This window comes from Flavobacterium sp. LC2016-12, assembly GCF_015351595.1.
GTDB lineage: Bacteria > Bacteroidota > Bacteroidia > Flavobacteriales > Flavobacteriaceae > Flavobacterium.
Genome location: NZ_JADKPT010000005.1, coordinates 115,344 through 173,014, shown reverse-complemented (window position 1 = coordinate 173,014; position 57,671 = coordinate 115,344). Strand labels below are relative to the sequence as shown.

The following is a 57,671-nucleotide window of genomic DNA, read 5'->3' as shown; positions in this document are numbered from 1 at the left end:
AAATTTTGATGCTTTAGCAGTTAGTAATGGAACTGTTGCAATACACTTAGCATTAGATGCGCTTGGTATAGGTGAAGGTGATGAAGTGATTGTACCTAACTTAACTTTCGCAGCATCAATTAATGCAATAATTTATACAGGTGCAACACCAGTTTTAGTAGATGTTGAAAAAGATTCTTTTAATATTGATTTTGATAAAGTAGAAAGGTTTATAACTAATAAGACAAAAGCTATTATGCCTGTTCATCTTTATGGACAATCATGTGATATGGGGAAATTGGCACTACTAGTTGAAAAGTATAATTTATTAGTAGTTGAAGATTGTGCTGAAGCTCTTGGATCAAAGTATGATGGCAGACCTGTTGGAGTATTTGGTGATGCAGCTACTTTTAGCTTTTTTGGAAATAAAACTATAACTACCGGAGAAGGTGGAATGGTTTTGTTTAAAGATCCGATAGTCGCAGAGAAAGCCGCTGTTCTAAGAGATCATGGAATGAGTAAAGAGAAACGTTATTGGCATGATTTTGTCGGATATAATTATAGGCTTACAAATTTACAAGCTGCTATTGGTGTCGCTCAATTTGAAAGATTAGATGAATTTGTAAATGCAAAAAGAAATCTTGCTAAAATTTATAATGAAACATTAAATAAGTTCCCATTTTTTCAAACTCCTATTCAAAAAGAAAATACATTTAACTCTTACTGGCTGTACACTTTTTTAATAGGTGAAAATGCGCCATTTAAAAGAGAAGATTTAATGAGTTTCTTAAATAATAAAGGCATTGAAACTAGGCCAGTTTTTTATCCTCTTCACATAATGCCTCCTTATATTGCATATGGAGAAAAGGAAAACCTTGAGGTTTCTTCGAAAATTTCAGAATCAGGAATGAGCTTACCTTCATCTGTAAATTTATCGGAAGCAGAAATAAATTATATATGTAGTTGTATTTCAGATTTTATTGGCGGAATTAACGGTTAGACAAAAATGTTAAAAAAGAAAGTACTTTACATAATTCCAGCCAGAGGCGGTTCCAAGGGAGTTTTAAACAAGAATATAAGAAATTTAAATGGCAAACCTTTGATTTATTATTCGATCGAAGCAGTTTTAGAAATTTCAGATAGTGAAGACATTTGTGTCTCTACAGATTCTTTAGAGATAAAAAAAATAGTTGAAGATTATGGATTAAAAGTTCCATTTTTAAGACCTTCAGAGATAGCAAGTGACTCAGCAACCACTGAGGATGTACTATTGCATGCAATTAATTTTTATAAAAGTATTGGTGTAGATTATGAGTACATTGTTTATCTCCAACCTACATCACCTCTTAGAAGAGGAGAGCATATTAAGGGAGCGTTAAAATTAATTGAACCTAATACAGAATTAATTGTTTCGGTAAAAGAAACAGATTCAAATCCTTATTATGTATTATTTGAAGAAAATACAGATGGCATTTTAAAAAAGACTAAAGAAGGGATATATACCAGAAGACAAGATTGTCCTGTTGTATATGAATTAAATGGAGCTATTTACATTATTAATGTTGATAAGTTACTGGAAAAGGGATATCAGAAATTGAATATGATGAAATATGTTATGCCTAAAGAAGTTTCAATTGATATTGATGACATTGTAGATTTTAAGATTGCCGAGGTTTTAATAAAGGAAATGGAATTATAATTTTTATATTTTCATTTTATTATAAAAGAGAGTTCAATTTAAATAATAATTAATTTATGGTATGTCTTTAAAATTTTGGTGTGGTATGTTGTTGCTGTTTGTTCTTTTTAGTTGTGGCACAGACGATGAAGAAACTCCTGAGAATGTAACAATAAATATGCTTACAGATTCAAATCCTGTAAGTAATAGTGTTAATTATTCCACTATATTAAAAGGTGGATTTTTAAGTAGGCAATATACATTTGCGTCGACTGTCAGACTTGATGATAATTCGTTGTACATGGCTGGTGTAAGTTGGGCATATTTTTCTGATTTTAATACAGATACTAATATAATAGGAGTTAAAAGTTTTGATAATGGTGTCTCATGGTCTAAACCTGTAGTTCTACAAGAAAATATTGCAAGTGTTAATGTTGCAAATCCTAGCTTGGTTAAAATTACAGATCAACATTTATTATTGTTTTTTGCCTCTAAAGAAAGTACAAGAAACATTAATCTCTATTTTAAAGAATCATTCGATCAGGGAAAAAGTTGGGGAACTCCAAAAATGATTAATCAACCAAACTCAGGATATTATATAATGAATAATGACAGAGTAGTTTACAAAAATAATCGTTTATGGATTCCTGTAGCGGTTCCAAATGGGGATATTTTTAAAAGTTATGATTCACAAAAAGTGTTTTGTTTTTATTCGGATAATTTAGGCCTTACCTGGGAAAAGACGCGTACGATAAGTAAGAAGTATGCTCTTATGGAACCAGGTTTGACAGTTCTATCGAACAAAGAGTTATTGTTAAATATTAGGACAAAAAAGGGAACTGTTCTTTTTGCGCGTTCATATGATAATGGAATTAACTGGAATTTTGAATACTCAAATATAAAATCTCCAGCTGCACCCCAAACAATCATCAATAAAAATAAGTCAGATACCCTTTTTATGGCTTGGAATCATACCGATTTGAATTATGCCAAATCAGAGGGAAACAGATCACCTCTTTCTATTGCATATAGTCCTGATAAAGGACATAATTGGAAATTTATTGCAGATATTGAAACAGCAGGTGAGTTTTCCTTTAGTTATCCTTCAATGTTACTTGATAAAAACGATGTTTATCTAAATTATTATGAGATGAATAATACTTCAAAAAAAGTCTCAATAAAAATGGCTAAAATTGATTTAAAATTTTAAAAAGGGACATTTTTATGTTAAGATTAGAATGTTTTTATTGTTTTCTTGAATAATAAAATAGTGCAAGAAATTTTTGTGATAATCTGACTCCAGATTATTTCCACCCAATTTAGTTAATATAAAAAATACCTAAAGTAAGTTTTAAGAACACAAACAATTAATAATTGAATATTATACCTGATATAAAAAGATATGATATTTTATGTTCAATAAAATAATTAAAAGAAAGATTTAAAAAATGCTAAAAAAACTTTTTTCTCACACTGCGATTTATGGACTAGCTCCACAGATTTCTAAAATTGCAAGTTTTTTAGCACTACCATTTTTAACAAAAGAATTGACATCTAATGATTATGGAGTTTATGGCTTATTGACTGCTTATACTACATCAATTTCTGTGCTTTCTGTTTTAGGTCTTCGTTTAGTTTTAGTTAATTCTTTCTATCATTCACCAGGACAATATAAATGGACTTGGCGTCAACTTTATGGATTTCTAAATTTGTGGAATGTTGTCTATGCAGTGATTTTAGGTGTTTTAGTATTGATTGTTATCCCACCAGAGGCAGTGTCTAATAAATGGTTAATAATGTTTTTAAATATTATACCTCTTGTGTTTTTTGGACAAACTTCTACAATTGGATTGACTTATTACCAATTGAACCAAATGCCGCTTAAAATCGCAAGTAGAAGCTTGTTTTTTGGTATTTTAACAGTAGTTTTAAATATAGTGTTAATTGTTCATTTTAAAATGGGATATATGGGTTGGTTTTGGTCTAACTTTATTGTTGGAATTTTAAATAATATATCTTATTGGTATCCATTAAATATAAAATTTAAGATAAAGCCGATTTATAATTTTAAATGGAGACTTGTTAAGAAAAGTTTAAAAGTAAGTTTGCCAGTTATACCCCATCATTATTCTTCTTATTTGTTAGATAGTTCTGACAAGGTAGTAATGGATTTCGAGAAAATATCTACCAGTGATATCGGGAAGTATAATGTGGCCTACAGTGTCGGAAATATGTTTAATGCATTAGGAGTCGCCGGTGGATATGCAATAGGCCCCTTAATGAATGAAAAATATAAGAAGAAAGATGATTATGGTGCCAGGAATCTGGTTTTTGTCATGCAAATAGTTTTTTTCTACCTTACCTTTATAGGAAGTATCTGGATGAAAGAAGTTTTTCAGATAATGATTAAAAATGCATCCTTAAGTCAACTTTATCCTTTGGCTATCATAATAGTAATGTCTTATAACTACAGACCAATGTATCTTGGTGCAGTAAACAAATTATTCTATGAGGAAAAAACAAATTTTCTTTGGAAATTAACATTAACCGCAGCAATAATTAATGTATCTCTTAATTTAATATTAATGCCTTTTTATGGGTATAAAGTAGCAGCTTTTACAACTTTTGCAGCTTTTTTATATATGGGATATGCAGGATACTACTATAAGGCTTTTAAAGAAATAAATAAAGCAAATTACCATCAATTTATTTGGCTGGTTGTGACATTAATTTTAGCAGTTTGCGCCTATGAAATTGTCGAATATAATGTATTTGTAAAAATTGCTATATCTATTGGCTACTCAGTATTAGCTTTTTTTGCTGTGTTTAAAATTAATAGTAAACTACAGTAATTATGGAATTCGAACAAAGAGAAAAAATAGTAGCTTTTTTAAAGGAAGCAGAGAAAAAATTCCCTGTTTCGGATTGGAAAGTGGATGGAATTGAGATATGGCCTATTCTTAAAATAAGTATTTTTTTTTCTAATTTAGAAACAAATAAGGTTATAAATAAAAATATAAAACTTTATATAATAAAGTTTTTAAAATTACTTAAAGTAGATTTTTTATATTCTTTTTTTTGGTTGAAAAAAACAAATATAAAAAAAATCGATTTTATGTTTTCTGGTTTTTTTGGGCATCGAGTTCTGTTAGAAGAGACTTTCTACAATCGGTATTTTGATCCAATAATGGATTGTTTGGAAGAGCAGGGATATACATCAAGTATATTTGAATATGAACAAATGAAAAAGATAAAACATTATCGACAAAATCGTGTTTTTGATGTTACAAAATTTGTGCACTACTTTGAATTTAAAACTAAAAAAATTGAGATTGATTTTGAAAAATTTGAAGAATTTGGACGGTTACTTATTGAATTAGAAAATAAAATAGGCACTAAGCCAGATACGATTTTAAAGCGAGTTTCAGGTAGTTTTCAGAACGCCTTGGTATGGAAAAATCTATGGCTTTATGTGTTACATAAAAATCAAGCTCAAAAAGTATTTCTCTTATGTTATTACGATAGTAGAATGTATGGACTAATACTAGCTGCTAGAGAAAAAAATATTTTATCTATTGATATGCAACATGGTGGTCAAAGTGATTTTCATCCAGGTTATAATTTCAATTCAGTACCTGTCAAAGGATATAGATTGTTGCCAGATTATTTTTGGACATGGGAGAAAAGTTCTTACGATAATATTTTAAATTTTACACAAAGTTCATCTCATAAAGTTATTGTAGGAGGAAATCCATGGATCACATCTTTAAAAAATAAAAATGTTTTCTTAGATGAGAAAAGAATTGTTTTATATACTATGCAAACCACTCTTAGACCCGTTTTGCATTCTTATATTATTGACGCAATTAAAAACACTCCAGACAATTACACTTGGTGGTTAAGATTACATCCAAGAATGCTCAAAAGCGAAATTGAACAGCTTCATGAGCAATTAAACGATGCTAATATATCTGATAAAGTAGAAATCGAAAAAGCGACCAATCTGCCTCTACCAATGATTTTGGCTAACTGCTCTGCTCACATTTCTCATTTTTCAGGTAGTATTATGGAAGCTGATTTAATGAATGTTGGTAGTAACATAATAATCGGAGAGATTGGGAAAAAATTTTATAAGGAAATCTTGGATGAGAAGCGTGCATTATATTTTGATACAAACTTAAATGGTAATTTAAATTCATTGATTCAAAAAAGTAATGAAAATTTTCAAGTAAGTCCTGTTGAAAGCATAAATTATTATGAACTAATCAAATCATTATCCAATGACAAATCGCATACTTAACAAGATATTGTTTCGTTTATTTTTTAAATTTTTTAATAATAGCTTTAATTGGATTGTAGTTAGTAAGATTTCTTCAATTTCCTCATCTGCTATCTTTAGAAAAGTTAAAGTATTTGGCAATATAAATATAGGAGATAATGCTGTTTTACAGGGAGGGGTTTCAGTTATGGCTTCCGCACATTCCAAAATTTCTATTGGGAGATTTAGTGTAGTGAACGGTCCTAATACAGATTTTCAGGCTTCATTAAATTCAATAGAAATTGGTTCTTTCTGCAGTATTGCACGCAACGTTACTTTTCAGGAATCTACTCACTACACGAATAGAATTAGTACTCATTATATATTACAACATGTATTTAAGGAAACTGGAGAAGATATTACTTCAAAAGGACCAATTAAAATTGGAAATGATGTTTGGATTGGAACACATTCAGTTATCCTTTCTGGTGTTACAGTTGGAGATGGCTGCATAATAGCAAGTAACAGTGTTGTAAATTCTGATATTCCTCCTTATGCAATTGTAGGAGGCTCTCCAGCTCGTATAATTAAGTATAGGTTTGATGATGAAACAATTAAAAAACTTTTAAAAATTAAATGGTGGGATTGGGAAATCGAAAAAATAAAGAAAAATAAAGAGCTTTTTTTAAATGACGGAATGGTGCATTTAGATAATTTTTTATAGGTATTCGTTTTTAAATTTAAATCTACACCACATATTTAGATTCTGACCATTTTTTACAACATTTTTTCTGTAAGTACAGATTCATAATAAAATACAGTGAATAAATTTTGATAGTTATGAACGAAAAAAAAAATATTAGCGTTATTATACCTCACTGGAATACGCCCAAGTTACTTCAACGTTGTTTGGATTCTATTCCTATGTTGGATGATATTGAAGTTATTGTAGTTGATGATAATAGTACTAATATTGATAAAGATAATTTTCCAGGTATAGGAAGAAAAAATACAAAGGTTGTATTTTCTGAAAAAAGTATTACAGCTGGTGGAGCAAGAAATATTGGCTTAGATAATGCCGTTGGTAAATGGATTATTTTTGCAGATGCGGATGATTTTTTTCATGATAATTTTTACAAAATTGTTTCTCAATTTTTTGATAAAGATTTTGATGTTGTTAATTTCGCACTTAATAGTGTGCATTCAGATACGCTTCAACCTGCCGAAAGAGTGCCAAAAATTGTAGAACAATTAACTAAAGCTTCAGAAGGCGATGAAATAGCCAAAGAGTACATCAGATATAAATTTTTATATCCTTCATGTAAGTTGATAAGGCGCAGTTTGGTTTATACAAATAATATTCGTTTTGATGAGGTTCCTGCATCCAATGATGTAATGTTTACTATGAAAGTAGCAACTTCAACTGAAAAGATTTCATATAATCCAGAAGTAATCTATTGTTTAACCTACAGGGAAGATTCTTTAGTTAGATCAAACTCCTATAAAAACCTAAAAAGTAGACTTAGTGTCGCCATTAATCAATACAATCATTTAAAAAAATTTGGGAAGGAAAATTATACTCAATCCATCTTATCCCATTGGTGGAAATTAAGGAAGGTTGGATATTCTAAGCTATTCGTAAACATTCCATATATGGTTGTTAATTATAAGCCTAAAGCACTTTATAATGATTTAAAATTTGCGATAGTACATAGAATTAAAAATTCTTTGACTAAATAATAGTGGTATCTACTTTTTAAGAAGCTATTTTCTGGGAAATGAACTGTTTTACTAAATACAGCTTTCCTGAAGAAAAAGACTTGATAATCATAGCTTAAATAACCGTTTAAATAATATTTTGGAATAATTTTTTGCTTCTCAAGCAGTTATAATATAATAAGTTAATAAAAAATATGAGAATTGGATATATATTATATCAGCCTGGGGTAATTTCTGGTAGATCGAATGGAGTTAGAAGTCAGGCAATTTCTTGTTTTAAGATATTAAATGAATTTGGTGATGAATGTGTATTAATTGATAATTGGAAGCATTATGATTGGAAAACTTTTGATGCCATTCATATTTATGGATATGATTTAGCCATACATACTTTTGTAAAAGCATTATCTCTTGTAAATCCAAATATATACATATCTCCTATTATCGATTCGACGAAACCGTATGGTATATATAAATTATCTACTTTTAATGGCTTTGAAAAGTTAAGACTTTATAGTAATAATTATGCACTTGGTAAAGCTTTAAAAATTGTTAAAGGTGTTTGTGCAAGAAGTGAGCATGAAGCCAGATTTTATATAAAATCATTTGGTATGCAAGAAAATAAAGTCTTTATTGTACCACTGCCATTTGCTATTAAAGAACCTTCTAGTATTAATGATATAATTAGTATGAAAGAATCCTTTTGTTTGCATGTAAGTTCTCTTTATCAAGATAGAAAAAATGTCAAGCGATTAGTAGAAGCTGCTAAGAAGTATAACTTTGAATTGATATTGGCTGGAAGTATGGGAAGAGAAAACGATTTTAATTCTATAAAACTTGCCATTGGTTCAGCAAATAACATCAAGGTTTTAGGTTATGTAACCAATGAAGATTTAATTAACTTATATACTAAAGCAAAAGTATTTGCATTGCCTAGTACAAATGAAGGAGTAGGAATAGTTGCTCTAGATGCTGGAATTTATGGATGTAATATTGCATTGACTGATATAAAAGGGCCAAAAGAGTACTACCCAACTATAGATACAGTTGAACTTGTAGATCCTTATAATGTAGATAGCATAGGAAAAAAAATAGTTAAGCTTTTAAAGACTCCAAATAATACTGATTTATCTACTTTTATAAAGAAAAGTTATTCGAAAAGTCAGGTGTTAATGAAGTTGCATAATATGTACAACAGTTAAATTATGAAAAATCATGACAAGATGATTTGTTATCGTGCTAACTTTTCAAAAATATAAGATATTGAGAACTACAATAATTGATACTAATTCTCGAACAAATTTCTTTATCTTAGGAGTTTTTTTTCTAGTTTGGTCTGTAAATGGGTTTTTTATTGGAGGAAATTTGCTTAAAATAGGACTGCTATTTTTAGGTTTTGGACTTATTTTGTGTACTTCATTTACTTTGCCAAAACGCAAAAAATTTGTTTATTTCAGTTTAATAACATTTTCGTTCTTCGTTTTATATTGGTTTATTGCCATCATAAGGACTCAGAAAACGGTGACAACTTCTATCTTTTTATTTGATATCATTTGTTTCTTTTTGCTATTGTCTGGTTATTTAGTTGCCAGTAATTTGACTTTTTTTAAAAATGTAAGTCCTAAAATAATATTGTTTATTTCTTTTTTAGCAATTTTAGGTGGCATGATGTATGTTAGGTATCAATCGCAACTACTACTAAATAGTATTGGAGGAGCTACCAGGTCAGCAACAGAGGACGACGGTGAAAGTGGTATAAATGTTATTGGAATCGCTTATACTAATGCGATACTGTTTTTTATTTTGTATTATTTTATTGTATATTATAATCTAAAGAAATGGATTACGGGTGTCGTTCTTTTGAGCATGTTTTGTGTGATTTTTGTAATTTTAGCAACACAATCCAGGGGAGCTTTAATATTTATTGTTCTTATTTTGTTGATGACAAACTTCAAGCGCATGATGTCTTTTGGGAATTTTTTAAAATTTTTTAAAATTATTTTAGTTACAATATTCTTATTTGTTTTAGCTATTAATTTTTTTCCTGAAATGCAACAAAAAATAGATGGTACAATAAGTAGATTTCAAACTTTGTTAGAATTTTCAGATGATGTTGAAGCAGATCAATCTTCATACGAAAGAACGTTGATTATACAGGATTTCTTCGATAATATTGAAGATATAGTTTTGTTAGGTAAGGAAAGATATTCACCTTATCCTCATAATCAATTTCTTGAAATAATTATGAGATGGGGTATTTTTTTTGGAGTACCCTTATTAATTTTTTCTATTAGCAGTTTTGTAAAATCTGCTAAACTACTATTTAGAGGAAGTGTCAGTAATCCTTTTGTAAATTTGATTTTACTAGTACTAACATTTTGTTTTCTTCAATCTCTTAGTAGTATGTCATTAGAGATGAATAGAATGTTATGGTTTGGATTTGGATTTGTAGCGGCACTTCCTAATAAAGTAAATAATTTAATACAACCGTAATATGAAAAAAGCATTTTTTTTTAAAGTATTAATTCTTGTATTGTTTTCGGGAAATATTTTTTCTCAAGTAAACTCAGGTTTTAACATATTTTACTCGCGTTCTAGTTACACTCTTGAAACGCAAAAATTAATGGTTGGGCAGAATAATTTTAAGCAATACAATTTAATGCTTCAAATTCATATTGACCCGAAAAACACGGGTAAAGTTGATCAGGAAGTATTCATAAGATCGGTAAAAGGTTTTTTTCCTGATTCAACATCTTCAGGGATACTTTGCATAGATCTTGAAAATCAAGCATATAAAAACCTTTATAATTATGACATAAATACTCCTGAATTTAAAGAAGCCAGTGCTCTTTTTATTTGGATGCTAAAAAAGGTAAAAGAAATTAGACCAAACGTAAAAGTGGGTTTTTATGGAATACCATTTAGAGAGTATTACACCAATAAAAAAAACACTTCAAAGCTTGATGTTATTTTATCTGGTGTTGATTATATATTTCCATCATTATATACGATGTATCCTGATAAACAAATTGGGAAATCCAGAAATGAAAAATATTTGAAAGATAATTTGCAAGTTGCTTTAGAATTTGGAATTCGACTTAATAAACCAGTCGTACCATTTGTTTGGAATATAATACATCCATCCAATAAATTATATGGAGGGCAATTGGTTGATAAAAATGAAATGATTCAAAATATAGAGTTCATTAAGAAATTTAAGTATAAGAACACTAGCGCTTCAGGCGTTGTTTGGTGGGATCCTGATTCTAAATCATTTTCAAAGATGAATAAAACAAAACTTGATATACAGGAACAAGAGCCAAAGTATATTCAAAGTAAGTTGTTTCAAAATTATTTAGATCCCTACATAAAAAAATAAAAGATTAGAAAAGAGTTACATCTTTCGAATAATAACATCAATTAATGAGTACAAATTTAGCACCTATAGTTCTATTTGTTTTTAATAGGCCTCAGCATACGGAAAAGACACTTCAGGCTTTGGCAAAAAATACATTAGCGGCAGATTCCATCTTGTATATTTATTGCGATGGAGTTTCAGATAATGCATCACAGGAATTAAGATCAAATAATGACTTAGTAAAAAAAATCATTAAACAACAAAAATGGTGCAAAGAAGTAGTTATTATAGCGTCTGAAAAAAATAAAGGTCTGGCAAATTCCGTTATTTCAGGAGTTACAGAAATTGTAAATAAGTACGGAAAAGTAATTGTTTTGGAAGATGATCTGATAACCGCTTCTACTTTTTTGGAATTTATGAATGAAGCCTTAGATAGATATGAAAAAGAAACAGAAGTTATTCAAATATCTGGTTATAGTTTTCCAGCTCCAAAAATTGAATCTTCTAACTCAAGCTATTTTTTAACGCTGACCTCTACCTGGGGATGGGCTACATGGAAAAGAGCGTGGGATACAATTGATTTTGAATGTTCGGATTATGTAATATTGAAGAAAAATAAAAAACTTGCACATCGATTTAATTATAATGGAAGTTACAATTATAAAAAGATGTTTTTGCAACAAATGGAGTCTAATAAAATAAGTTCATGGGGAATTCGATTTTATTGGAATGCATTTAAAAAGAATGCTTTAATTCTTTTTCCAGACAAAAGTCTCGTTTTTAACAACGGATGGGATAGCTCAGGAAAACATAAAGATAGTTATGATATATTTCCAATGCCTGAATGGCAACCTGATTACAAAATTGAAAAGTTTCCAACAGAAATAAAAATCAATAATTCGATAGAAACAATTATAGGACATTATCTAAAAAATAGAACTTCTTTTGCTATTAAAGTATATTATAAGTTGAAATTAATTTTTTTTAAAAAGTAAAATGAGAGTAATATATTATTGTGCTTATTTATTTAAAGGATTTATCAGAAAATTATCTCACAAGATTACTGATTTAGCCTGTAAAAAAGATGTTCTTTTTGAGAAAGGAACTAAGTTTACTATGACCGCTAAAGTTGAAAATATTTCTAAAAACATTAATAATATTGTCATTGATGAAAATACAATTGTAGAAGGTAGATTAGTAGTGTTTAATTATGGTGGAAAAATAAATATAGGAAAAAATGTTTATGTTGGTGTTGGTTCTAATATTTGGTCGGGAGAATCTGTAACGATTGGGAACGATGTTTTAATTTCTCATAACGTAAACATAATCGATACCAATTCACATGAGATGGATCATATTGAGAGAGCAGAAAGATATCTCAGTTTAATAAAAAACGGACATCCGAGAGATAAGACAAGTATTATAACAAGCCCGATAATAATAAAGGATCATGCCTGGATTAGTTTTGGCGCAACTGTTCTTAAAGGCGTCACAATAGGTGAAGGTGCAATTATTGCAGCTGGTGCGGTAGTTACTAAAAATGTTCCTCCATTTACTGTTGTTGCCGGAAACCCGGCTGTAGTGGTTAAAAATTTAAAATAATGAAATATTTAATAATAGGCTCTAAAGGATTTATTGGAGAAAATCTAAAAAAACATTTAGAAAAAAATGTTGGCACAACTGTTTGGGGTGCCGATGTTGTGGTTGATTATGTTGATAATGAAAAGTATTTTTTGATAGATGCTTCAAATTCAGATTATAAATCAATTTTTGAAACAGAACATTTTGATGTTTGTATTAATTGTTCTGGTGCAGCGAGTGTTCCAGATTCTATCCTTCATCCATTACGAGATTATCAACTAAATACAGTTAATGTATTTAAAATGTTAGATGCGATTCGTACCTATCAGCCTAAATGTAAGTTTATCAATCTTTCCAGTGCTGCAGTGTATGGAAATCCTGGTTTATTACCAATTAAAGAGGATGCTCTAGTAATACCTTTGTCACCTTATGGAATTCATAAATTACAAAGTGAGCAAATTTGTTCTGAGTTTTTTCGTTTTTTCGAGATTGCAACTTGCTCTTTAAGAATTTTTTCGGCTTATGGAGAAGGACTAAAAAAACAACTCTTTTGGGATTTATACAGAAAAACAAAAGACCAAAAACAAATTGATTTATTTGGGAGTGGTAGAGAATCAAGAGATTTTATTTATATTCTGGATCTTGTTAATGCAATTGAATTAGTGGCAAATAAAGCAGATTTTTGTGGAGAAACTATAAATATTGCAAATGGTGAAGAAGTATTTATAGAAGATTGTGTCGCATCATTCTACAATAATTTTGATGATACCATCAGTTACTCTTTTTCCGGACAGGGAAGAGCAGGCGATCCTAACAATTGGATTGCTGACATTAGCATACTAAAAAGTTTAGGTTACGAAAGAAAATATAATTTAGAAAAAGGCTTAGAAAATTACTATAGATGGATTTTAGAAACAGAAAAAAAATAGGGATTTTATTTAATTTTAGTGGAAGCTGGTTAGGTGGAGTCTATTATGTTCAAAATATTATTAAAGCGTTAAATTTTCTTGAGGATGTTGAAAAACCTGAAATTGTTGTTTTTTATACAAATGAATTGGCAAATTTTGCAAAAGAAATTCAATATCCATATATTAAATTAGTTCAAAACGATTTTTCTAATCCATATTCAGGATATTTAAAATCATGGTTTTTTCGAAAAAATATTTTTATAACCGATATAATTCAAAAATACAATCTTGACGGTGTATATCCTTTATATGACCATCCTTTAATTGATAAGAAGCTAAAAGGTAAAACAATTGCAGCCTGGTTTCCGGATCTTCAGCATAAGTTTTATCCAAAGTATTTTAACAAAATTAATTTGCTTTTTCGTGAAGCGCGAGTAAAATTAATTTTAAAAAATGCAAGTGTTTTAGTAGTTTCTAGTAATGATGTTGCCAATCATTTTAAGCAATTTTATAAAATACCAAAAGCTTTAAAAATTCACGTACTTCCATTTGTATCTATTATTGATGATTTTAATTTTAACAATTTTCTAGAATTAAAAGAAAAGTATAGTTTACCTGATGAATACTTTATGGTTTCAAATCAATTTTATGAGCATAAAAATCATATAATTATAATGAAAGCTTTGAGTGTTTTGAAGAAAAATAATTCAAATATTAAAATTGTTCTGACAGGCAAAATGGAGGATTACAGAAATCCTAATTACATTGAAATCCTTAAAAATGAAATTATTGAAAACAAAATAGAAGGGAATGCAATTTTGTTGGGCGTAATTCCGAGAAAAGACCAGCTGTGTTTAATTAAAAACGCAAAAGCAATAATTCAGCCTAGTCTTTTTGAGGGATGGAGTACTGTTATTGAAGATGCAAAATCTTTGCAGGTTCCTGTAATAGCTTCAGAAATTGCTGTTCACAAAGAACAATTAGAAGAAAATGGAACTTATTTTGACCCTAAAAATGCAGATGAATTGGCTACAATATTAGAAAAATATAATTCTGGTAATCAAGATTTAATATTTGAGGAATATCAGGAGAGGGTTAAAAAATGTGCTGCTAATTTCATGTCTGTTTTCAATTAAATACTCACAGAATAATGAAAATCTCAATAATAACTGTTTGTTATAACAGCGCCGCAACACTTGAAAAAACTATTTTTTCTGTTGCCAATCAAAAATACGATAACATCGAATATATAATTGTCGACGGTAATTCAAAAGACAAGACAATAGAGATAATCAAAAAACATAAAGATAAAGTTACCAAATGGATTTCTGAACCAGATAAAGGACTTTATGATGCGATGAATAAAGGTATTCAGATGGCTACGGGCGATTTAATAGGGATACTAAACTCGGATGATACATTTTATTCTGATTTGGTTCTTAAGGAAATTGCAGATTTTCATGCCAAAAATAATGTTGATGCGTCAGTTGGAAATATTGTTCAGCATAATGCAAATGGCAAAATAATTAGACTTTATTCTGCTAAACGTTGGATGCCGGAAAAATTAAAAATTGGTTTCATGCCGCCACATCCCGCTATTTTTTTTAAAAAAGAGTTATTTGAAAAATTTGGAAATTATGAACTCACTTTTAAAATTGGTGCTGATTATGAATTGATCACAAGATTCTTTTTGAAACATAAAATAACTTGGGCATATTCAGGAATAATAACTACAGCAATGCTGGTTGGAGGACTTAGCAGCTCAGGAAGTTCATCGTATAAATTAATTACCAAAGAAATTCAAAGAGCCTTAATAATGAATCAAATTTCTTTTTCAAAGTATAAGATACAATTTAGATTCATCTGGAAAATTATTGGATTTATTAAAAAATGAAAATACTAATTACTGGTTCTACTGGTTTTGTCGGTCAAAATCTCTCGAAATATCTATTAGCGGAAAATTTTTTAATTGACCCTATTTTCTTGCGTAACTCAAATTGGAATAATAATTCTAATGCAGAAGCAATTATTCATTTAGCAGGAAAAGCACATGATACAAAAAATACTTCTGATGATTCAGAATATTTTAGAGTCAATACCGAATTAACAAAAGAATTATTTGATTTTTTTTTAGAAAGTGAAGTCCGTGATTTTATATATTTTAGCAGCGTAAAAGCTGTTGCAGATGAGGTTTCTGATGTTTTGTTTGAAGATATACAGGCATATCCAAAAACTCCATACGGGCAATCAAAATTACAAGCAGAAGAATATATTTTATCGCAAAAACTCCATAAAGATAAAAGAGTTTTTATTATTAGACCTTGTATGATTCATGGTCCCGGTAATAAAGGAAATCTGAATTTATTATATAATGTGGTTCAAAAAGGAATGCCTTACCCGTTGGCAGCTTTTCATAATGAAAGATCTTTTCTGGGTATTGATAATCTAAACTTCTTGATTAAGGAAATTCTCGAGAATAAAGAAATTCCTTCCGGAGTATATAATTTTTCTGATGATGAAGTTTTATCAACTAACGAATTAATTCAACTTATATCATCGGTTTCAAATAAAAAAAACTTGTCTCTGGCAATTCCGCAAAGTGTTATAAAAAATATAGCCAAAATTGGAGATTTGATACGATTTCCATTAAATTCAGAAACTATTAAAAAAATGACTGAAAATTATAGAGTATCTAATTCTAAAATAAAATCAGTTCTTGGAATAGAAAAATTGCCTTTTACAGCGCAGCAAGGATTAGAAAAAACAATAAAAAGCTTCATAAATAAATAATGGAATACACAATACTAGGCTTACTATTGATGATTTTAATGCTTCTTTATTTTAAAGTAGCCGATCGTTATAATATCATTGATAAACCTAACCTTCGTAGTTCGCATACAGAAATTACCTTAAGAGGAGGCGGAATAATTTTTTGGTTTTCAGCTTTGCTTTATTTTGTACAGCATTTTAAGAATAACTATTTTTTCTTTACCGGAATCACCTTAGTTAGTCTTGTGAGTTTTTGGGATGATATTCAAAGTTTATCAAATAAAATCAGAATTTCAATTCACTTCCTGGCGATTACATTGATTTTTTATGATTTAGAACTATTTGATTTGGTTCCGATATGGGGAGTTATAATTGCTTATGTTTTGGCAATTGGATTAATTAATGCATATAATTTCATGGATGGTATTAATGGCATTACGGGGCTCTATACTTTAGTTGTTATGGGCGCTTTGTTATGGGTTAATACTTATTTACAATTATTTACTGACGGACTTTTTATTAAATACGGAATGATTGCAAGCATTGTTTTCTTATTCTTTAATTATAGAAAAAGAGCAAAATGTTTTGCAGGTGATGTAGGGAGTATTGCAATCGCATTTTGGATTATTTACCTCGTTTTAAAGCTTATCTTAATTACAAATTCGCTTATTTGGTTGTTATTTTTATCCATTTACGGTGTAGATGCTGTATCCACAATACTACATCGATTGTATTTAAGACAAAATATTTTTGAAGCTCACAGATTGCATTTTTATCAAGTATTGAGTAATGAATTCAAAATACAACATAGATTAGTTTCATTATTTTATGCATTGATACAAGTAGGAGTTTCGATTTTAGTAATTGCTCTCTATCAAAAAGTGAATGATGTACTATTATTTGCAATAGTAGTTATTCCTTTGCTCTTTGTGTATTCGATAAAGTTTTCTTTGTTAAGAAAGAATAAGTTAAAATTGAATTCATGAATCCAAAAATAGTTAAGGGAGGTAGCTTTTCAGATCATCGCGGAACAATTTCATATGTAAATGATTTTAGTTTTAAGGACATTGAGAGGTTCTATATTATTAGTAATTCTGATGAGAGTCCGATTCGTGCCTGGCAAGGTCATAAATTAGATGCTAAAAATTTTTATTGCTTAAGTGGATCTTTTAAAATTCACTTTGTGAAAATTGATAATTGGGAAAACCCTGCAAAGAATTTGGAGATTGAAACAATTCTTGTGTCAGAATTTGACAGCAAAATAGTATACATTCCTGCGGGTTATGCCAATGCTATTGAAGCCATAGAAAGAAATTCAAAATTAATATCATTTTCAACTTTACCCTTAACAAGTGTGAAAGAAGATGATGTTCGTTATCCCTTAGATTATTGGCTCATAAATGGATAGTTCAAGAATATTTTTAGCAGTAGCACAACCAAGTGGATTTGAACAAGAATATATTCAGAAAGCAATTGATGCGAATTGGATTACTTCTGGAGGACCAAATGTTGATAGTTTTGAAATTAGACTCCAAAAATATTTAAGCGAAGAAACATTTGCTACGGCATTAAATTCAGGAACATCTGCAATTCATTTAGCCTTAATTTTGCTTGGAGTAAAAAAGGATGATGAAGTTATTTGTCAAACAATGACATTTTCAGCATCAGCAAATCCAATTCTTTATCAAGGAGCTATTCCTATTTTTGTTGACAGCGAATTAGAAACCTGGAATATTTGCCCTGAAAATTTGGAAATCGCGATAAGAGACAGAATAAAAAAAGGCCGAAAACCCAAAGCAATAATTGCGGTCCATTTATATGGCACACCTTATAAAGTTGATCAAATTCATGCAATTGCAGCCAAGTATGAAATTCCAATTATAGAAGATAGTGCAGAAGCTTTAGGAAGTTACTACAAGGGAAGAAAATGCGGAACTTTTGGAACTTTTGGAATTTTGTCATTTAATGGAAATAAAATTATTACTACTTCAAGTGGAGGGGCATTAATTTCAAAATCTAAAGAGATAAAAGAAAAAGCTATTTTTTATGCTACGCAGTCAAAAGACGAGGCAGTACATTATCAGCATAGTGAAATTGGTTATAATTACAGAATGAGTAATATTTGTGCAGGTGTTGGTATTGGGCAAATGAAAATTTTGGAAGAAAATATCCAAAGAAAACTAGAAAATCATCATTTTTACAAGGATCTTTTTAAAGCCATAGATTTTGTTGAACTTTTTGAAGTGAAAGAAGAAAACTATTTTTCAAATTACTGGTTAAACACCATTTTAATTAAACAAGATAGGGATAATATGAAAAATAGAGAAACCTTAAGATTGGCTCTTGAAGCAGAAAATATTGAAAGTCGGCCCCTTTGGAAACCAATGCATTTACAGCCAATTTTTGAAAAATATCCTTATTATGGTAATAAAGTTGCCGAAGAATTATTCGAAAAAGGATTATGTTTGCCATCGGGAGTAAATTTAACAAATAAGGAAAAAAATAGAATTAAAGGAGTAATCAATACTTTTTTTAAATAACATATAAAATTTCAGGAATACTGTAGGATGAAAATTGAAAAAACATATATAAAAGATCTAGTTATTGTTGAACCAACTGTCTTTGGAGATGAGAGAGGTTATTTTTTTGAATCTTATAGTAAAACTAAATTTGAAGATTTAGGAATAAAAATAGATTTTGTTCAGGATAATCAATCATTTTCTAATAAAGGAACTTTAAGAGGACTACATTATCAAAACCCACCATTTGCCCAAACAAAACTAATTCGTGTTTTAGATGGTGAAATTATTGATGTAGCTGTAGATTTAAGAAAAGATTCGCCTACTTATGGTAAATCCTTTAGTGTTTTATTATCTTCAGAAAACAAAAAGCAGCTTTTGGTGCCACAAGGTTTTGCACACGGTTTTTCAGTTTTAAGTGAGACTGCGTCGGTTTTGTATAAGTGTGATCAATTTTATAATAGGGATTTTGAAGGTGGAATTAAGTATGATGATCCATCATTGAATATTGATTGGGGAATAAGTTTAGAAAAAGCCATAGTTTCTGAAAAAGACAAAGTCCTTCCCTTTATTGAAAATTGTAATAGTTTATTTTAATGAAAAAAATTCTAGTAACTGGAGGTAATGGACAATTAGGGTCTGAATTAGCTGTTTTGTCGTTAGAATATCCACAATATAATTGGGTTTTTGCTGATAGAAATAAAGTCACTTTGGATGATCTAGATAAGCTTTCAATTCAACTAGACGAAATAAATCCCGATGTAATTTTAAATTGTGCTGCTTATACAGCAGTTGATAGAGCAGAAATAGAAAAAGAATTGGCTTTTACGGTTAATCATTTGGCTGTAGAATTAATCGCAAAATATGCAGAAAAGAAAAATATAAAATTAATTCAAATTTCTACGGATTATGTTTTTGAAGGATCTTCTTCAGTTGCTTTAAGAGAAGATGCAGAAACAAATCCTATAAACATATATGGAGAAAGCAAAAGAGCAGGTGAAGTAGCATGTTTAAAGGAAAATCCAAATTCTATTATTGTAAGAACATCTTGGGTTTACAGTAAATTTGGAAATAATTTTGTTAAAACAATGCAGCGTTTAATGGAGGAAAGGGACACAATTAACGTAGTTAATGATCAAGTAGGTTCACCAACTTATGCCGCAGACTTAGCAAATGCTATGATGATAATTTTGGAATACAAAAATTGGATTCCAGGGATTTATAATTATTCAAATGAAGGAGAAATAAGCTGGTACGAATTTGCATTGGCTATAAAAGAATTAGGAAGTTATAGATGTGAAGTCAACGGCATTCTATCATTTGCTTATCCTACTCCCGCAAAACGTCCTAAGTTTTCATTATTAGATAAAAAAAAAATTAAAGAAACTTATAATTTAGTCGTGCCAGATTATAAAGAGAGTTTAAGGAAAATGTTAAAAAAAACGGTTGAAGATTAGATTATAAAGACTCAAAAAAAATCTATATTTTTCAATCTAAAATCAGAATATATGAAAGGAATTATTTTAGCAGGAGGTTCTGGAACACGATTACATCCTTTGACACTTGCCATGAGCAAGCAAATGATGCCGGTTTATGATAAACCAATGATTTATTACCCATTGTCAACATTGATGATGTCTGGAATCAATGAAATATTAATAATTTCAACACCTCATGATTTGCCCAATTTTAAGAAATTATTAGGTGATGGATCCAGTTTAGGATGTAAATTCAGTTATGCTGAGCAAGCGATTCCAAATGGATTGGCGCAAGCTTTTGTAATTGGAGAAGAGTTTATTGGTTCAGATGACGTAGCTTTGATTCTAGGGGATAATATATTTTTTGGATCAAATATGCAGGAACTGCTGAAATCGAATACAAAGCCAAATGGTGGGGTTGTTTTTGCGTATCATGTTTCTGATCCCGAACGATATGGAGTTGTAGAATTTGATGAAAATTTTAAAGCGATCTCTATTGAAGAAAAGCCACAAGAACCAAAATCTAGTTACGCAGTTCCTGGACTTTATTTTTACGATAACTCTGTAGTTGAAATTGCTAAGAATATTAAGCCCAGTGCCCGTGGTGAATATGAAATTACCGATGTAAATAAAGTTTATTTGGAGAAGGAAGCTTTAAAAGTTGGTATTTTGAGCAGAGGCACTGCTTGGTTGGATACAGGTACATTTAACAGCTTAATGCAGGCTGGACAATTTGTTCAGGTTTTGGAAGAAAGACAAGGATTAAAAGTGGGCTGTATTGAGGAGGTTGCATGGAGGCAAAGTTTTATAAATGATCAGCAATTAGAAGAATTAGCTTTACCATTAGTGAAATCAGGTTATGGAGCATATTTAATTGAATTTTTAAAGCAAAAGAAAAAAGGTACTAAAATTTAAATTACAAGATAATATAGTTATATTTAAAGCCATTAATTTGTATTTTTGTAATACATACAAGATTTACAAAATCAAATCTAATCAAATTGAATACAGATAAGCAGACCAAAATAGCCGATTTATTGCATAATTCATTCTCTCCAAGGAATTTAAGAGCTCAGATTAATAATCTGAGTTATTTGCCTCGGTGGATTATTATTGGAATTGATGTACTAGTGCTGGCTTTTTCCTTTACATTCACTTATATGCTGTTTGAAGGAACTGCGTTAGGTTATATTATTACTTCGTATGATTTTTATTTCGTAGGAAGCCTTATTACGGTAAATGTCTTTTTCTTTTGGTTATTTAGAACCTATTCCGGAATTATAAGACACTCCTCGTACATAGATGCTATAAAACTTCTGTTTTCTCAAATGTCGGTTTTAGTGTTTTTTTTATTTTTCAATTTAGTTTTTGAATTATACACAGGACATAAAGCATTTTTAAATACGGCTCTTTTCATTAACCTGGTTTTATCTTTTTGTGGATTGTTTTTATATCGCGTAATTGTAAAACAAACTTTTGAATTGTATTTTTCAGAGAAGACAAATTCTAAATTGATCAGAACCGTAATTTACGGAACAGATGCAAATGCAATTTCGGTTGCAAATGCTTTAAAATTTGAAACGCCTTCCAGATTTAAGATTGTTGGTTTTGTAGATAAAAACAATCAAAATGCATCTAAGCGAATGTTAGATTTGCCTATTTTGATTTTAAGGAAGAAATTACCTGCCTTAATGCGCTCTGTTGCTGCTGAAGGAGTAATTATAGCAGATAAAAGTTTATCTAAAGAAGAACAATTAATTATAGTTGATCAATGTTTAGAATTTAATTACAGAGTTTATACAGTTCCATTGATTTCGGATTGGGAAAATCAGAAAGAGATTTCCCAAAAAGTAAAAAATATTCAAATTGAGGATTTATTAGAAAGAAAACCTATTGTTTTGGATAGCAAATTAATTTCTAAACAATTAAAAGATAAAACAATCCTTATTACAGGTGCTGCAGGATCTATTGGGAGCGAGATTGTTAGGCAAGTTCTTGGTTTCAACCCGAAAGTGGTAATAATACTTGACCATGCTGAAACACCTCTTCATAATTTGTGTTTGGAGACACTGGCAATGAATTCGCAAACAAAAATTGCTGCTGTAATTGCTGATGTGAAAAGTAAAAAAGCTCTGGAAAAAGTCTTTAAAAATTATAATCCTCATGTTGTTTTTCATGCGGCGGCATACAAACATGTTCCTCTGATGGAAGAAAATCCGTCGCAGGCAATTCTAACAAATATTAAGGGAACTAAAAATTTGGCTGACCTATCTTGTAAATATCGTGTTAGAAAATTTGTTATGGTTTCAACAGACAAGGCTGTTAACCCAAGCAATGTAATGGGCGCGAGTAAACGCATAGCAGAAAAATATGTACAGTCTTTATTCTTGAAGAATCAAAAAGAGAATCTTGACGGAGGTGTAACAAAGTTTATTACAACACGTTTTGGAAATGTTTTGGGATCTAATGGATCTGTTGTTCCATTATTTACGAAACAAATTGCCGAGGGTGGTCCGGTGACCATAACTCATCAGGATATTATCCGATATTTTATGACTATTCCTGAAGCTTGTCAGTTGGTTCTAGAAGCTGGCGCTATGGGTAATGGAGGTGAAATTTATATTTTTGACATGGGTAAACCAGTACGAATTATCGATTTGGCAAAAAAAATGATCAAATTGGCAGGGTTTATTCCAGAGAAAGAAATCAAGATAAAAATAGTTGGTTTAAGACCAGGAGAAAAGCTTTACGAAGAATTGTTAAATGATACTTCTAAAACATTACCGACCTATCATAATAAAATAATGATTGCGCAGGAAATTCAGGATGAATATGAAAATCTTCATACCGAGATTGATGAGTTAATAGGTATTGCAGATTTCTATGACAATGACGATATTGTCGCTAAAATGAAAAAAATTGTTCCTGAATTTAAAAGCATGAATTCTGCTTTCGAAGTTTTAGATAAATAAAGGATTATACATAATGTAAATAAATAAAAGGTAAAAGGTGTTTTTTTTAAAACGCCTTTTACCTTTTTTGGGAATTTTTAAACGACTAAAAATCTTGTTAATTCGCCGCTGTATTAAAAATAACAAAACTTACAACTTAATTTGCGAGCAATATAAAAATGAATACTACAGATAATAATAATGAATGGCTTTTTGAAATAACGCCAAAAAATAAATTCTTCACATTAAATCTTAAAGAGGTTTGGCAGTACAGAGATTTATTATTTCTCTTTGTAAAGCGAGATGTAATTACTGTTTACAAGCAAACAGTTTTGGGGCCGCTTTGGTACTTAATTCAACCTTTATTTACTTCTATTACATTTACTATAATCTTTAATAATGTTGCTGGAATTAATACAGGATCAATTCCTCCCTTTTTGTTTAATCTGGCAGGTATTATGGTTTGGAATTATTTTACATCCTGCCTCAATGGAACTTCAGATACGTTTAAATCTAATGCAGGAATATTTGGAAAAGTTTACTTTCCACGATTTATTACACCACTTTCTGTTGTCATTTCTAATTTAATCAAGTTTGGAATTCAATTTTTAATTTTTGTTATCTTTTATATTATCTATTATTTTAAGGGTGCCAATTTAAATTTAAATAGCATGGTTTTGTTTTTTCCCTTTTTAGTTATTATCATGGGGATATTGGGATTAGGCTTAGGTATGATCATTTCCTCTATGGTGACAAAGTATCGTGATTTCAGTTATTTAGTTGGTTTTGGGATACAATTGCTCATGTATTTATCTGCAGTTATGTATCCAATGGAGTTAATTAAAGAAAAATTGCCTAAATATGGTTGGATTGTGGAATACAATCCGTTGGCTTATGTTATTGAGACTGCTCGTTATATGCTTTTAGGTGTAGGCGAAATTTCGATTTTAGGATTATGTTATACAGTAGGCGTGACAATAGCCGCTTTTTTTATAGGACTTTTGATTTTTAACAAAACAGAAAAAAGCTTTATAGATACCGTTTAGATCATTTTTTTTTATTAGATAAATTTACAACCTACAATTCACAATTGGAAAAAGATATTATTTTAAAGGCCGAAAATATTTCTAAACAATATCGTTTAGGTCAAGTTGGTACAGGCACATTGAGTCATGATTTTAATAAGTGGTGGCACGCAATACGTGGAAAAGAAAACCCATATTTAAAAATTGGCGATACTAATGATCGTTCTACAAAAGGAACTTCAGATTATGTATGGGCTTTGCAGGATATCAATTTTGAAGTAGAGCGTGGTGAAGTTTTAGGTATAATAGGAAAAAATGGTGCAGGAAAATCAACACTGCTTAAGATACTCTCAAAAGTAACAGCGCCCACTACTGGTAGTATTAAGTGTCGTGGTCGTATTGCTTCGCTTCTTGAAGTAGGAACAGGTTTTCATGGCGAAATGACAGGACGTGAAAATGTCTACTTAAATGGAGCAATTTTGGGTATGACCAAAAAAGAAATCACTTCAAAAATTAATGATATTATTGAGTTTTCTGGCTGTGAGCGATATATTGATACACCGGTAAAAAGATATAGTTCTGGAATGACGGTCCGGTTAGCATTTGCTGTAGCTGCTTTTCTGGAACCTGAAATTTTGGTCATTGATGAGGTACTAGCTGTAGGCGATGCTGAATTTCAAAAGAAAGCAATAGGTAAAATGCAGGATATTTCCAGACAAGGCGGAAGGACAGTTTTATTTGTTAGTCATAATATGGCGGCAATTGAAAATTTATGTACGAGATGTGTTTTATTGGAACGTGGAATGATTGTAACGACTGGTTTAACTAGTGATGTTATCTCATATTATTTGGCCAATCAAAATACGGTAAGAACTAAATTATCTGAAATAACAGAAAGAAATGGAAATGGAATTTTATTTTTTAATAGCGGAAGAATAATAGGCAGTAATTCAGATCAAATTGATAATATTGAGACATTTTCAGATGTTCAAATACAACTAAATTATTCTATAGACTTAAGTAAGGTAATTCTTAATAGTCGTATTGATGTTGGTATAAATAATTATTTAGGAGACAGAGTTGCTTGGGTTTCGTCAAATAATATTGTTCATGATTTTGATGTAACTAAGGGGGAAATAATTTTTAAAATTACGAACTTACCATTAGCCCCAGGTGAGTACACTTGTAATATTTTTGCTGAAATTAATAATGAAATTTCTGACTGGCTCTCTTCTGTGATGCCTTTTACAGTAATAGAAAAAGATTATTATGGAACTGGTAAATTGATTCCTGCAAATCAAGGTTCAATTTTGCTTAATTATGAAATTAATTAAAATTATATTATGATTTCGAAAATAAAAAAGATAATTAGTGAAAACGCGAATAGACAACATGAACAAATTCGTCTATCTAAAGAGTTGGAATGGGCTCATGTATACCATGATAGTATAAGAGGGAAAAAATGGTTAGAAGAACTTCCTTTAAATGTTGGGAGATGGGCTGGAAATTATTCTTTTTTTTATGTTTTGAATAGAATTTTATCTGATTATAAGCCGAAAACAATATTAGATCTGGGGTTAGGTGAATCAAGCAAATTTATTTCTTCTTTTTTAGACAACTATCTTTTAGATTCTACACACACAATTGTAGAGCAAGATAAAAATTGGATTAAAGAATTTCAAAACAGGTTTTCTTTAGTAAATAGGTCAAATGTTATTTTTTGTCCAATTAAGGAAATTGAAATAAAGGGACAAAAAAGTAATTCGTATGATGGTTTTAGTGAAAAAGTAAAAGGACAGTTTGATTTGTATATCGTTGATGGCCCTTTTGGTAGCCCTAAATATTCAAGATATGATATCATAGCAAAGATTGAAGAATTTGATTCGGATCAAGAATTTATTATTTTGTTTGATGATACAAATAGAAGAGGTGAAAAAGACACTGTGGAAGATATATTAACTGTTTTAAGAGATAAAAAAATCGAGATTTTTACAAAAAACTATATTGGTCATAAAACTAATACCGTTATAGCTACGAAAAAATATCAATTTGCAACTTCTTTATAATGACATTAGCTCCCATTATTCTATTTGCTTTTAATCGACCTTGGCACACACAGCAAGTTCTTGATGCACTTGCCAGAAATCAAGAAGCAAAAGACAGTATTATATATATATATTGTGATGGAGCAAAAAAAAACGAATCAAATGATAGTTTGTTAAAAATTAAAGAGGTGCAAGCCTTAATAAAAGCTGAGAACAGATTTAAAAAAGTTATCGTTAAAATTCAGGAAAAAAATAAAGGCCTTGCTAATTCTATTATAGATGGTGTAACTGAAATAATAGATATCCATAAAAAGGTTATTGTTTTGGAAGATGATATTTTTGTTGGTGTTTTTTTTCTAAAGTTTATGAATAAAGCTTTAGAAATTTATGAAAATGCAAACAATGTTTACGGAGTTACCGGTTACTGTTTTCCAAGTTCAAAAAAAATACCCGAACAAACATATTTTTTACCGATAATGAGTTCTTGGGGTTATGGAACCTGGGCTGATAAGTGGAATAAAATTAATTTTAATGGACAAGAACTATTAGATATTGTTCAAAAAAACAAAATTGAAGATAAATTAGATTTTGGAAATTTACATTACCTGCAGATGCTTAAGGATCAGGTCGAAGGTAAAAATGATTCTTGGGCAGTAAGATTTTATGTTTCAATGTTATTAGAAAAAGGTGTATTTCTGTTTCCAAATATTGCCTTGTTGAAAAATATTGGTTTTGATGGAACAGGAGTTCATTGCAGTCAAGATTTAGAAATACAAAAAATATATTTCGATGATAAAAAAGATATCGATTTAACTAAAAAGAACGTGACTTTAAAAACTGAAATAATAAAAGCAGTAAAAAAGGGCCCTATCAAAACAAATAGAGGCTTAAGAATTCAATATAAAAAAATTATAAAAAAAATAGTCGCTCCAGAATTAATTCAATTAATAAGTAGAAAATTAAATCTTAAGGAAAAAAGAAATTCTAAAAGAAACTTTCTCGAATTTCCTAGATATACAAAAACTACTGTAGACTTAAAAGGACATCAAATTACAATTCCTGATGGAGCCTCATTTCATTTTATGAAGAAGGAGATTTTTATAGAAGAAATATATAAATTCAAGACATTAAACCCTGAACCTTATATTATAGATGGTGGTGCAAATATTGGTCTTGCAACTATCTATCTGAAATTATTATACCCATCTTCAAAATTAATTGCGTTTGAACCAGATGCTAATATTTTTAACATATTAAAGAGTAATGTAGAATCTTTTAATTTCAATAATATTGAACTTGTAAAAAAAGGATTATGGAATGAAAATAAGGAACTTTTTTTTATTTCAGAAGGTGCTGATGCTGGTTTAATTGCAGATATTGACACAACTGGTATTGCAACAGAAACTATTGAGGTGACATCTCTTGTGCCATATCTTAAAAATAAGGTCGATTTTTTAAAACTAGATATTGAAGGTTCTGAAACCGTTGTCCTAAGAGATATAAAAGATTGTTTAGATAATGTAGATAGAATTTTCATAGAATATCATTCATTCGTTGGACAAGATCAAAGTATAAATGAAATTATGGATATTTTGATAAAAGCAGATTACAGGTTGCATATTTCCTCACCAGGCTTAAGTAGTAAATCGCCATTTGTAAATGTTCATGTTTATAATAAGATGGATATGCAACTAAATATCTATGGATTTAAAAAAGATCTAATTTGAAAATATTTATTGTAAATACGTACGATAGAGGCGGTGCAGCTAATTCCTGCAAACGCCTGCACTTAGGATTACTTTCGATTGGAATTAAGTCTAATGTTTTACTCAGATTTAAACAGAACAATTGGATAAAATCATTCAGTTTTGTTCAACCTGCTAAAACACGTAGTTTTTTTGAAAAAATTAGTAATAAGTTAAAGCGAATTCGTAAAGAGCTAAAACTCTATTCAAATAAAGATATTTCAAAAGATAAAGAACTTTTATTTCTGAAGAATAGGAACAAGGGTTTTGAAATGTTCAGCTTTCCAAATTCTCATTTTGACATTATGCAATCTGAGTTTTATAAGGAATCGGATATTGTTAATTTACATTGGGTCGCCAATTTTTTAGACTATCAAAATTTTTTTAAAATTAATAATAAACCTGTAGTTTGGACATTACATGATATGAATCCCTTTAGTGGAGGAGAACATTATGAAGAAAAATATTTAGGGATAGATGAGTTTGGATTTCCTATCAAAAGACAAATTTCAGAAGAGGAAAAAAGAATTGCAAAAGAGAACATTGAAATAAAAAAACAAGCAATTTCTAAAGTCAATAATCTAACAATTGTAGCACCGTGTCAATGGTTGGCAGAAGAGGCAAGGAAAAGTGAGGTTTTTATAAATAATAAAGTAATTTGTATTCCTTATGGTTTGGATTCGGAAGTTTTTTCGCCTCGGGATAAGAAGTTTTCAAGAGAATTATTAAATATTCCGAAAGATAAAAGGGTGATTTTATTTGTTGCAGATTCAATTAATAATAATAGAAAAGGATTTGTATTTCTAAAAAAAGCTTTTGAAAAATTGGCAAATCCAGATCTTGTTTTGTGTGCTATTGGAAATAAAAACAGCGCGCTTGCGTCAATTGATAATATCTACGAGCTTGGGCCTATTTACGATGAAAGGTTAATGAGTATAGCTTATTCAGCAGCAGATGTATTTGTCATTCCATCATTAATGGATAATTTGCCAAATACGGTTCTAGAATCATTGATGTGTGGTACACCTGTAATTGGTTTTTCTGTTGGTGGAATTGTAGATATGATTCAGCATAAAAAAAATGGTTTACTTGTTAAAGAGATTAGTGTTCAGTCATTGCTTGAAACGTTGCAAGAATTTTTAGAATTTGAAAATGTATTTGATTCTAGTGAAATAAGAAAAAATGCCGTAGAGAAATATGATCTTAAAGTTCAAGCTTATGAATACGAGAAACTATTTAATTCAATTTTGCATTCATAAAAAAAATATGCTAAAAGGTTAATTTTAATGAAACTAACAATAATCACTATTAATTATAACAATTTAAACGGACTAAAAAAGACCGTTGAAAGTGTGGTCAATCAAACCTGGCAAGAGTTTGAATATATTGTTATTGATGGTGGTTCCAAAGATGGCAGTGCTGACTACATAGAAAGGCATAGCGATAAAATAGATTATTGGATAAGTGAACCAGATAATGGAATTTATAATGCAATGAATAAAGGTATTGCTAAAGCAAATGGGGAATACTTATTGTTTTTAAACAGTGGGGATCATTTTTACGACAACGCAACACTTTATGAAAACCACCATAAAATCAATAATTTTGATTTAATTTATTTTAATATTTTATATGTCGATCAAAAAGAATCAAAAAATGTTTCTTATCCAGATATATTGGACTTTTCTTTTTTTTATACAGGAACATTATGCCACCAATCTACTATAATTAAAAAGGAACTTTTTGATATAGTAGGCTTATATGACGAAGATTTAAAAATAGTCGCAGATTGGAAATTTTTTATTCTTGCATTATTTAAGTTTAATTGTAGTTATCAAAAAGTAAATAAGACACTTGCAACCTATTACTTGGATGGTTTAAGTTCAGATAATAAGAATGCAATATTGATTTATAAAGAAAGAGAAGCAGTATTAAATTCTAATTTCGCCGGTCATATTAATGATATAAAGCAAATGCTTAAAATAAAAGGAACTCTTTCTAGTCTTAAAAAATCAAAAAAAATACAATTTTTAGTGAAACTTGGTTTCCTAAGGAAATTTGATTAGCGTAGGTCTTACTAACAATATTGTTTTTATAATACTATTCTTAATTTTTTAAAAGCGGTCTTATTAAATTAAATATTATTTCTGTAATTCACAATACTACTTCTTCAAAAAATATATCATAAATATGTGCTTACATAATTTTTTGGTCAGTGTAATTATTACTACATGTAATAGACCTCACTATCTAGAATTGACTTTAAAAAGTGTTTTAGAACAGTCATATCAAAATATTGAGATTATAGTAATTGATGATGATTCGAAAGGAAATCAAAATAATGAGATCTGCTCCGGATATTCTAATGTTTATTATGAAAAAATACCAAAAAGTGGTACGCCTTCTACAGGAAGAAATATTGGTATTAAAAAGGCGAAAGGTGAATTTATTGCCTTTTTAGATGATGATGATCTTTGGATAAAAGATAAAATTAAAATACAAGTTGAGATTTTAAATAATAATCTAGATTTTGGGTTGGTTCATTCTCCGTGCCAGATTATTGATTCTGAGGGAAACTTAAAATCTGAAATCATTGGAAAAAGTAATCATTGGAGAAATAAGCATGGAGATGTTTCCTTATCTATGTTTGGCAATTTTACTTTGATGATGCCAACACCATTAGTAAGAAGAGAAATAATAGAAAAAGTAGGATTTTTTAATGAAAAAATGCTTCCAAACGGGGAAGATGCTGAGTTTTGGACTCGTTGTTCTTTTTTTACAAAATTTTATTATACTGAAAAAGTATTAGCGTATTATAGAATTCATGATTTTAATATTTCTAAGAATAAAAATGGATATATCGATTATCCTCTATATTTAAAAAAAATATTAGTTTCTATGAAAAAATCAAAGCGAATAGATTCGACACAGTATAAGTTACTTTTGCAGAAATGTATAAAAAAGCAAAGTCTTTACCGTAGACAAAATTTTGGAAGAACAATATATAATTTAATGAGTTTAGATTTTTTTTGGTTTACTAAAATTACAAAAACCAAATTTTTTTTTTAATTAAATAGTGCTTTAACAGAATTGTAGCTCCAAATTTCGTCTGTAACTTTGTAGATTTATTTGGTACATTTATTAATAATTGAGAATATGATAAAGATATAATGAGAAAAGGGAAAAATCTTTCGAAAGATATTTTATTACCAGTTTCGAATTCAAATCATCGAATAATAATTCCATTATATATTCCGGCAGAAGATGGCTACTATAAAGATGCTTTTACCATTTTTTCTTATTGCCTGTCGTCACTTCACAAAACTTCATTTTCAAATATAAAAGTATCGGTTATAAGTAATGGTTGCTGTCATTCAGTAAATAACAAACTATTTCAATTTCAGGAAGAACAATTAATAGATGAACTAATAATCGAAAAAGAAAATGTTGGCAAAATAAATAGCATCTTAAAAGCATTGCGTACAGCCGAAGAACGTTTAATTACAATTACAGATGCCGATGTTTTGTTTGATAACAATTGGGAAGAAGAAGTCTTGGCAGTTTTCAAGGCTTTCCCAAAAGCTGGCGCAGTAAGTCCGGTTCCGGTTTTTAGAACGCACTTTCGATTAACAAGCAATATTTGGTTTAACTATTTATTTTCATCAAGATTAAAATTTCGACCGGTAAAAGATCCCGAAAGTATGACATTGTTTGCTAATAGTATTGGATGGCCGTGGCTTGATATTAAATATAAAGATGTTATTGCAACAATAAAAAGCAAGGATGACACAGTAGCAGTATTAGGAAGTTCTCATTTTGTTTGTACTTATAAGAAGGAGGTTTTTTCAAAAATGCCAAAAAATAACAGCATCTACAAATTGGGCGGTGATAGTGAATATTTATATACAGATTTGCCAGTTCTTAAAATGGGTGGATATCGTTTAGCCACCTATGGAAATTATGCTTTTCATTTAGGAAACATATTAGAAGACTGGATGACTGAAAAGCTTGGAACACTGAAGGAGAAAAAAATAAATAAAATTATAAATACACCACTAAAAGTTTTAAAACCAAAGCCATTGTATTGCTTTTTTACTGAAAAGATATTTAGAAAAATTTTCTATAATAGATTTATTAAAAATTGGGTATTACGCTATAAAGGGCTCACTAATGATCAAATAAAAAATTTTTAATAAGTAAAAAATGATTTCTATAATTATACGAAACAAAAATGAAGCAACAGCTTTAGAATCTATTTTGAATATTTTGCGAAAAATATACAATGATGATATCGATGAGATAATTGTAGTAGATAATAAGTCGACAGATGAGAGTATAATCGTAGCTGAAAAATTTAAATGCAAGATTATAACAATTGAAAATTTTACTTATGGAAAAGCAATTAACCTTGGAATTGAGAATGCCAAAAATGATTTAGTATTATTGTTAAGTTCGCATGCGGTACCAATTGGGAATTCGTTTTTTAAAAATTCAATAAAACCATTTATCTCTAATCCGGAGCTAGCAGGACTGCGTTATATTAATTCATATTCAAATTATTTACGAGCCGTTCAAAATGATTTTTTAGTAAATGATGGTTTAAAATTTGGTCTTATGGCTGGCTGCGCTATGGTTAACAAAAAAATTTGGAACAAATTTAAATTTGATGAAAAGCTTGTTTTTAGTGAAGATAAAGAATGGTCAGAACGAGTTATCAAAGAAGGTTATCAAATAATGGACTTTAATGAAACTTTCTTTTATCATATTAAACGAGATGAAGAAGGCTCTTTAAATAGGTGGAAAAATGAAACAATTGCACACTATCAACTGCATAAGTTAAAATATCCTTCAAAAATAAAACTAACTGCTTTATTTCTTTTTAAAATAGGCTTTAATTTACCAAAAGAATACCTTGGTAAATTAAAATATGAACTGAAGTTATTTTTAATTAAACTTAAACTGAAAAGTATAATATACAGAAAATGATTTCAATTATTATTCCCACATACAATAGAGCCCATTTATTGCCGGAGACTTTAGAATCTATTATAAATCAAACATATAAATTATGGGAATGTATTATTGTTGATGATGGCTCAACGGATAATACAAGTGAAATTCTGGAATTTTATGAAAAGAAAGATTCCCGAATTAAGTCTTATAAGCGGCCTGCTAATAAGCCCAAAGGAGCAAATGCCTGCAGGAATTATGGTTTTGAATTAAGTCAGGGAGAGTTGATACATTTTTTTGATAGTGACGATTTAATGCATCCTGAACATTTAGAAAAAAAACAACAAATATTTGAGAACAATAAAAACATAGATTTTTGTCTTTGTCAAACTCAGAATTTCGAAGGGCTATTTCTTGAAAAGAATCTAAAAGAAATAACTATAAATAAATTTACCGGAGATATTTATACAGACTATATCTTAGGAAGATGTTCTATATTAATGATAACCCCTACGTGGAGAAGAGAAGTTTTAATGAATTCTACATTATTTGATGAAAATTTGTTGCAATCTCAAGACATGGAGCTGTATTCTAGAATTCTTTTAAAATTTAAGAGTTTTGAAATTATAGAAGAAATTTTAATTTATGTTAGAAGAAATAATAACTCTATAACAACCTTAAATGGTAAACTAAATATTTTCATAGAATCTTATTTAGAAGTAAAAAGAAGAGTTTTATTGCAGGCTCCAAATAATGCAGAAATTAATTTAGCCCTTGTAAAAATGGTTTTGGGTGTTTTTCGCCACCAGTTAGCAAGCAAACAATATGAAGATTGTAATAAATGTTTAGCCTTTGTTAATACTTATAATTGTAATAAAACAATTAAATTTAAGTATGCTTTATTACGAATAAATTTCTTTTATCAGGTATTCAAAATTGCAGGAAGAGGTGATACCAAATTTAAATCATTACTAAAATTATAATGATAACAATAGTTTTAACGAATCGAAATCGAAATTTAAAAACGATAAAAAATTGTTTTGAATCTTTATACAGACAATCTAATCAAGAGTTTGAATTGTTTTTTGTTGATTATGGATCAAATGAAAATTATATATTCAATTTAAAACAACTGCTTCAGGAATATCCAAAAGTAAATGCTGTACTATGTCCGGTATCCGGTCAATTATGGAACAAATGCAGAGCTATAAATATTGCACTAAAAAAATGTAGGTCGCCTTACTTTTTTGTGGGTGATATTGATATGATTTTTCATCCTGACTTTGTAAAAGAACTCTATATAATAAAAAATGAAGAAAAGGTGACTTATTTTCAGGTCGGTTTTTTAAGCAAGCAAGAAGCTTCATTAAATAAAGATTTTAACAACGCCATTATTGCTTTTAAATCTAAAAAAGAAGCTACAGGAATGTCATTTTATCCTACGGAAATATTGAAAAAAATTAACGGATATAATGAATTTTATCATGGGTGGGGGGCAGAAGATACAGATGTACATATTCGTTTACGTAATCTGGGAATAACTGTCGACTTTTATGATAAATATATTTTTATAAAACATCAATGGCATCCTAAAACCTATAGAACCAGATTAAGCCAAGAACCGTTTCATTTTAATTTAGAAAAAATAAATCATTCTTATATAAAGCTTTCTGAAAATACTCAACAAACATTGACAAACCTAAAGAATCAATGGGGGGTTTTGCCTGACCCAAATGAGTATAACATATTATCTGGTACGCCCGATTTTACAATAGATTTATTGCCTGAAATTGCTGCCGTAAATGCGTGTCTGGCGCAATTGAAAAATTTTGAAAAGAAATTAATTTCGGTTGCAGTTAAGGATGTTGAAAATGCAAATAAAATTAAGCAGCTAACAAAAAAAGCATTGGGTAAAAAACACTTGCAATTTTTATCTATGAAAAATGTAAATGATTTGATCCTAAATGAAATAGTTGTTCATTATCGAAATTTGCCTTATCATTATTCTTTTAACGAAGCAGAGAAAACGATACGGCTTAAAATTTATTTTCCAGTATGAAAATCTTAATGGTTTCAATACCATCGCTCCACTTTTTTAGATGGACAAGCCAGCTTCAGGATTCTGGTCATGAAGTATATTGGTTTGATATCACCGGTATGAGTGGTAAAATTGAAAGGCTAAATTGGGTTACTCAAAAAACGGGCTGGAAATTGAAGTGGAATTACCCTGGTCGCATATTCATAAAGAGTAAATTTCCTGGTATCTATAAGAAGATCCAAATAAATATTGAAAGAGATACGGCTACAGTTTTTGAAAAATATTTAAATGAAATTCAACCTGATCTAGTTCATAGTTTCGCATTATATTTATCTTGCACTCCAATAATTTCGGTTATGGAGAAATACGCAAATCAAAAATGGATTTATTCTTCCTGGGGAAGCGATTTGTTTTATTTTCAAAATGAGCCAACTTATTTAAAAGATATAAAACGGGTGCTGCCAAGAATTAATTATTTGTTTACAGATTGTAAAAGAGACTACGAAATAGCAAAAAAATATGGTTTTACTGGGGAGTTTTTAGGTGTTTTCCCTGGAGGTGGAGGTTTTGATTTCGCTGAAATGGAATTATATAAGTTACCGAAAAGTGAAAGAAATGTTATTTTGATTAAAGGGTTTCAAGGACGATCAGGACGGGTAATACCTGTTCTAAAAGCAATAGAATCATTAAGCAATGAACTCTTGCAATATAAAATAATCGTTTTTGGAGCTGATGTTGAAACTTTTGATTATTTAAAAAAGTCAATTTTAAAAGAATGGATCAATTTTCAAGTTGAAGGAAAAATAAGTCATTCTGAAGTTATAAAATTAATGGGCAAATCACTGCTTTATATTGGTAATAGTAATTCTGATGGAATTCCAAATACTTTACTGGAAGCTATTTGTATGGGTGTCTATCCTATTCAGTCAAATCCAGGTGGTGCAACGGCAGAAGTTATTACTCATGGAATTAGCGGCTTGTTGATTGAGAATTGTGAAGATATATCAGAGATAAAAAATAATATTATTGATGGATTGAAAATTCTATCCGTAACAGAGTTAAGTGATCCCCAAAAAAAAATAATTGAAAGCTTGGATTTCAATTACATAAAAAGTATAATTTTAAAAAAATATAATTTTAATGAGCTTGATAAAACTATATAAAGCTTCTTCATTTAAATATACACCTTTTGATGATTTTGAAGAAGGAGATTTAGATTATTTAAATCAAAATAACATTGTTATAGTAGATAATGTAAAGGACTCAGATGTTATTATTTCACAAAATTTTAAATTTTTGAAAAAATATTTTTGGAGGACATTTTTTGGGAAAAAATTCTTGATTTGGACAGTTGAGCCAAGATTTGATACACATTTTGAATCGAGTAAAAAGTACTTGTTTGGCTTATTTAGTTGCCATTTTATGAATATTTATACCAGAGATATTTTTGTAACAAACATTTCCATACACAGGAAAAAAATGAATCAGACCCTTGGTTTGTTGCCAAAAGATTTTTTGCTTGATTCAAAAAAGATTGTTGCTTTAATGTCGTATTATAAAGGTATTAAATCGCCTCCTTTAATGCATAATGGAGAAAACATCGACCTTATAAATTTGAGATCAAAAATTGCTTTAGAGGGAAATAAAATAAATCTTATTGATATTTATGGTAAAGGTTGGCCAAAGGGGGTTTCAATAGAAGATTCCAGAGATGGTAATTGGGGACCAAGTAAAACAAATGTATTGGATAAATATAATTTCAATTTATGTTTTGAAAACACAGCGACTTATAATTATATGACTGAAAAAATTTGGGATAGCATTCAAAATTATTGTCTACCCATTTATTATGGTAAAAATACAAATGCATACGAGATTTTTCCAACAGATAGTTTTATTGATTATTCGAACTTTAAGTGCCCTAATGAACTTTTTGAATTTATAAATAAAATGACTACGGAAGAATTTATAATTAGAATGAATAGATGTTTAGAAGTTTATAATTCTATAAGTGAACAAGGCATTCTCTTGGCAAATTCAGAAAGGAAAAAAACATTAGATAAGATTGTTAATAAGCTTAAGTCTATAATTTAATTATTTTCTGTTTATACAGTAAAAAAGTCAAAAATGAAAAAAACAGCCATTATTCCACTGCGTAAAAATTCAAAAGGAATTCCTGGAAAAAATAAAAAGAAAATGTTAGGTCGCCCACTTTTTTCATGGGCACTGACTGCAGCTATTTTTTCAGAATTAGATGAAATATACATTTTTACAGACGATGAAGAAATAATTAATTATGTAAAAAAAGAATATTTCTGGTCTCCAAAAGTAAAAGCGCTTTTACGAAATGATGACAACGCGTCTGATACAGCTTCTACGGAAAGTGTTTTGTTGGAATTTGCAGAAAGTGTTCAATATGATTTTGATATTTTATGTTTATTGCAGGCAACTTCCCCAATGACAGCAGTAGAAGATATTAATGCTGCGTTAAATGAAATTATTGTAAATAAAAAAACTGCTGCATTGACTGTTGTCAATACGCATCGTTTTACTTGGAATTCTGACGGAACTCCACAAAACTATGACGTTTTTAAAAGACCGAGACGTCAGGATTTTGAAGGTTTATTGATCGAAAATGGTGCTGTTTATACAACAACAAAAGAAGCTTTTTTATCTTCTCAAAATAGAGTTAGCGGTTCAATTGGTTTAGTAAAGATGCCTGAAGAATCACTTGTAGAAATCGATAGCTTATCTGATTGGGAGATTGTCGAAAGTCTGCTTGCGGATCGCCAGAAAAAGAAGAAAGTGCATCAACGAATTGAATATTTAGTATTAGATGTTGATGGTGTTTTTACTGATGGATGTGTTTATTACGATGACAAAGGAGAAATGGCTAAAAAATTTGATATGCGTGATGGAATGGGGTTAGAAATAATCAGACAAAATCAGGTTGAGGTTATAGTAATGACTTCAGAAAATTCTGAGTTAGTTGGGCAGCGGATGAAGAAATTGCAAATAAAACATACTTTTTTGGGTGTTAAGGATAAGTTTTCGTTTTTAACTCAATTTCTTTTAGATAGAAATAGTAGTTTTGGTGCCGTTGCTTATGTGGGTGATGATGTAAATGATTTAGCAAATATTTGTAGTGTTGGATGGTCGTTTACACCTTCCGATGCAACAGAAATAGTAAAAGCAAATGCAGATTATGTATTGACAAATGCTTCGGGAGATGGTGCAATTAGAGAAACTTGTGAAATTTTATTGAAATATAATAAACGTTATGAAGGATTATAAAAAACCTTATGTGATTGCTGAAATTGGTTGTAATCATAAAGGGGAAATGGCCATTGCCAAAGAATTAATTAAAATTGCTAAAATCTTTGGAAATGCAGATGCAGTTAAATTTCAAAAACGTAACAATAAAGAACTTCTAACAGAAGAGCAATATTATGCTCCACATCCAAACGCTTCAAATTCATATGGAAACACTTATGGTGAGCATAGAGAATACCTGGAGTTTGATGTGAAGCAACATAGCGAACTTAAGGCATATTGCGATGAAATCGGAATTGTGTATTCAACGTCAGTTTGGGATACAACTTCTGCAAAAGAGATCGCATCATTAAATCCGGAATTTATTAAGATTCCTTCAGCCTGTAACAACAATTTTGAAATGTTAGGTTGGTTATGCGATAATTATCATGGTGAAATTCATATTTCTACCGGGATGACCACTAAAAATGAAACGGAGATTTTAGTAGCTTATTTTACTGAAAAAGGAAGAAATCATGATCTTGTTTTATACAACTGTACATCTGGATATCCAGTTCCGTTTGAGGATGTTTGCTTATTAGATATTAATTTGTTGAAACAAAAATTTGGAGATAAAGTAAAACATATTGGTTTCTCAGGTCATCATTTAGGAATTGCGGTTGATATTGCAGCATATACATTAGGTGCCAATATTATAGAAAGGCATTATACAATAGACAGAACCTGGAAAGGTACAGATCATGCGGCTTCATTAGAGCCAATGGGTTTACGAAAATTAACCCGTGACCTGCAGGCTGTTTACCAGGCATTAACTTTTAAAAGTGCTGATATATTGCCAATTGAACAAATTCAACGAGATAAATTAAAAAATAAAAAAGTCTAACCTAATGTTTTTTTCAAAAACAATCAGGCTTTTTTGGTGGAATGAAAAAGTAATTCAGGGTAAGTCCAAAGAAAATTACGGCGACATTTTAGGGAAATATCTTGTTGAAAAAATTTCAGGAAAAAAAGTTGTTTTTGCCTGGCCAAAAAAGTTTTCTGTTCTCGATTGGTTCGCACCAATTTATGTTACTATTGGGAGTATTTTGGCCAACGTAAATCACAAGTGCATTGTTTGGGGAAGCGGAATTATAGATCAAAAAACAAAAATTAAAAATGCTGTTTTTTTGGCAGTTCGGGGTCCACAGACACGTCAGTATTTGTTGAATTTTGGTTATGATGTTCCCGAGATTTATGGAGATCCGGCATTATTGCTGCCTAGATATTTTAATCCAAAAATTGAAAAAAAATATAAATTTGGTTTTGTACCGCATTATAGCGATTACAAACTGGTACAGCATTGGTTTAAAGATAATCAGGAGGTATTGTTGATTGATATGATGACAAATGATATCGAATCTAAAACTATAGAGTTTTTACAATGCGAAAAAATAATTTCTTCCTCTTTACACGGAATAATTATTGGTCACGCATATGGAATTCCGTCTGTTTGGCAAAAGTTTTCAGATAAGGTTTTTGGAGATGATATAAAATATCAAGACTATTTTGAATCGGTTCAATTACCATTTTATAGTCCTGAAATTATAATTTCTCCGTTCACAGATGCTGAGATGATAAACTTGTTTGCAGATTTACCAAGTTTACCTATAAAAGAAAATTTAGAAAAATTATGTGATGGATTAATGGAAGTATGTCCTTTTAAACAAGGAACTTTTAAATAAATCATCATAGATTTGAATATACAATAGAATGAAAAAAAAAATATTTATTTTTCTACCAGATGGTGTTGGACTTCGAAATTTTGCTTTTACAAATTTTAAGGAAATTGGAGAACAAAAAGGATATGAAATAACCTATTGGAATAACACAGTTTTTTCTTTAAAAGATTATTTAGGATATAATGAGGTTGAAATAGAGAATCATACCACACATCCTTTAACGCCTCTTTATTCGAGAATTAGAAAACATATAGAATTAAATGTTTCTCAAAAAAAGTTTAACGACAAGGTATATCAAACGTATAAATTTCCTTTTAGTTATAGTGGCATTAAAAACACTTTAAAGACACTATATATAAAATTATTGATTGGTTTTAATTCCTCGGAGGATGGAATTATAAGGGTCAGAAAACGTATCAATGCCCTGGAACGTTCGACATCAAAATATCAATATTGCAAAGCACAATTGCAAGAACATAAACCTGATTTGGTTTTTTGTACTACCCAAAGAGCCACACAATCTATTAGTGCATTATTGGCAGCTCAGGATCTCGATATCCCGGTCGTTGCTTTTGTATATTCGTGGGATAATGTGCCTAAAGCAATGCAGGTAGTCGAAGCTGACTTTTATTTTGTTTGGAGTGATTTAATGAAGCAGGAAATTTTAAAATATTATCCTTTTGTAAAAGAATCCCAGGTTTTTGTTACGGGTACGCCTCAATTCGAACCGCATTACAATTTTAATTTGTTTAAAAGTAGGGAAGCTTTTTTTGAAGAAAATAATCTTGATCTTTCGAAAAGATATATTTGCTTTTCTGGTGATGACGAAACAACTTCACCTTTAGATCAATACTATCTTGAGGATTTGGCAAAAGCGGTAAGAAGTTTAAATGCTAAAGGCGAAAATATAGGTGTTATTTATCGTAAATGTCCTGTTGATACAACATCTCGTTACGAAGATATTCTTAGCGCTTACAGAGAAGAAATAATGGTCATAGATCCGTTATGGAAAACAGTTGGAAAAAACTGGAATGAAATTTTACCAACAAAAGAAGATTTGGGATTATTGCATAATATTTGTGCACATTCAGAATTTGTAACAAATGTTTGTTCTTCTACTGTATTTGATTTTGTTGCTCATGATAAACCCTGCATATATTTTAATTATGAACAGCCTCAATTAAAAAAAGGTATCAGAGATATAGGTCAAAATTATAAATATGTTCATTTCAGAAGTATGCCTAGTCAGGAATCTGTTGTTTTCTGTACTAATAAGTTAGATTTGGAGAATCAGGTAAAACAAATTTTAGATAAGAAATTATCTAATGTTCCAGATGGTAAAAAATGGTATGCGATTGTCGCAGGAGAAAATCCAACTTTTGCATCTGAGAATATTTGGGCAGCTATAAATACGATTATAATAAAATAAATATGTTTTTTAACTCTTTAGCATTTGCTATTTTTTTGCCAATAGTCTTTTTCTTGTATTGGTTTGTTTTTAATAAAACGAAAAGCTCACAAAATACCTTATTAATTGTTGCTAGTTATTATTTCTATTCTTGTTGGGATTGGAGATTCCTGTTTTTATTAGTTTTTTCTACATTCCTCGATTATTATACTGGTATACAAATCGAAAAAGGAAAATCAGAAAAAAGCCGAAAATTTTGGTTTTGGTTAAGTATAATAGTCAATTTAGGTTTCTTAGGGGTTTTTAAATATTATAATTTCTTTGCATCTTCTTTTGCAGAATTGCTAAATTCGGTTGGTGTTCAGGCAAGTCCAATTTTACTTAACGTTATTCTTCCTGTCGGAATTTCATTTTATACCTTCCACGGTTTATCTTATGTCATCGATATTTATTACAAGAGAATAAAAGCAGAATATAATTTTATAGATTATTCATTATTTGTAAGTTACTTTCCTCTTTTGGTTGCAGGACCAATAGAAAGAGCAACACATTTATTGCCACAGGTAAAAATAAAACGAGAATTTGATTTTCAAACAGCTAAAGAGGGAGTTTGTCAAATCATTTGGGGATTGGTTAAAAAAGTTGTCATTGCTGATAGTTGCGCGGTATATGCTAATGCCGTTTTTGATCATTACACTTCTTTAAATTCACTATCATTGATATTGGGGGCAATTTATTTTGCTTTTCAGATTTATGGTGATTTTTCTGGATATTCAGATATTGCATTAGGAGTTTCAAAATTGTTTGGTTTAGATTTATTACGAAACTTCAACTATCCCTATTTTTCACGTGACATAGCCGAGTTTTGGCGTCGTTGGCACATTTCTCTTTCGTCCTGGTTTCGTGATTATTTATATATTCCGTTAGGTGGAAGCAAAGGTGGGATCTGGATGAAAATTAGAAATACATTTATAATTTTTGTAGTGTCTGGATTTTGGCATGGAGCCAATTGGACCTATATTGCTTGGGGATTTATAAATGCAATTTATTTTCTACCCCTACTATTGTTGAATAGTAATAGGAATAACATTGATGAAATTAAATTAAATTGGAATTTTGATTCCATAAAGGTAATTGCAAATATTTTGTCAACTTTTATAATTACTTGCATTGCCTGGGTGTTTTTTAGAGCCAAAACCATTACAGATGCTTTTTTGTATCTGAAGCAAATAATAACTAAAAAAGATTTTGGTTTTCAATATCTTGAACCTGATCGTTACAATTATGAGCTAATTCTTTTGATAGGAGTATTTGTTTTGATTGAATGGAATAATCGCCATAAAGCAGAACCTCTTTCTGGAAAAAGAAATCTTCTCAAATTAGCCTTGGCAATAGGATCAATTATGGTTTTCGGGACCTTTTCAGATTACAAAGAATTTATATATTTTCAATTTTAATGAAACGTTTTTTAATTTACACAGGTAAAATATTTCTTATTACAATTGTGCTTGCAATTGTATTAGATGGAATTTACACAGCAATTTTTATGCGATCTCGGGATCGCGGAAAAATTGAAACCGTTTTTAATTCGAGTACTGAAAACTATGATGTGGTTATCTTAGGTTCATCGAGAGCCAATAATCATTTTATACCGCAAATGTTTCAGGATAAAGGGCTGAAAACTTTTAATTACGGAATAAGTGCTGCACATTTATTTGAAGCTTCTTTGATGTTAAAACTAATGGTAGAAAGAAAATGGAAAATTAAAAATGTTATTGTTGAAGCAGATCTTAATCTTGCAGTTGGTCATAGATCGGAACCAATTTCATCAAAATTTTTGCCTTACATTCACAATTCGGATGTAATAAGAGATCATTTTAAAGAGGAGAAAAACTTTAATGAAATGTATTATCTGCCATTTTACAGATATATAAAATACGATTCTAAAATAGGTTTTAGAGAAGTGTTTTTTACCCTCATTCATAAAAAAACTAACGCCTTAGAAAATCTTGGCTTTTATCCCTTACCGAAGCATAAGAATGGCAATATGAGAAATAATATTGTAAACTTAAATCCATTGCCTCATAATAAATCTTATGAAGAAATTAAAAATATATGTAAAGCTAATAACATTAATTTGATCACTGTAATGACTCCTATGTGTGAAAATGTTAAGGGAATGAATTATTTTGATAAAGTAAAAAAAGCATATCCAGAAATTCATAATTATGAAAATGTAGTAACTGAGGATAAATATTTTTCTTCTTGCGGTCATATGAATGATGTGGGAGCCAAAATATTTACAGCCAGAATTATAAAAGATTTTTTTAATAAATAATCCAATAAAAAGATTTTTAAGATGATAACATACTCTAAAATAGGAAGGAAAGGAAATTTAGGGAATCAACTCTTTCAAATTGCTTCAACTATTGGAGTAAGTATGTCAAATAATCAGCATTATTCTTTTTTAGATTGGAAATATCAGGAATATTTTAAAAATAAATTACCCCTGTTAACTTCAGATTTTTCAAATTTTATTAAAGTTGAAGAAAAGGAATATAATTTTCATGAATGGGATTTAGCGACTGGTGACTATGATCTTTCGGGCTGGCTACAAACTGAAAAATATTTTGATAAAGCCTTGATCAAATATTATTTTGAATTTTCAGATTTCTTAATTAATAGTATTAAAAGCAGGTATGCTGATGCTTTTGCGAAACGTACCATTTTGCTTTCAATAAGAAGGGGAGATTTTGTAAATCATCCGGATTATTTTCAATTGCCAATTAACTATTATTTAAATAGTCTGGAACAATTTTTTCCAGATTGGGAATCTTGTAATTTGATTGTTTTAAGCGATGATATTAAGTATTGCAAATTTCATTTCTCTTTTTTGCAAAATGTTTTTTTCGGAGAAGAATTAAATGGCATTGAGCAACTTTGTCTGGGTTCATTATGTGACGATTTTATAATTAGCAATTCTACTTTTTCGTGGTGGACAGCTTGGCTAGGCGAAAAAAAAGGGTCAAAAATAATAAGACCTTTAAAGAACTTTGATGGCTTAAAAAGTCAGGAACTTGACGATAAAGATTATTATCCCGAAAGATGGATAAAATATAATCATCTAGACGAGAAAATTAAACTTGAAGATGTAGTTTTTGATATAAAAACAAATAAAAATACTAAAGAAATTGCATCATATATATCGAGCTATTTTGATGTAGAAATTAATCTAAATCATAGAGAAATTGAGTCTTCAAAAAATACTTATGTTTTAAAGAAAGATTGTTTTTTACCTCCTTTAGTAATTTATTCATCTTATTTAAAATTGAAAGACCCTGCAACCACTTCAGTTATCAATAATTTAGTTAGATATTTTAAAGTATCTAAGCCATTAAACTATGAAGATTTTCTTTTGCAAAAAGATTTCGGTTTGTTTTCATCTGTTTTCTTATTTTCGAAAAGGAGAGAGAACTCAAAAGCTCAAAATCATCATGCTTATTTGAAAAGAAATAACAATGAAGTTTTTGAGTCAAGAGAATCTGTACTATATTGTTCAGCAGGAAAATTTTACACTATTGGTGCGTATGGTTATAGTTTTAAAAAGTTAATGAGACGAAAAGAAATAGAATTAAAAAAAAGCATAAAAAAAATACTATCAATAAAATAATGACAGAAAACTTACATGTCGCATACATAGTGTCTCATTATCCTCATAAAGCCTTTGGGCATGATGGCGGACTGGGAACAAGCGTTTACAATTTAGTAGAAAAACTTAAAATATGCGATGTTAAGGTATCAGTTTTTGTATACGGACAAAAAGATGAATTTATTCTCCAGGAAGAAGATGTTACGATTTATAGTTTAAATGATAGTAAAGCGAAATTTCTTAGATTTTATTTTAATAGAAAAAAAATTGAAAATTTTGTAAATAAAGTAATAGCTGAAAAAAAAATAAATATTCTTGAAGCACCTGATTGGACAGGAATTACTGCATTTATGAATTTTAAAATTCCTTTAGTCATTCGTTTTCATGGAAGTGATGCCTATTTTTGTCATTTAGAAAAAAGAAAGCAAAAACGTAAAAATTTTTGGTTTGAAAAATTAGCAATAAACCATGCTGATGCTTTTATTTCTCCAACAACTTTTGCTGGTGATGTTTCCAGAGAATTATTCAAAATAAAAGGTAAAGAAATAAAAATAATTCATCACGGTTTAGAACTAAAAAACTTTACAAATAGTTCACCATTGATGTATGATAAAGGAATGATATTGTACGTGGGAGCCTTGATACGAAAAAAAGGTGTTTTAGAATTACCAGATATTTTTAATAAAATACGGAAAGAATTTTCTGAAGCAAAGTTAGTTTTGATTGGGAACGATTCTTTTGATATCAAAACAAATTCCATTTCGACCTGGCAATTGATGAAAAAGCGATTTACAAGTGAAGATTTAAAAAATGTCATTTACTTAGGTAAAATACCTTACAATGAGGTACAGCAACATATCAAAAAAGCTAATGTTTGTGTATTCCCAACTTATGCAGAAACTTTAGGGATGGTGACAATAGAATGTATGGCCATGCAAAAGGCAGTTGTTAATAGTAACATCGGTTGGGCACAAGAACTAATTATTGACGAAGAAAGCGGTTTCCTTGTTCATCCTGAAAATCATGGTTTATATGCTGAAAAAGTTATCCAGTTATTGCAAAACGATTTGCTTCAAATGCAAATTGGCAAACAGGCCAGAACTAGAGTTGAGAATAAATTTGATATTAATAAGTTAGTATTTGAAAATATCGAATTTTATAAAAAAATAATCAATCAAAATATAAAACGATAATGATAATTATTTATCATCAAAATAATAAAGTTGTTGAGGTTGAAGTTGACGGGAAAGATATCATTTTTTCTAAAAAAAACATTGTTAAAACCATGTTTGAAATAGCAATTTCTTTTCCTGAGAAATTACTTATATGGTGCCAATTAGACCTCAAGGAAAATCTTAACCTGTCAAAAATTCCTGAGATTTTTCATCATCATAAAATAATGGCTTCTTTCAATGTATTTGAAAATGCATTTTTATCTGAAGCGATTGGCTATGTTGAGGGAACTCCGTTTATAAATGTTAACAAGAAAGTAAGCTATCCAACCTGGCAAATGAGTACTTCTATTGGAGGAATCCATACATCAGTTTTATTAGTTTTGAAGGATAAAGCTAGAATCTCAGATGATTTTGGATATTTTTTGAATTCTCTAGCTAAAGTAGCAATGCCTGCTGGTCTTCTTTGTTATTCTGAACCAGATCTATTAATTAATTCATCTGATAAAATAAGGAAACAGAAGAATAGTTTATTTAATTTATTCCGATTTGTAAAGCAACATTTTAAATCCCGTTGGACATTTTTGTTGTTTTTTAATTTGTTTTTGCACGAAAGAAAATTGGCTCTTTTTCCATTTATTTCCAGTTTTTTTTATTGTAAAAGGAAAGTGAAAGAAGATGTGTTAGATGGAATTGAAGTGCAATCAACAAAGAAAGTGCTGGAAAAAGGAACTGTAGATGTTATAATTCCAACGATAGGAAGAAAAGAATATTTGCATGACGTACTAAAAGATCTATCTAAGCAGAGTCATTTGCCCAAAAAAGTCATTATTGTCGAACAAAATCCAAGCCTGGAAAGTACTTCTGAACTTGATTACATTACAAATCAAAGCTGGCCATTCATAATAAAGCATACTTTTACGCACCAGGCGGGAGCTTGTAATGCCAGAAATTTAGCTTTGGCTGAAGTTGATAGTGAATGGGTTTTTTTAAACGACGATGATAATAGGTTTGAGGCAGATTTAATTGCTAAAACCCTTAATAACTGTCTGAAATTTGGAAGCAAGGTTGCTAGTAATGCCTATTTAAAAGTACATGAAATAAAAAAAACTAATATTGTTTGTCAGGCTCCTTTTTTTGGTTCAGGAAACAGTTTTATAGCCAGTGTTTTACTTGAAAAAGTTTCTTTTAGAATGGGATTTGAATTTGGTTATGGAGAGGATAGTGATTTTGGAATGCAATTAAGAAATTCAGGAGCTGATGTTTTGTATTTTCCTAATCCAGAAATTACACATTTAAGTGCGCCAATAGGAGGTTTTAGAACAAAACCAGTTTTAGCCTGGAAAAATGATAGTATTCAGCCTAAGCCTTCTCCAACGGTTATGTTATACAATCAATTACATTTGACAAAGGAACAAATTAGAGGGTATAAAACGATATTATTTTTTAAATTTTATAAAGTCCAGACTATTAAAAGTCCAATAAAATATTTGCAAAATTTTAAAAGACAATGGGAACAAAGTTTATATTGGGCAAACGAATTAAAGGATAAAAAATGAAATTTTCATTAATAGTTTGTACTTACATGCGGCCTGATTCATTGGCTTTGCTTCTATTTTCAATTCAGAATCAAGATTTATATCCTGATGAAATTTTAATTATCGATAGTTCCTCAAATAATGCATCAGAGGCTTTTGTAAACGCAAATTCATTTAAAAATTTAAAATATTTTTTAGTTTCAGATGAAAATCGAGGGCTTACAAAGCAACGTAATTTTGGAATTTCAAAAGTTAATATTTCTTCAGAGATTGTTTGTTTTATTGATGACGATACGATTCTGGAGCCAGATTATTTTGCTGAAATTATAAAAACTTTTCAGAGCAATCAGGATATTTCTGGTGTTGGAGGAGTTGCTATAAATGAATATGCATGGAAACTTCAAAAAACGGATGTATCATATGATAAAAAAAGATATTATTTGTTTGAGGAGTATTTTTATCCGGAAGGTTTGCGAAATGTTGTTCGCAACTATTTGGGTCTTGCTTCTCATTTAAGCCCAGGAAGAATGCCAAATTATTCGCATGGCAGAACGTGTGGTTTTCCAATGTCCGGAAAGACTTATGAGGTAGATTTATTAATCGGAATGTCAATGGCTTTTAGAAAAAGTATCTTTGAAAAAATTAAATTTTCAAGATTTTTTGAAGGCTATGGCTTATATGAAGATGCTGATTTTAGTATAAGAGCACTGAGTTATGGAAAAAATGTAATAAATACTAAGGTGCAATTGTCACATTTCCATGCTGAATCGGGACGTCCAAATAAATACAAATATGGAAAGATGGTCGTAAGAAATGGTTGGTATGTATGGAGGGTTAAAAACCCTGTGCCAAATTTTAAAGACCGCTTCAAATGGAATGCTATTACCATATTATTGATAATAATTCGATATTCAAATATACTAACTGAAAACAATAAAAAAGAAGCTTTCACAGAAGCTATAGGAAGAACTATTGGTTGGTGGAGTCTGTTTTTTAGCAAGCCAAAAAAATAAAAAATGAAATCAAAAGTATACGTTTTTGGATTATGTGATGTTTTTTATGATAGCTACTATATAAAAGGACTTTACGAATTATTTGGAACAATCGAATATAACATTTCAAAGTTTTCAGGATTAAATCAGGGAACATTCGCATTTATTATTGAAGATGGTAACAACGCTCCAAAGAAAATAATTATAGATTCTAAAGATTCAGACAGAGTTGATGAATTTGCTTTAAATTGGTGTTCTGTATATGGGAAAGTAAATTATAATCCTGCTAATTTAAAATTTGAGAATGTTAATAAAATTAGACCTATTGGTCCTAGTTTCGGAATTCGAATTTGGAATTTTTTTGAGATGTTTTATTATCTGGTTTTGAATTTTTTCAGATTCAAAAAATCAATTTCAAATAAGCGGGAATTTATAGCAAACTATTGGAGGCAGTACAAGAGATTTAGTTTGAAAAAATATGAAAACAAAATAGCATCATCAAAGAATGAAGTTTTTTTTATGAATAGTCTTTGGAAACAGGAACCTGAAACTAATAAAAATCGAGCAATGTTTATTAAGGTCTGTAAAGACAGTACAAAAGTCCATTTTGAAGGAGGATTCGCGGCACGAAAGAATGGAAATAATTTTGGATATGAGAACTTCGTGTATTCTAAACGTATTTCATTGGGACTGTATTTGAAAAAAAATAAGCAATCTGCGTTTGTATTTAATACGCCAGCAGTGCTTTCTTGTCATGGATGGAAATTAGCTGAATTTTTAGCTTTAGGAAAAGCAATTATTAGTACACCACATTATAATAGAATGCCAGCAGATTTAATTAATGGAAAGCATGTGATTTATGTTTCAGATCCAGATCAACTTAAAGAAGCAATTGAAAAACTGGTGTCGGATATTGATTATAAAAAAAGTCTAGAAAAGCAAAGTAGAGAATACTTTGATCATTACCTTGCTCCAAAAAAAGTCATTTCCAGATTACTAGAAAACGTCTAAATGAAATTTACCATAATTACAAATCTTATTCATTTAAGTGACAATCAGCAATACTTTGGTTATGCTCCATATATTCGTGAAATGAATATATGGATTAAATATGTTGATGACGTCATTATTGTTGCACCAATAAAATACAAGAAACCATCCGATATAGACATTGCTTACAAACATAATAAAATAGATTTTAGGCTAGTTGCTGATTTTAATTTCATTGGATTTAAAAATAAACTTCGAACTATCGTTGAACTTCCCTCTATTTTGTGGAGAATTTTTTGGGCTATGAAAAATGCCGACCATATTCATTTACGTTGTCCGGGAAATATAGGATTACTGGGTTGTTTTGTACAGATTATGTTTCCTAATAAAAAGAAAACTGCCAAATACGCCGGGAATTGGGATTTTAATAGTAAACAACCTTGGACTTATAATTTGCAAAAACGAATCTTAAACAACACATTCCTTACCAGAAATATGACAGTTTTAGTTTATGGTGAATGGGCGAATCAAAGCAAAAATATAAAATCTTTTTTTACAGCGACTTATTCAGAAAATGAAAAAGAGATTGTCCAAAAAAAAGATTTAGAGTCAGTCATAGAATTCATTTTTGTGGGAAGTTTAGTACCAGGTAAAAACCCATTATATGCTGTAGAATTAGTTGAGAAGTTAGTGGAAAAAGAAAATAATGTAATTTTAAATTTATATGGTGAAGGAATAGAAAGAACTAGTTTAGAAAATTATATAAAGAAAAATAAATTAGAAAAGAATATTTTTTTGCACGGTAATAAAAATCAGGAAACAATTAAAAAAGCTTATAAAAAAAGTCACTTTGTAATTTTACCTTCTAAAAGTGAAGGTTGGCCAAAAGCAATCGCTGAAGGAATGTTTTGGGGATGTGTCCCTGTTGCTACGAAAGTGTCGTGTATTCCTTTTATGTTGGATCAAGCAAATAGGGGTGTTCTGTTAGAAATGGATTTAAAAAAAGATATAGAGCAAATAGAACAAATAATAAAGAACCAAAATAGTTTTTTTATTAAAAGTAAATTGGCTAGCGAATGGTCAGGAGAATATACTATTGATGTTTTTGAATCAGAAGTAGAAAAAATATTAAAATTATGAATCATACTGTAAAAACAAGAATATTTAAGGCACTTTCGTTACTTCCTGATCGATTAGGATATTCTTTGTATCATATATTGCAAGATATTGGCAGTAAAACTACACTGGAGGATAAAATTAATTCGACAAAAAGAACTTATGATACTATAAAAAGAATATTACTTGAAAATAATTTAACTACTGAAGGTTTAAATATTGCTGAAATCGGTTCTGGTTGGGTTCCCGTTTTTCCTTATCAATTAATACTTTTTGGAAAAGCTAAAAGTGTTGATACTTATGATATAAATGAACATTACAATATAAAAGAGATTAAGAAATTAAATGAGTACTATAATAGCCAATTTAATTTTGAAATTGAAAATAGAGATAAATATCCTTTACATAATGCAGTTAAATATTTTCCTAAAACTAATATTTGCAATGGAGATCTTAAAAATGTAGATTTAGTATTGTCAAGGTTTGTATTAGAACATATTTCGCCTGAAAACTTATCGGAGATTCATGATTTTCTTTTTTCAGATTTAAAATCGGGAAGTTATGTTTTGCATTTAATTTCCCCAAGTGATCATAGAGCTTACAGTGACTCTTCTTTATCATTACAAGATTTTTTGAAGTATAGTGAAGAAGAATGGAATCAAATCCAAACTAAATTTGATTATCATAACAGATTAAGATTTCCACAATACTTAGAACTTTTTAAAAAAGATTTTGAAATAATTTTTTTTGAGCATGATCAAATAAATTATAAGTCAGAAAGTTTTAAAAAATTTAAAAAATTAAAAATCCATAATGATTTTGCAAAATTTACAGAGCAGGAATTAATGGCGGGAAGTGTAAATGTTTTATTTAAGAAGAAATAAATCGTATGAGAATTGTTCAAATCATAGATTCTTTAAATGCTGGAGGTGCTGAGCGAATGGCAGTGAATTATGCAAATTCTTTAGCTCACAGTATCGAATTCTCAGGATTAATTTCTACGCGTGATGAAGGGGTATTAAGAAATCAAATAAAATCGCAAGTATCTTATCTCTTTTTGAGGAAGAAAAAACGTATTGATTTCTTGGCAATTATTAGATTGAGAAAGTATCTAAGGGAAAACAAAGTCGACATAATTCATGCACATAGTTCCTCTTTTTTTATAGCCGTTTTAACAAAATTTACCATACCTAAAATAAAAATTATTTGGCATGACCATTATGGTGCCCGAATAAAGGAAACTAAAAAAGAGAATAGGGTTTTGATTTTTTTATCAATGTTCTTTTATTCTATTTTTGTAGTTAATCTTGAACTAAAGGAATGGAGTAAAAAAAACATGAACTGCTCAAGGATATTTTTTATTGCTAACTTCACAAGATTTGACAGTACAATTAAGCAGGAAACTCATTTAAAAGGGAAAGACGGTAAAAGAATAGTGGTCTTGGCAAATTTAAAAAAACCTAAAAACCATATTTTAATTTTAAAAGCCTTTTTTGAATTAGAATTAAATAAGATGGGTTGGAGTTTGCATTTAGTTGGTAGAGACTATAATGATGCTTATTCTGATAATTTGAAAACTTTTATTAAATCTAATTTATTGAAAGATCACATTTATTTATATGGAGAGAAAAGTGATGTTAGTTATATATTGTCCCAAGCTTCGATAGGTGTATTGGCATCAACTCAGGAAGGTTTTCCAGTTACATTACTAGAATATGGTTTGGCAAAATTGCCGGTAATTTCGACAAATGCGGGTTATTGTTCTACATTAATAAAAGATAAATTTAATGGTTTGTTATTTAATCCTTTATCTGAATTAGAAATAAACCTACAATTGTCGAAATTGATAGAAGATGAGTTTTTAAGGAGTAATTTAGGAGGCAATTTGAAACAGTCTGTGGATGAAAATTATTCAGAACAACGAGTAATTGAGCAATTAATTGTTGCCTATAATAAATAGTAAATGAAAAAAACTTCATTATCATATCCTTTAATTCTTTCACTGCATGGGTTAATAGCATTATTAGTGTTTATTATTCCTTTTGCATCTAAAATTATTGCGCTTTTAATTCCACTAATAGGTTTTTATTTTGTTTATAAAAATAAAAACAAGAATAACGAAGTTCTTTTGGTTTCGGCTTATTTGATAGGAATAGAGGTTTTTCTCAGGATGACAGGTGGGAATTTTAATAATGAATATGTAAAATTTATCATTGTTTTTTTTATGTTATACGGCATGATATTAAGCAATTTTTCTATAAGTGCATTTGTTTATTGGTTCTTTCTTATTCTATTAGTACCTGGTGTTCTAATAGCTTTTACTTCTTCTAATTTTGACACAGATGTAAAGAAAATATTAGTTTTTAACTTATCTGGCCCCATTTGCTTAGCAATAAGTGCTATTTATACCTTTAAAAGAAGAATTTTATTCGTTGATTTACAGAGAATTATTGTGACAATGGGATTGCCTATTATGACAACAACAATTTATTTATTCTTATATAATCCAAGTGTAAAAGACGTAGTTACTGGTACACAATCAAATTTTGAAACATCAGGAGGATTTGGCCCCAATCAAGTTTCAACTATTTTGGGGTTAGGCATGTTTATTTTCTTTACTCAATTAGTTTTATTTTCTAAATCAAAGAAAGAGATTTTACTTAATGGGTTTTTATTCTTGTTTGTTAGTTATCGCGCGGTTGTTACTTTTTCAAGGGGTGGTGTCATAACTGCTGTGATTATGATTATTTTTTTATTGTTTTTATTGTATTATTTTTCTAATGCAAAGGGCCGGAGTAAATTTACTTTGGTGTTTCTGTTAACAGGTTTAATGACTGTGGGGATTTGGTATTATAGTTCTTTGCAGACCGGAGGTTTAATTGATAAACGATATGCAAATGAAGATGCAATAGGAAGGACTAAAAAAGACAAGATTGGAGGTAGAGAAGTAATTATGGATACAGAAATAAAGTTTTTTTTAGATAACCCTGTTTTGGGTATTGGTGCCGGTATGGGAAAGGAAATGAGAAAGGAATCGTTTGGTTTAGAGGCCGCTTCTCACAATGAAATTACACGTATGCTAGCCGAACATGGTTTATTTGGTATTTTGGGGTTATTAATACTACTAATAACTCCATTTGTACTCTATATTGACAACCGGCAGCATCTTTACTTCTTATCCTTCTATATTTTTTGGCTATTAACAATAAATCATGCTGCTATGCGAACAGCTGCACCAGCTTTTATATATGCTTTAACACTTCTTTCGGTTCAGGTTAAACTCCCTGAAAAAGCAGAAAATTCGGTCGATTAAATTCTATTTTTTATAATACATTTGTCTCTGACTAAAGAGACCAAAAGAAAATAGATTACATGAAATCAAATAAAAAAATGCATTTTGAAATATCAGAAAGGAAAGTGCTTCTCAGGCTTTTTGATGTTGCTTTTATTCTGTCAGCCCTATTTTTGCTGAATTTTTTATTTGAGGTTCAGTATTTTAATTTGGATCCGAGGCATTATTTTAGACCAGTGATGTTAATTGTATACCTGACTATTTTTGGGTCAATTTTCGAAATGTACAATCTTCAGGTTGCAAGTAATCAGTTTCAGATTCTTCGAAGCGTTATCCTTACGGTTACAACAGCCACTTTAGTTTATTTATTTACACCTATATTATCCCCGGAACTTCCAAAAAAGCGCTTGGTTATTCTGGCTTTTTATCTCACTATTCTTGGAACATTGTTAGCTTGGCGATATTTCTATGTATATTTTCTGGCATCACATCGTTTTTCACAAAATGTAATTTTAATTTGTGATCAGAATCAGGTTAAGGAATTGGTTCTTGGACTTGAAAATGTAGATCCTCATTATAAAATTTTAGGATTTGTTAATTCAGATTTAGTTTCGCAAGAAGACTCGGATTTTTATTATGTAAAAGAAATTAAAAAGAGCGATTTAGAAGTATTTGTTGCCAATAATAATATTTCTGAAATTGTAATTGCATCTCAAAAAACAGATGGTATTACCGCTGATTTGTATCAACAGCTACTTCATTTATTAGAATCGGGAAATATTATTCGCGAGTATACACAAGTATATGAAAGTAAAACACAGCGAATCCCGGTACATTATATTTCAAAAGATTTTTATCGTTTTTTCCCTTTTAGCAGGAGCAATAATAATAAATTGTATCTGTCTTTAATTCGTTTGCTAGAATTTTTACTTTCATTTATCGGTTTAGTGATTTGTATTGTTTTTATTCCTCTAATTTTCATCGGAAATCTTTTCGCTAATAAAGGGAGTTTATTTTATACGCAGGAACGGGTAGGGAAGCACGGAGTTGTTTTTGAGATTTATAAATTTAGAACAATGACTAAAAATAATGACGCCAATGGTGCATTTGCTTCTTCAGACGATAAAAGGATAACTCCGTTTGGTAAATTTATGCGCAAGTCAAGAATAGATGAATTACCTCAGTTTTTCAATATTTTAAAAGGAGATATGGCCGTAATAGGACCAAGGCCGGAACGTCCGTACTTTGTGAACGAAATTGCTAAGGTTATGCCCTTTTACGAGACGCGACACGTTATCAAGCCGGGGCTTACGGGTTGGGCGCAGGTGAATTATTCTTATGGAGAATCAATTGAGGAAAGTTTAATAAAGTTGCAATATGACTTATATTATATTAAACATCGAAGCATTTTTCTCGACTTGAGCATCACTTTTAAAACCATTACTACCGTTTTGTTTTATCGAGGACAATAAATGGTTTAGATAATAATCGGAATACGTTTTTTGTTTCTGATCACAACTCTTACTAAAACAAAACCACTTGTTAGTATCATTGGCGACACAATTAATAGATGTGCTTTGTTGATCATAAATAATGTGTAAACGATCAAAAAGAGGATATGTAAAACAGCAAATCGATAGGTCCATCTTTTGTTTTTAAGAATTGATAAAAAGATCAAAATCAATAAAAGAGGACTGAATAAAAGCACATTATAATTCATCGCTAACTCCTGGTGAAAAGAATAAAATCCCACCACTACAAAGAAGATCCCTATTAAAGATAAAATGAATAGATAGATTTTGTCTACTATTTTGTTATGGGCCAAAACTACAAATGCCAGTATAAAAAGATAAGTATAGACATTATTCCACCATGAAGTTGGAGTTTCTTTTTCAAATAGCAGGAGCGTCTTGCTTTTGCTTACTAAAGGACGGTTTTGAAAAGTTGTTTTGTCTAAACTGTTTTTCAATTCAAAAGGCAGGAATATCTTCGTTCCTAATTGATCTACTTTGGTTCCGAAAATAATACTGGTTCCCAATTGCTCATAAAAATGTCCGTTGAAATAAGGGAATAATATAGAGCGATACGTAATATCTGTTTCTCCTTTTTTTACAATTACATTTTCATTTAAAGTCGAATTGATAACATCGACAACCATTGATGTGCAGTTTTTATCAATAAATTTGTAGGTGTAATAACGGTCGTCAGAAAATATCGTTGCATTTAATTTGTCAAAAAGTTTTTGCTTCAATTCGGGTGCTATAAGTAACTCCTGCTCAAAAACACTTCTTTTTTCATAAGTGTAGTCATTTATAAAATCTCCATAAGAATGGGCAGTCGCAAAATATTGCAAGTCACCTTTGGCAAATTTGGCAACAAAATTCGGTGTTCTAAAATCGAAAGTACCATAGTTGTAAACTACATCAATATTATTGGCTGGATCAGCTATTCTAATGGCTGTATGTCCAAAAAAAGAATAGGATTCATTCCCAAGTCCACAAGTAAGGACGCTTACTTTGGCATCTTTTGATAAAGGTAAATTCTGGCTGAAACCAATAAAACTCAGTAATAATAGAAAACAAAAAAGTGTTTTTTTGAAAATTACATTTTTCATAATTTAAAATTTTAAGAAGTTTAATGGTTTGTAAAAATTATCTAAAGATACCTAAATCTACTTTTAAAGAAAAAATATTCGAATAAAGGGCTGTACTTTGGTTTCCTAAATCAGTTAGAGCGTAATCGACCTGAATGCCCTTATATTTAAATCCTAATCCAATATTAGGCTGAAAATTCACTTTTTCAGTATTATCCAATTGCATGACGTTCTGAAAATTTCCAGCTCCGGCTCTTAAGAAAACCAAATCGGTATATCCAAACTCAAAACCAACTGCAGGATCAATACTCACTATTTTTGATGAAATAATATCGTTTGTCTGTTCAAAACGCATATTCAAATTTGTAGCGACCAAAAGACTATAATCATTATGAAAGTCAAAAGTTTTTGAAACTCCTAATTGTGCTTTTGGTAAAGTAATCTCTGTGCTTTCTGGCAACTCATTATTTTCTCCCGGAATAGCGTTGGCAATTTTTGCGTATTCTTCTTCATCAATGTTCCAGACATTATAAGTTGTTGTAATATCACGAAGCATTAATCCGAATTTCCAGTCATTTCGTTCAAATTGTAATCCGACATCAAAACCAAAACCCCACGAATTAGCAAATTCTCCAATAATTCTTCGGATCACTTTTGCATTAACACCGTACTGAAATCCTTCTACAGGCAATTTTCTTGCGTATGAAAAGGTAAAACCATAATCGGCAGTCGAGAACAAACGAATTCGATTATAATCAATATTTCCCTGGCTGTCGATTAATTCAGTAGTGTCCATGATATCGTCAACTCCGAAACGAATCATCGAAATACCCCAGGCGCTTCTGTCATCAATTGGGCTTGCATATCCTATATAATCATACTGAGCAATGTTGGCAAAATAATTGGCATGCATTAAAGAAATCTGATGA

General features: G+C 29.8%; 54 protein-coding genes (2 of these 54 cut by a window edge). 52 read left to right on the top strand and 2 right to left on the bottom strand.

Features of this window, described 5'->3' with window-relative positions; translation table 11 throughout:
- The 52 genes from IRZ99_RS10505 to IRZ99_RS10250 form a co-directional block, all read left to right on the top strand.
- On the top strand, window positions 1-979 hold the 3' portion of the coding sequence (locus IRZ99_RS10505; protein ID WP_194657241.1) for an aminotransferase class I/II-fold pyridoxal phosphate-dependent enzyme. 467 nt of this gene lie to the left of the window's left edge; only the last 979 of its 1,446 coding nucleotides appear in the window; its start codon lies off the left edge, out of view; the stop codon is at window positions 977-979.
- 6 nt (window positions 980-985) lie between these two features.
- Window positions 986-1,678: a cytidylyltransferase domain-containing protein gene (locus IRZ99_RS10500; RefSeq protein ID WP_194657240.1), complete on the top strand. Its 693-nt coding sequence runs from the start codon at window positions 986-988 to the stop codon at window positions 1,676-1,678.
- A 61-nt stretch (window positions 1,679-1,739) separates the two neighbouring features.
- Window positions 1,740-2,867, top strand: a complete 1,128-nt coding sequence (locus IRZ99_RS10495; protein WP_194657239.1) for a sialidase family protein — start codon at window positions 1,740-1,742, stop codon at window positions 2,865-2,867.
- A 238-nt stretch (window positions 2,868-3,105) separates the two neighbouring features.
- Window positions 3,106-4,509, top strand: a complete 1,404-nt coding sequence (locus tag IRZ99_RS10490) for a lipopolysaccharide biosynthesis protein (protein ID WP_194657238.1) — start codon at window positions 3,106-3,108, stop codon at window positions 4,507-4,509.
- A gap of 2 nt (window positions 4,510-4,511) precedes the next feature.
- The gene (locus IRZ99_RS10485; protein WP_194657237.1) at window positions 4,512-5,957 is read left to right on the top strand and encodes a hypothetical protein; all 1,446 of its coding nucleotides are present in this window, start codon (window positions 4,512-4,514) and stop codon (window positions 5,955-5,957) included.
- A complete protein-coding gene (locus IRZ99_RS10480) occupies window positions 5,938-6,639 on the top strand; it encodes a CatB-related O-acetyltransferase (protein WP_228519070.1) in 702 nt (233 codons plus the stop codon). The genes IRZ99_RS10485 and IRZ99_RS10480 overlap by 20 nt, the downstream gene beginning before the upstream one ends.
- 116 nt (window positions 6,640-6,755) lie before the next feature.
- Window positions 6,756-7,655 (top strand): glycosyltransferase family 2 protein, encoded by a 900-nt coding sequence (locus tag IRZ99_RS10475; RefSeq protein ID WP_194657236.1) that lies wholly within the window; start codon window positions 6,756-6,758, stop codon window positions 7,653-7,655.
- Between the two features lie 173 nt (window positions 7,656-7,828).
- Entirely contained in the window at window positions 7,829-8,836 is a 1,008-nt protein-coding gene (locus tag IRZ99_RS10470; protein WP_194657235.1) for a glycosyltransferase family 4 protein, read from the top strand.
- A 34-nt stretch (window positions 8,837-8,870) separates the two neighbouring features.
- Entirely contained in the window at window positions 8,871-10,127 is a 1,257-nt protein-coding gene (locus IRZ99_RS10465) for an O-antigen ligase (RefSeq protein ID WP_194657234.1), read from the top strand.
- Between the two features lies 1 nt (window position 10,128).
- The gene (locus IRZ99_RS10460) at window positions 10,129-11,013 is read left to right on the top strand and encodes a hypothetical protein (RefSeq protein ID WP_194657233.1); all 885 of its coding nucleotides are present in this window, start codon (window positions 10,129-10,131) and stop codon (window positions 11,011-11,013) included.
- A 44-nt stretch (window positions 11,014-11,057) separates the two neighbouring features.
- Window positions 11,058-11,987, top strand: a complete 930-nt coding sequence (locus IRZ99_RS10455; protein WP_194657232.1) for a glycosyltransferase family 2 protein — start codon at window positions 11,058-11,060, stop codon at window positions 11,985-11,987.
- A 1-nt stretch (window position 11,988) separates the two neighbouring features.
- Window positions 11,989-12,594, top strand: coding sequence for an acyltransferase (locus IRZ99_RS10450; RefSeq protein ID WP_194657231.1), 606 nt, complete (start codon window positions 11,989-11,991; stop codon window positions 12,592-12,594).
- Window positions 12,594-13,502, top strand: a complete 909-nt coding sequence (locus IRZ99_RS10445; protein WP_194657230.1) for an NAD(P)-dependent oxidoreductase — start codon at window positions 12,594-12,596, stop codon at window positions 13,500-13,502. Before IRZ99_RS10450 ends, IRZ99_RS10445 begins: the two co-directional genes overlap by 1 nt.
- Window positions 13,475-14,617, top strand: a complete 1,143-nt coding sequence (locus IRZ99_RS10440) for a glycosyltransferase family 1 protein (RefSeq protein WP_194657229.1) — start codon at window positions 13,475-13,477, stop codon at window positions 14,615-14,617. The genes IRZ99_RS10445 and IRZ99_RS10440 overlap by 28 nt, the downstream gene beginning before the upstream one ends.
- Window positions 14,618-14,631: 14 nt before the next feature.
- The gene (locus IRZ99_RS10435; RefSeq protein WP_194657228.1) at window positions 14,632-15,375 is read left to right on the top strand and encodes a glycosyltransferase family 2 protein; all 744 of its coding nucleotides are present in this window, start codon (window positions 14,632-14,634) and stop codon (window positions 15,373-15,375) included.
- Window positions 15,372-16,271, top strand: coding sequence for an NAD-dependent epimerase/dehydratase family protein (locus IRZ99_RS10430; RefSeq protein WP_194657227.1), 900 nt, complete (start codon window positions 15,372-15,374; stop codon window positions 16,269-16,271). Before IRZ99_RS10435 ends, IRZ99_RS10430 begins: the two co-directional genes overlap by 4 nt.
- Window positions 16,271-17,236, top strand: coding sequence for a glycosyltransferase family 4 protein (locus tag IRZ99_RS10425; RefSeq protein ID WP_194657226.1), 966 nt, complete (start codon window positions 16,271-16,273; stop codon window positions 17,234-17,236). The genes IRZ99_RS10430 and IRZ99_RS10425 overlap by 1 nt, the downstream gene beginning before the upstream one ends.
- Window positions 17,233-17,658, top strand: coding sequence for a WxcM-like domain-containing protein (locus IRZ99_RS10420; RefSeq protein WP_194657225.1), 426 nt, complete (start codon window positions 17,233-17,235; stop codon window positions 17,656-17,658). The genes IRZ99_RS10425 and IRZ99_RS10420 overlap by 4 nt, the downstream gene beginning before the upstream one ends.
- Window positions 17,651-18,790, top strand: a complete 1,140-nt coding sequence (locus IRZ99_RS10415) for a DegT/DnrJ/EryC1/StrS aminotransferase family protein (RefSeq protein WP_194657224.1) — start codon at window positions 17,651-17,653, stop codon at window positions 18,788-18,790. The genes IRZ99_RS10420 and IRZ99_RS10415 overlap by 8 nt, the downstream gene beginning before the upstream one ends.
- A gap of 27 nt (window positions 18,791-18,817) precedes the next feature.
- Complete coding sequence (rfbC, locus tag IRZ99_RS10410; protein ID WP_194657223.1) at window positions 18,818-19,366, top strand: dTDP-4-dehydrorhamnose 3,5-epimerase; 549 nt, start codon at window positions 18,818-18,820, stop codon at window positions 19,364-19,366.
- Complete coding sequence (rfbD, locus tag IRZ99_RS10405) at window positions 19,366-20,226, top strand: dTDP-4-dehydrorhamnose reductase (protein ID WP_194657222.1); 861 nt, start codon at window positions 19,366-19,368, stop codon at window positions 20,224-20,226. The genes rfbC and rfbD overlap by 1 nt, the downstream gene beginning before the upstream one ends.
- A gap of 51 nt (window positions 20,227-20,277) precedes the next feature.
- The gene (gene rfbA / locus IRZ99_RS10400) at window positions 20,278-21,162 is read left to right on the top strand and encodes a glucose-1-phosphate thymidylyltransferase RfbA (protein ID WP_194657221.1); all 885 of its coding nucleotides are present in this window, start codon (window positions 20,278-20,280) and stop codon (window positions 21,160-21,162) included.
- An 86-nt stretch (window positions 21,163-21,248) separates the two neighbouring features.
- Complete coding sequence (locus IRZ99_RS10395) at window positions 21,249-23,219, top strand: nucleoside-diphosphate sugar epimerase/dehydratase (RefSeq protein ID WP_194657220.1); 1,971 nt, start codon at window positions 21,249-21,251, stop codon at window positions 23,217-23,219.
- Between the two features lie 158 nt (window positions 23,220-23,377).
- Window positions 23,378-24,244 (top strand): ABC transporter permease, encoded by an 867-nt coding sequence (locus IRZ99_RS10390; RefSeq protein ID WP_194657219.1) that lies wholly within the window; start codon window positions 23,378-23,380, stop codon window positions 24,242-24,244.
- 44 nt (window positions 24,245-24,288) lie between these two features.
- Window positions 24,289-25,557 (top strand): ABC transporter ATP-binding protein, encoded by a 1,269-nt coding sequence (locus IRZ99_RS10385; protein ID WP_194657218.1) that lies wholly within the window; start codon window positions 24,289-24,291, stop codon window positions 25,555-25,557.
- A 9-nt stretch (window positions 25,558-25,566) separates the two neighbouring features.
- A complete protein-coding gene (locus tag IRZ99_RS10380; protein ID WP_194657217.1) occupies window positions 25,567-26,289 on the top strand; it encodes a hypothetical protein in 723 nt (240 codons plus the stop codon).
- Window positions 26,289-27,995, top strand: a complete 1,707-nt coding sequence (locus tag IRZ99_RS10375; RefSeq protein WP_194657216.1) for an FkbM family methyltransferase — start codon at window positions 26,289-26,291, stop codon at window positions 27,993-27,995. The genes IRZ99_RS10380 and IRZ99_RS10375 overlap by 1 nt, the downstream gene beginning before the upstream one ends.
- Window positions 27,992-29,272 (top strand): glycosyltransferase, encoded by a 1,281-nt coding sequence (locus tag IRZ99_RS10370; RefSeq protein ID WP_194657215.1) that lies wholly within the window; start codon window positions 27,992-27,994, stop codon window positions 29,270-29,272. The genes IRZ99_RS10375 and IRZ99_RS10370 overlap by 4 nt, the downstream gene beginning before the upstream one ends.
- A gap of 27 nt (window positions 29,273-29,299) precedes the next feature.
- A complete protein-coding gene (locus IRZ99_RS10365) occupies window positions 29,300-30,079 on the top strand; it encodes a glycosyltransferase family 2 protein (RefSeq protein WP_194657214.1) in 780 nt (259 codons plus the stop codon).
- A 124-nt stretch (window positions 30,080-30,203) separates the two neighbouring features.
- Window positions 30,204-31,082 (top strand): glycosyltransferase family A protein, encoded by an 879-nt coding sequence (locus IRZ99_RS10360; RefSeq protein WP_194657213.1) that lies wholly within the window; start codon window positions 30,204-30,206, stop codon window positions 31,080-31,082.
- A gap of 101 nt (window positions 31,083-31,183) precedes the next feature.
- Complete coding sequence (locus tag IRZ99_RS10355) at window positions 31,184-32,206, top strand: glycosyltransferase (RefSeq protein ID WP_194657212.1); 1,023 nt, start codon at window positions 31,184-31,186, stop codon at window positions 32,204-32,206.
- 10 nt (window positions 32,207-32,216) lie between these two features.
- Window positions 32,217-32,999: a glycosyltransferase family 2 protein gene (locus IRZ99_RS10350; RefSeq protein WP_194657211.1), complete on the top strand. Its 783-nt coding sequence runs from the start codon at window positions 32,217-32,219 to the stop codon at window positions 32,997-32,999.
- Window positions 32,996-33,946, top strand: a complete 951-nt coding sequence (locus tag IRZ99_RS10345) for a glycosyltransferase family 2 protein (RefSeq protein WP_194657210.1) — start codon at window positions 32,996-32,998, stop codon at window positions 33,944-33,946. The genes IRZ99_RS10350 and IRZ99_RS10345 overlap by 4 nt, the downstream gene beginning before the upstream one ends.
- Window positions 33,946-35,022: a glycosyltransferase family 2 protein gene (locus IRZ99_RS10340; RefSeq protein WP_194657209.1), complete on the top strand. Its 1,077-nt coding sequence runs from the start codon at window positions 33,946-33,948 to the stop codon at window positions 35,020-35,022. Before IRZ99_RS10345 ends, IRZ99_RS10340 begins: the two co-directional genes overlap by 1 nt.
- Window positions 35,019-36,164: a glycosyltransferase gene (locus IRZ99_RS10335; protein WP_228519069.1), complete on the top strand. Its 1,146-nt coding sequence runs from the start codon at window positions 35,019-35,021 to the stop codon at window positions 36,162-36,164. The genes IRZ99_RS10340 and IRZ99_RS10335 overlap by 4 nt, the downstream gene beginning before the upstream one ends.
- Window positions 36,142-37,095, top strand: coding sequence for a glycosyltransferase family 10 domain-containing protein (locus IRZ99_RS10330; RefSeq protein WP_228519068.1), 954 nt, complete (start codon window positions 36,142-36,144; stop codon window positions 37,093-37,095). Before IRZ99_RS10335 ends, IRZ99_RS10330 begins: the two co-directional genes overlap by 23 nt.
- A gap of 33 nt (window positions 37,096-37,128) precedes the next feature.
- A complete protein-coding gene (locus IRZ99_RS10325) occupies window positions 37,129-38,295 on the top strand; it encodes an acylneuraminate cytidylyltransferase (RefSeq protein WP_194657208.1) in 1,167 nt (388 codons plus the stop codon).
- Window positions 38,282-39,157, top strand: a complete 876-nt coding sequence (locus tag IRZ99_RS10320; RefSeq protein WP_194657207.1) for an N-acetylneuraminate synthase family protein — start codon at window positions 38,282-38,284, stop codon at window positions 39,155-39,157. Before IRZ99_RS10325 ends, IRZ99_RS10320 begins: the two co-directional genes overlap by 14 nt.
- A 4-nt stretch (window positions 39,158-39,161) precedes the next feature.
- A complete protein-coding gene (locus IRZ99_RS10315; RefSeq protein ID WP_194657206.1) occupies window positions 39,162-39,995 on the top strand; it encodes a polysaccharide pyruvyl transferase family protein in 834 nt (277 codons plus the stop codon).
- A gap of 28 nt (window positions 39,996-40,023) precedes the next feature.
- Window positions 40,024-41,421: a UDP-glycosyltransferase gene (locus IRZ99_RS10310; protein ID WP_194657205.1), complete on the top strand. Its 1,398-nt coding sequence runs from the start codon at window positions 40,024-40,026 to the stop codon at window positions 41,419-41,421.
- A 2-nt stretch (window positions 41,422-41,423) separates the two neighbouring features.
- On the top strand, window positions 41,424-42,857 hold the full coding sequence (locus tag IRZ99_RS10305; protein ID WP_194657204.1) for an MBOAT family protein: 1,434 nt from the start codon (window positions 41,424-41,426) through the stop codon (window positions 42,855-42,857).
- Window positions 42,857-43,738 (top strand): hypothetical protein, encoded by an 882-nt coding sequence (locus tag IRZ99_RS10300; protein ID WP_194657203.1) that lies wholly within the window; start codon window positions 42,857-42,859, stop codon window positions 43,736-43,738. The genes IRZ99_RS10305 and IRZ99_RS10300 overlap by 1 nt, the downstream gene beginning before the upstream one ends.
- A gap of 21 nt (window positions 43,739-43,759) precedes the next feature.
- Window positions 43,760-45,070 (top strand): alpha-1,2-fucosyltransferase, encoded by a 1,311-nt coding sequence (locus IRZ99_RS10295; RefSeq protein ID WP_194657202.1) that lies wholly within the window; start codon window positions 43,760-43,762, stop codon window positions 45,068-45,070.
- Complete coding sequence (locus IRZ99_RS10290) at window positions 45,070-46,242, top strand: glycosyltransferase family 4 protein (protein WP_194657201.1); 1,173 nt, start codon at window positions 45,070-45,072, stop codon at window positions 46,240-46,242. The genes IRZ99_RS10295 and IRZ99_RS10290 overlap by 1 nt, the downstream gene beginning before the upstream one ends.
- The gene (locus tag IRZ99_RS10285) at window positions 46,242-47,780 is read left to right on the top strand and encodes a glycosyltransferase family 2 protein (protein ID WP_194657200.1); all 1,539 of its coding nucleotides are present in this window, start codon (window positions 46,242-46,244) and stop codon (window positions 47,778-47,780) included. The genes IRZ99_RS10290 and IRZ99_RS10285 overlap by 1 nt, the downstream gene beginning before the upstream one ends.
- On the top strand, window positions 47,777-48,772 hold the full coding sequence (locus IRZ99_RS10280) for a glycosyltransferase family 2 protein (protein ID WP_194657199.1): 996 nt from the start codon (window positions 47,777-47,779) through the stop codon (window positions 48,770-48,772). The genes IRZ99_RS10285 and IRZ99_RS10280 overlap by 4 nt, the downstream gene beginning before the upstream one ends.
- Window positions 48,773-48,775: 3 nt before the next feature.
- Complete coding sequence (locus IRZ99_RS10275) at window positions 48,776-49,762, top strand: glycosyltransferase (protein WP_194657198.1); 987 nt, start codon at window positions 48,776-48,778, stop codon at window positions 49,760-49,762.
- A complete protein-coding gene (locus tag IRZ99_RS10270; protein WP_194657197.1) occupies window positions 49,763-50,881 on the top strand; it encodes a glycosyltransferase in 1,119 nt (372 codons plus the stop codon). It begins immediately after the preceding gene.
- Window positions 50,878-51,741 carry a hypothetical protein gene (locus tag IRZ99_RS10265; RefSeq protein WP_194657196.1) on the top strand — a complete coding sequence of 288 codons (864 nt, stop codon included), beginning with the start codon at window positions 50,878-50,880 and terminating at the stop codon, window positions 51,739-51,741. The genes IRZ99_RS10270 and IRZ99_RS10265 overlap by 4 nt, the downstream gene beginning before the upstream one ends.
- A gap of 5 nt (window positions 51,742-51,746) precedes the next feature.
- Window positions 51,747-52,817 carry a glycosyltransferase gene (locus IRZ99_RS10260; RefSeq protein WP_194657195.1) on the top strand — a complete coding sequence of 357 codons (1,071 nt, stop codon included), beginning with the start codon at window positions 51,747-51,749 and terminating at the stop codon, window positions 52,815-52,817.
- A gap of 3 nt (window positions 52,818-52,820) precedes the next feature.
- The gene (locus IRZ99_RS10255) at window positions 52,821-54,170 is read left to right on the top strand and encodes an O-antigen ligase (protein WP_194657194.1); all 1,350 of its coding nucleotides are present in this window, start codon (window positions 52,821-52,823) and stop codon (window positions 54,168-54,170) included.
- A 59-nt stretch (window positions 54,171-54,229) separates the two neighbouring features.
- Window positions 54,230-55,621, top strand: coding sequence for an exopolysaccharide biosynthesis polyprenyl glycosylphosphotransferase (locus IRZ99_RS10250; RefSeq protein ID WP_194657193.1), 1,392 nt, complete (start codon window positions 54,230-54,232; stop codon window positions 55,619-55,621).
- Window positions 55,622-55,626: 5 nt separating this feature from the next.
- On the opposite strand, the gene IRZ99_RS10245 is transcribed toward IRZ99_RS10250, so the two are convergent.
- Both IRZ99_RS10245 and IRZ99_RS10240 read right to left on the bottom strand, forming a co-directional pair.
- Complete coding sequence (locus tag IRZ99_RS10245; RefSeq protein WP_194657192.1) at window positions 55,627-56,763, bottom strand: DUF4105 domain-containing protein; 1,137 nt, start codon at window positions 56,761-56,763, stop codon at window positions 55,627-55,629.
- A 37-nt stretch (window positions 56,764-56,800) separates the two neighbouring features.
- On the bottom strand, window positions 56,801-57,671 hold the 3' portion of the coding sequence (locus tag IRZ99_RS10240; protein ID WP_255545725.1) for a PorV/PorQ family protein. The gene runs 197 nt beyond the window's last position; 871 of the gene's 1,068 nt are visible here — the last part of the coding sequence; its start codon lies off the right edge, out of view; its stop codon occupies window positions 56,801-56,803.

Excerpts from the sequence above, each read along its gene's own strand:
- IRZ99_RS10500 (WP_194657240.1), top strand. The coding sequence starts at position 986 with ATGTTAAAAAAGAAAGTACTTTACATAATTCCAGCCAGAGGCGGTTCC.
- IRZ99_RS10495 (WP_194657239.1), top strand. The coding sequence starts at position 1,740 with ATGTCTTTAAAATTTTGGTGTGGTATGTTGTTGCTGTTTGTTCTTTTT.
- IRZ99_RS10490 (WP_194657238.1), top strand. The coding sequence starts at position 3,106 with ATGCTAAAAAAACTTTTTTCTCACACTGCGATTTATGGACTAGCTCCA.
- IRZ99_RS10485 (WP_194657237.1), top strand. The coding sequence starts at position 4,512 with ATGGAATTCGAACAAAGAGAAAAAATAGTAGCTTTTTTAAAGGAAGCA.
- IRZ99_RS10480 (WP_228519070.1), top strand. The coding sequence starts at position 5,938 with ATGACAAATCGCATACTTAACAAGATATTGTTTCGTTTATTTTTTAAA.
- IRZ99_RS10475 (WP_194657236.1), top strand. The coding sequence starts at position 6,756 with ATGAACGAAAAAAAAAATATTAGCGTTATTATACCTCACTGGAATACG.
- IRZ99_RS10470 (WP_194657235.1), top strand. The coding sequence starts at position 7,829 with ATGAGAATTGGATATATATTATATCAGCCTGGGGTAATTTCTGGTAGA.
- IRZ99_RS10460 (WP_194657233.1), top strand. The coding sequence starts at position 10,129 with ATGAAAAAAGCATTTTTTTTTAAAGTATTAATTCTTGTATTGTTTTCG.
- IRZ99_RS10455 (WP_194657232.1), top strand. The coding sequence starts at position 11,058 with ATGAGTACAAATTTAGCACCTATAGTTCTATTTGTTTTTAATAGGCCT.
- IRZ99_RS10450 (WP_194657231.1), top strand. The coding sequence starts at position 11,989 with ATGAGAGTAATATATTATTGTGCTTATTTATTTAAAGGATTTATCAGA.
- IRZ99_RS10445 (WP_194657230.1), top strand. The coding sequence starts at position 12,594 with ATGAAATATTTAATAATAGGCTCTAAAGGATTTATTGGAGAAAATCTA.
- IRZ99_RS10440 (WP_194657229.1), top strand. The coding sequence starts at position 13,475 with ATGGATTTTAGAAACAGAAAAAAAATAGGGATTTTATTTAATTTTAGT.
- IRZ99_RS10435 (WP_194657228.1), top strand. The coding sequence starts at position 14,632 with ATGAAAATCTCAATAATAACTGTTTGTTATAACAGCGCCGCAACACTT.
- IRZ99_RS10430 (WP_194657227.1), top strand. The coding sequence starts at position 15,372 with ATGAAAATACTAATTACTGGTTCTACTGGTTTTGTCGGTCAAAATCTC.
- IRZ99_RS10425 (WP_194657226.1), top strand. The coding sequence starts at position 16,271 with ATGGAATACACAATACTAGGCTTACTATTGATGATTTTAATGCTTCTT.
- IRZ99_RS10420 (WP_194657225.1), top strand. The coding sequence starts at position 17,233 with ATGAATCCAAAAATAGTTAAGGGAGGTAGCTTTTCAGATCATCGCGGA.
- IRZ99_RS10415 (WP_194657224.1), top strand. The coding sequence starts at position 17,651 with ATGGATAGTTCAAGAATATTTTTAGCAGTAGCACAACCAAGTGGATTT.
- rfbC (WP_194657223.1), top strand. The coding sequence starts at position 18,818 with ATGAAAATTGAAAAAACATATATAAAAGATCTAGTTATTGTTGAACCA.
- rfbD (WP_194657222.1), top strand. The coding sequence starts at position 19,366 with ATGAAAAAAATTCTAGTAACTGGAGGTAATGGACAATTAGGGTCTGAA.
- rfbA (WP_194657221.1), top strand. The coding sequence starts at position 20,278 with ATGAAAGGAATTATTTTAGCAGGAGGTTCTGGAACACGATTACATCCT.
- IRZ99_RS10390 (WP_194657219.1), top strand. The coding sequence starts at position 23,378 with ATGAATACTACAGATAATAATAATGAATGGCTTTTTGAAATAACGCCA.
- IRZ99_RS10380 (WP_194657217.1), top strand. The coding sequence starts at position 25,567 with ATGATTTCGAAAATAAAAAAGATAATTAGTGAAAACGCGAATAGACAA.
- IRZ99_RS10375 (WP_194657216.1), top strand. The coding sequence starts at position 26,289 with ATGACATTAGCTCCCATTATTCTATTTGCTTTTAATCGACCTTGGCAC.
- IRZ99_RS10365 (WP_194657214.1), top strand. The coding sequence starts at position 29,300 with ATGAAACTAACAATAATCACTATTAATTATAACAATTTAAACGGACTA.
- IRZ99_RS10360 (WP_194657213.1), top strand. The coding sequence starts at position 30,204 with ATGTGCTTACATAATTTTTTGGTCAGTGTAATTATTACTACATGTAAT.
- IRZ99_RS10355 (WP_194657212.1), top strand. The coding sequence starts at position 31,184 with ATGAGAAAAGGGAAAAATCTTTCGAAAGATATTTTATTACCAGTTTCG.
- IRZ99_RS10350 (WP_194657211.1), top strand. The coding sequence starts at position 32,217 with ATGATTTCTATAATTATACGAAACAAAAATGAAGCAACAGCTTTAGAA.
- IRZ99_RS10345 (WP_194657210.1), top strand. The coding sequence starts at position 32,996 with ATGATTTCAATTATTATTCCCACATACAATAGAGCCCATTTATTGCCG.
- IRZ99_RS10340 (WP_194657209.1), top strand. The coding sequence starts at position 33,946 with ATGATAACAATAGTTTTAACGAATCGAAATCGAAATTTAAAAACGATA.
- IRZ99_RS10335 (WP_228519069.1), top strand. The coding sequence starts at position 35,019 with ATGAAAATCTTAATGGTTTCAATACCATCGCTCCACTTTTTTAGATGG.
- IRZ99_RS10330 (WP_228519068.1), top strand. The coding sequence starts at position 36,142 with ATGAGCTTGATAAAACTATATAAAGCTTCTTCATTTAAATATACACCT.
- IRZ99_RS10325 (WP_194657208.1), top strand. The coding sequence starts at position 37,129 with ATGAAAAAAACAGCCATTATTCCACTGCGTAAAAATTCAAAAGGAATT.
- IRZ99_RS10320 (WP_194657207.1), top strand. The coding sequence starts at position 38,282 with ATGAAGGATTATAAAAAACCTTATGTGATTGCTGAAATTGGTTGTAAT.
- IRZ99_RS10315 (WP_194657206.1), top strand. The coding sequence starts at position 39,162 with ATGTTTTTTTCAAAAACAATCAGGCTTTTTTGGTGGAATGAAAAAGTA.
- IRZ99_RS10310 (WP_194657205.1), top strand. The coding sequence starts at position 40,024 with ATGAAAAAAAAAATATTTATTTTTCTACCAGATGGTGTTGGACTTCGA.
- IRZ99_RS10305 (WP_194657204.1), top strand. The coding sequence starts at position 41,424 with ATGTTTTTTAACTCTTTAGCATTTGCTATTTTTTTGCCAATAGTCTTT.
- IRZ99_RS10300 (WP_194657203.1), top strand. The coding sequence starts at position 42,857 with ATGAAACGTTTTTTAATTTACACAGGTAAAATATTTCTTATTACAATT.
- IRZ99_RS10295 (WP_194657202.1), top strand. The coding sequence starts at position 43,760 with ATGATAACATACTCTAAAATAGGAAGGAAAGGAAATTTAGGGAATCAA.
- IRZ99_RS10290 (WP_194657201.1), top strand. The coding sequence starts at position 45,070 with ATGACAGAAAACTTACATGTCGCATACATAGTGTCTCATTATCCTCAT.
- IRZ99_RS10285 (WP_194657200.1), top strand. The coding sequence starts at position 46,242 with ATGATAATTATTTATCATCAAAATAATAAAGTTGTTGAGGTTGAAGTT.
- IRZ99_RS10280 (WP_194657199.1), top strand. The coding sequence starts at position 47,777 with ATGAAATTTTCATTAATAGTTTGTACTTACATGCGGCCTGATTCATTG.
- IRZ99_RS10275 (WP_194657198.1), top strand. The coding sequence starts at position 48,776 with ATGAAATCAAAAGTATACGTTTTTGGATTATGTGATGTTTTTTATGAT.
- IRZ99_RS10270 (WP_194657197.1), top strand. The coding sequence starts at position 49,763 with ATGAAATTTACCATAATTACAAATCTTATTCATTTAAGTGACAATCAG.
- IRZ99_RS10265 (WP_194657196.1), top strand. The coding sequence starts at position 50,878 with ATGAATCATACTGTAAAAACAAGAATATTTAAGGCACTTTCGTTACTT.
- IRZ99_RS10260 (WP_194657195.1), top strand. The coding sequence starts at position 51,747 with ATGAGAATTGTTCAAATCATAGATTCTTTAAATGCTGGAGGTGCTGAG.
- IRZ99_RS10255 (WP_194657194.1), top strand. The coding sequence starts at position 52,821 with ATGAAAAAAACTTCATTATCATATCCTTTAATTCTTTCACTGCATGGG.
- IRZ99_RS10250 (WP_194657193.1), top strand. The coding sequence starts at position 54,230 with ATGAAATCAAATAAAAAAATGCATTTTGAAATATCAGAAAGGAAAGTG.
- IRZ99_RS10245 (WP_194657192.1), bottom strand. The coding sequence starts at position 56,763 with ATGAAAAATGTAATTTTCAAAAAAACACTTTTTTGTTTTCTATTATTA.